The organism is Rhizobium sp. UFLA01-1127 (assembly GCF_059803845.1).
Genome location: NZ_JAUQTZ010000023.1, coordinates 1 through 57671, shown reverse-complemented (window position 1 = coordinate 57671; position 57671 = coordinate 1). Strand labels below are relative to the sequence as shown.

50 protein-coding genes (1 of these 50 running past the window's edge) are annotated in these 57671 nt (G+C 60.3%); 9 read left to right on the top strand and 41 right to left on the bottom strand.

The features are described 5' to 3' along the window. Window positions 1–595: the 5' portion of a sulfurtransferase/chromate resistance protein gene (locus Q4Q11_RS08340; protein WP_113213862.1), read on the bottom strand. Its footprint begins 218 nt before the window's first position; the window shows 595 of its 813 coding nt (coding positions 1–595); the start codon lies at window positions 593–595; the stop codon falls past the left edge of the window. Between the two features lie 377 nt (window positions 596–972). On the opposite strand from Q4Q11_RS08340, the gene Q4Q11_RS08335 reads away from it, so the two are divergent. Next, window positions 973–1995 carry an SAM-dependent methyltransferase gene (locus Q4Q11_RS08335; protein WP_498569179.1) on the top strand — a complete coding sequence of 341 codons (1023 nt, stop codon included), beginning with the start codon at window positions 973–975 and terminating at the stop codon, window positions 1993–1995. Window positions 1996–2083: 88 nt separating this feature from the next. On the opposite strand, the gene Q4Q11_RS08330 is transcribed toward Q4Q11_RS08335, so the two are convergent. Then, on the bottom strand, window positions 2084–4000 hold the full coding sequence (locus tag Q4Q11_RS08330) for a DEAD/DEAH box helicase (protein WP_498569183.1): 1917 nt from the start codon (window positions 3998–4000) through the stop codon (window positions 2084–2086). A 352-nt stretch (window positions 4001–4352) separates the two neighbouring features. Then, window positions 4353–6305, bottom strand: a complete 1953-nt coding sequence (locus Q4Q11_RS08325; RefSeq protein WP_498569178.1) for an acetoacetate--CoA ligase — start codon at window positions 6303–6305, stop codon at window positions 4353–4355. A 166-nt stretch (window positions 6306–6471) separates the two neighbouring features. Between Q4Q11_RS08325 and Q4Q11_RS08320 the strand changes: the two genes are divergently transcribed. Further along, the gene (locus Q4Q11_RS08320; RefSeq protein WP_498569177.1) at window positions 6472–8376 is read left to right on the top strand and encodes an AsmA family protein; all 1905 of its coding nucleotides are present in this window, start codon (window positions 6472–6474) and stop codon (window positions 8374–8376) included. A 107-nt stretch (window positions 8377–8483) separates the two neighbouring features. On the opposite strand, the gene Q4Q11_RS08315 is transcribed toward Q4Q11_RS08320, so the two are convergent. The 5 genes from Q4Q11_RS08315 to Q4Q11_RS08295 form a co-directional block, all read right to left on the bottom strand. Next, on the bottom strand, window positions 8484–9299 hold the full coding sequence (locus Q4Q11_RS08315; RefSeq protein WP_498569176.1) for an ABC transporter permease subunit: 816 nt from the start codon (window positions 9297–9299) through the stop codon (window positions 8484–8486). Between the two features lie 3 nt (window positions 9300–9302). After that, window positions 9303–10214 (bottom strand): ABC transporter permease subunit, encoded by a 912-nt coding sequence (locus tag Q4Q11_RS08310; RefSeq protein ID WP_113213867.1) that lies wholly within the window; start codon window positions 10212–10214, stop codon window positions 9303–9305. 2 nt (window positions 10215–10216) lie between these two features. Beyond that, on the bottom strand, window positions 10217–11359 hold the full coding sequence (locus Q4Q11_RS08305) for an ABC transporter ATP-binding protein (protein ID WP_498569175.1): 1143 nt from the start codon (window positions 11357–11359) through the stop codon (window positions 10217–10219). Window positions 11360–11587: 228 nt separating this feature from the next. Then, a complete protein-coding gene (locus Q4Q11_RS08300) occupies window positions 11588–12676 on the bottom strand; it encodes a polyamine ABC transporter substrate-binding protein (protein ID WP_498569182.1) in 1089 nt (362 codons plus the stop codon). Window positions 12677–12866: 190 nt separating this feature from the next. Beyond that, a complete protein-coding gene (locus Q4Q11_RS08295; RefSeq protein ID WP_498569174.1) occupies window positions 12867–13739 on the bottom strand; it encodes a LysR family transcriptional regulator in 873 nt (290 codons plus the stop codon). A gap of 89 nt (window positions 13740–13828) precedes the next feature. Between Q4Q11_RS08295 and Q4Q11_RS08290 the strand changes: the two genes are divergently transcribed. Next, window positions 13829–14086: a hypothetical protein gene (locus Q4Q11_RS08290; RefSeq protein ID WP_112512390.1), complete on the top strand. Its 258-nt coding sequence runs from the start codon at window positions 13829–13831 to the stop codon at window positions 14084–14086. On the opposite strand, the gene Q4Q11_RS08285 is transcribed toward Q4Q11_RS08290, so the two are convergent. The 4 genes from Q4Q11_RS08285 to Q4Q11_RS08270 all read right to left on the bottom strand — a co-directional run bounded on the left by Q4Q11_RS08285 (window position 14062) and on the right by Q4Q11_RS08270 (window position 18994). After that, window positions 14062–16599 carry a methyl-accepting chemotaxis protein gene (locus Q4Q11_RS08285; protein ID WP_112512391.1) on the bottom strand — a complete coding sequence of 846 codons (2538 nt, stop codon included), beginning with the start codon at window positions 16597–16599 and terminating at the stop codon, window positions 14062–14064. The two genes, Q4Q11_RS08290 and Q4Q11_RS08285, sit on opposite strands and share 25 nt — an antisense overlap. 320 nt (window positions 16600–16919) lie before the next feature. Next, complete coding sequence (locus Q4Q11_RS08280; protein WP_498569173.1) at window positions 16920–17063, bottom strand: hypothetical protein; 144 nt, start codon at window positions 17061–17063, stop codon at window positions 16920–16922. Window positions 17064–17229: 166 nt separating this feature from the next. Then, window positions 17230–17742: an ankyrin repeat domain-containing protein gene (locus Q4Q11_RS08275; protein ID WP_113213870.1), complete on the bottom strand. Its 513-nt coding sequence runs from the start codon at window positions 17740–17742 to the stop codon at window positions 17230–17232. 70 nt (window positions 17743–17812) lie between these two features. Next, window positions 17813–18994: a BaiN/RdsA family NAD(P)/FAD-dependent oxidoreductase gene (locus Q4Q11_RS08270; protein WP_498569172.1), complete on the bottom strand. Its 1182-nt coding sequence runs from the start codon at window positions 18992–18994 to the stop codon at window positions 17813–17815. Window positions 18995–19131: 137 nt separating this feature from the next. On the opposite strand from Q4Q11_RS08270, the gene Q4Q11_RS08265 reads away from it, so the two are divergent. The 5 genes from Q4Q11_RS08265 to edd all read left to right on the top strand — a co-directional run bounded on the left by Q4Q11_RS08265 (window position 19132) and on the right by edd (window position 26201). Beyond that, window positions 19132–20568 carry a glutamine synthetase family protein gene (locus Q4Q11_RS08265; RefSeq protein ID WP_498569171.1) on the top strand — a complete coding sequence of 479 codons (1437 nt, stop codon included), beginning with the start codon at window positions 19132–19134 and terminating at the stop codon, window positions 20566–20568. Window positions 20569–20579: 11 nt separating this feature from the next. Next, a complete protein-coding gene (locus Q4Q11_RS08260) occupies window positions 20580–21878 on the top strand; it encodes an NAD(P)/FAD-dependent oxidoreductase (protein ID WP_112512395.1) in 1299 nt (432 codons plus the stop codon). A gap of 132 nt (window positions 21879–22010) precedes the next feature. After that, window positions 22011–23486, top strand: coding sequence for a glucose-6-phosphate dehydrogenase (gene zwf / locus Q4Q11_RS08255; RefSeq protein WP_113213874.1), 1476 nt, complete (start codon window positions 22011–22013; stop codon window positions 23484–23486). 15 nt (window positions 23487–23501) lie between these two features. After that, complete coding sequence (gene pgl / locus Q4Q11_RS08250) at window positions 23502–24200, top strand: 6-phosphogluconolactonase (protein WP_112512397.1); 699 nt, start codon at window positions 23502–23504, stop codon at window positions 24198–24200. 177 nt (window positions 24201–24377) lie between these two features. Next, window positions 24378–26201, top strand: a complete 1824-nt coding sequence (gene edd / locus Q4Q11_RS08245; protein ID WP_112512398.1) for a phosphogluconate dehydratase — start codon at window positions 24378–24380, stop codon at window positions 26199–26201. Between the two features lie 134 nt (window positions 26202–26335). On the opposite strand, the gene Q4Q11_RS08240 is transcribed toward edd, so the two are convergent. From Q4Q11_RS08240 to Q4Q11_RS08215, 6 genes are all read right to left on the bottom strand, one after another. Continuing rightward, window positions 26336–26689 carry a hypothetical protein gene (locus tag Q4Q11_RS08240; protein ID WP_112512399.1) on the bottom strand — a complete coding sequence of 118 codons (354 nt, stop codon included), beginning with the start codon at window positions 26687–26689 and terminating at the stop codon, window positions 26336–26338. A gap of 192 nt (window positions 26690–26881) precedes the next feature. Continuing rightward, complete coding sequence (locus Q4Q11_RS08235) at window positions 26882–27970, bottom strand: sn-glycerol-3-phosphate ABC transporter ATP-binding protein UgpC (RefSeq protein ID WP_112512400.1); 1089 nt, start codon at window positions 27968–27970, stop codon at window positions 26882–26884. A gap of 22 nt (window positions 27971–27992) precedes the next feature. After that, window positions 27993–29645 (bottom strand): beta-galactosidase BglA, encoded by a 1653-nt coding sequence (gene bglA, locus Q4Q11_RS08230; RefSeq protein WP_498569170.1) that lies wholly within the window; start codon window positions 29643–29645, stop codon window positions 27993–27995. A 36-nt stretch (window positions 29646–29681) separates the two neighbouring features. Next, window positions 29682–30836, bottom strand: coding sequence for a carbohydrate ABC transporter permease (locus tag Q4Q11_RS08225; RefSeq protein WP_498569169.1), 1155 nt, complete (start codon window positions 30834–30836; stop codon window positions 29682–29684). A 1-nt stretch (window position 30837) separates the two neighbouring features. Then, window positions 30838–31854 carry a carbohydrate ABC transporter permease gene (locus Q4Q11_RS08220; protein ID WP_498569168.1) on the bottom strand — a complete coding sequence of 339 codons (1017 nt, stop codon included), beginning with the start codon at window positions 31852–31854 and terminating at the stop codon, window positions 30838–30840. 125 nt (window positions 31855–31979) lie between these two features. After that, window positions 31980–33341 (bottom strand): ABC transporter substrate-binding protein, encoded by a 1362-nt coding sequence (locus Q4Q11_RS08215; RefSeq protein ID WP_112512404.1) that lies wholly within the window; start codon window positions 33339–33341, stop codon window positions 31980–31982. A 310-nt stretch (window positions 33342–33651) separates the two neighbouring features. On the opposite strand from Q4Q11_RS08215, the gene Q4Q11_RS08210 reads away from it, so the two are divergent. Further along, window positions 33652–34683: a substrate-binding domain-containing protein gene (locus tag Q4Q11_RS08210; RefSeq protein ID WP_112512405.1), complete on the top strand. Its 1032-nt coding sequence runs from the start codon at window positions 33652–33654 to the stop codon at window positions 34681–34683. Window positions 34684–34793: 110 nt separating this feature from the next. Here the strand turns inward: Q4Q11_RS08210 and folD are convergent, their stop codons facing one another. The 23 genes from folD to Q4Q11_RS08095 all read right to left on the bottom strand — a co-directional run bounded on the left by folD (window position 34794) and on the right by Q4Q11_RS08095 (window position 57561). Further along, complete coding sequence (gene folD / locus Q4Q11_RS08205) at window positions 34794–35693, bottom strand: bifunctional methylenetetrahydrofolate dehydrogenase/methenyltetrahydrofolate cyclohydrolase FolD (protein WP_112506745.1); 900 nt, start codon at window positions 35691–35693, stop codon at window positions 34794–34796. Window positions 35694–35810: 117 nt separating this feature from the next. Continuing rightward, window positions 35811–37730: a GumC family protein gene (locus tag Q4Q11_RS08200; protein ID WP_498569167.1), complete on the bottom strand. Its 1920-nt coding sequence runs from the start codon at window positions 37728–37730 to the stop codon at window positions 35811–35813. Window positions 37731–37829: 99 nt separating this feature from the next. Then, entirely contained in the window at window positions 37830–38669 is an 840-nt protein-coding gene (locus Q4Q11_RS08195; protein WP_112506796.1) for a WecB/TagA/CpsF family glycosyltransferase, read from the bottom strand. Between the two features lie 201 nt (window positions 38670–38870). Next, window positions 38871–39398: a hypothetical protein gene (locus Q4Q11_RS08190; protein WP_112506741.1), complete on the bottom strand. Its 528-nt coding sequence runs from the start codon at window positions 39396–39398 to the stop codon at window positions 38871–38873. After that, entirely contained in the window at window positions 39395–39763 is a 369-nt protein-coding gene (locus tag Q4Q11_RS08185) for a hypothetical protein (RefSeq protein ID WP_112506739.1), read from the bottom strand. The genes Q4Q11_RS08190 and Q4Q11_RS08185 overlap by 4 nt, the downstream gene beginning before the upstream one ends. Before the next feature lie 14 nt (window positions 39764–39777). Then, window positions 39778–40374 (bottom strand): rod-binding protein, encoded by a 597-nt coding sequence (locus Q4Q11_RS08180; RefSeq protein WP_113222636.1) that lies wholly within the window; start codon window positions 40372–40374, stop codon window positions 39778–39780. 130 nt (window positions 40375–40504) lie between these two features. Then, the gene (locus Q4Q11_RS08175; protein ID WP_113222637.1) at window positions 40505–40924 is read right to left on the bottom strand and encodes a hypothetical protein; all 420 of its coding nucleotides are present in this window, start codon (window positions 40922–40924) and stop codon (window positions 40505–40507) included. A 71-nt stretch (window positions 40925–40995) separates the two neighbouring features. Beyond that, on the bottom strand, window positions 40996–41748 hold the full coding sequence (fliR, locus tag Q4Q11_RS08170; RefSeq protein WP_112506733.1) for a flagellar biosynthetic protein FliR: 753 nt from the start codon (window positions 41746–41748) through the stop codon (window positions 40996–40998). Beyond that, window positions 41745–43832, bottom strand: coding sequence for a flagellar biosynthesis protein FlhA (gene flhA / locus Q4Q11_RS08165; protein ID WP_112506731.1), 2088 nt, complete (start codon window positions 43830–43832; stop codon window positions 41745–41747). Before flhA ends, fliR begins: the two co-directional genes overlap by 4 nt. A 253-nt stretch (window positions 43833–44085) precedes the next feature. Continuing rightward, window positions 44086–44352 carry a flagellar biosynthesis protein FliQ gene (gene fliQ / locus Q4Q11_RS08160; protein WP_112506729.1) on the bottom strand — a complete coding sequence of 89 codons (267 nt, stop codon included), beginning with the start codon at window positions 44350–44352 and terminating at the stop codon, window positions 44086–44088. Window positions 44353–44381: 29 nt separating this feature from the next. Next, complete coding sequence (gene flgD / locus Q4Q11_RS08155; RefSeq protein WP_112506727.1) at window positions 44382–44891, bottom strand: flagellar hook assembly protein FlgD; 510 nt, start codon at window positions 44889–44891, stop codon at window positions 44382–44384. Continuing rightward, on the bottom strand, window positions 44879–45331 hold the full coding sequence (flbT, locus tag Q4Q11_RS08150) for a flagellar biosynthesis repressor FlbT (RefSeq protein ID WP_112506724.1): 453 nt from the start codon (window positions 45329–45331) through the stop codon (window positions 44879–44881). Before flbT ends, flgD begins: the two co-directional genes overlap by 13 nt. Further along, window positions 45328–45675, bottom strand: coding sequence for a flagellar biosynthesis regulator FlaF (gene flaF / locus Q4Q11_RS08145; RefSeq protein WP_112506721.1), 348 nt, complete (start codon window positions 45673–45675; stop codon window positions 45328–45330). The genes flbT and flaF overlap by 4 nt, the downstream gene beginning before the upstream one ends. A gap of 37 nt (window positions 45676–45712) precedes the next feature. Further along, complete coding sequence (locus Q4Q11_RS08140; protein ID WP_112506718.1) at window positions 45713–46777, bottom strand: flagellar hook-associated family protein; 1065 nt, start codon at window positions 46775–46777, stop codon at window positions 45713–45715. A 3-nt stretch (window positions 46778–46780) separates the two neighbouring features. Then, complete coding sequence (flgK, locus tag Q4Q11_RS08135; RefSeq protein ID WP_498569166.1) at window positions 46781–48274, bottom strand: flagellar hook-associated protein FlgK; 1494 nt, start codon at window positions 48272–48274, stop codon at window positions 46781–46783. 429 nt (window positions 48275–48703) lie between these two features. Then, a complete protein-coding gene (rem, locus tag Q4Q11_RS08130) occupies window positions 48704–49375 on the bottom strand; it encodes a transcriptional activator Rem (protein ID WP_095433960.1) in 672 nt (223 codons plus the stop codon). 278 nt (window positions 49376–49653) lie between these two features. Next, window positions 49654–50247 carry a lytic transglycosylase domain-containing protein gene (locus Q4Q11_RS08125; protein ID WP_498569181.1) on the bottom strand — a complete coding sequence of 198 codons (594 nt, stop codon included), beginning with the start codon at window positions 50245–50247 and terminating at the stop codon, window positions 49654–49656. Next, window positions 50189–51790 carry a flagellar hook-length control protein FliK gene (gene fliK / locus Q4Q11_RS08120; RefSeq protein WP_498569165.1) on the bottom strand — a complete coding sequence of 534 codons (1602 nt, stop codon included), beginning with the start codon at window positions 51788–51790 and terminating at the stop codon, window positions 50189–50191. The genes Q4Q11_RS08125 and fliK overlap by 59 nt, the downstream gene beginning before the upstream one ends. A gap of 1 nt (window position 51791) precedes the next feature. Further along, window positions 51792–53096: a chemotaxis protein MotC gene (motC, locus tag Q4Q11_RS08115; RefSeq protein WP_113213881.1), complete on the bottom strand. Its 1305-nt coding sequence runs from the start codon at window positions 53094–53096 to the stop codon at window positions 51792–51794. A gap of 3 nt (window positions 53097–53099) precedes the next feature. Beyond that, window positions 53100–54533: a MotB family protein gene (locus Q4Q11_RS08110; RefSeq protein WP_113213882.1), complete on the bottom strand. Its 1434-nt coding sequence runs from the start codon at window positions 54531–54533 to the stop codon at window positions 53100–53102. Further along, window positions 54530–55162 carry a hypothetical protein gene (locus tag Q4Q11_RS08105; protein WP_498569164.1) on the bottom strand — a complete coding sequence of 211 codons (633 nt, stop codon included), beginning with the start codon at window positions 55160–55162 and terminating at the stop codon, window positions 54530–54532. Before Q4Q11_RS08105 ends, Q4Q11_RS08110 begins: the two co-directional genes overlap by 4 nt. A gap of 246 nt (window positions 55163–55408) precedes the next feature. Then, on the bottom strand, window positions 55409–56383 hold the full coding sequence (locus tag Q4Q11_RS08100) for a flagellin N-terminal helical domain-containing protein (protein ID WP_113213997.1): 975 nt from the start codon (window positions 56381–56383) through the stop codon (window positions 55409–55411). Window positions 56384–56640: 257 nt separating this feature from the next. Next, window positions 56641–57561 (bottom strand): flagellin N-terminal helical domain-containing protein, encoded by a 921-nt coding sequence (locus Q4Q11_RS08095; protein ID WP_112506697.1) that lies wholly within the window; start codon window positions 57559–57561, stop codon window positions 56641–56643. Window positions 57562–57671 lie beyond the last annotated feature (110 nt).

The following is a 57671-nucleotide window of genomic DNA, read 5'->3' as shown; positions in this document are numbered from 1 at the left end:
GCAGAGGTTCGCTGCCGAGGCCGAATTCCTCGATCATGACATCGAAGGTGCACAGCTCGCCGCGATGGCTCCAGAAAACGTCCTCGATATCGAATGGTGTTGCCTTGAAGCGATCGGCAACAGCCGCAACTTCGGCTGCCGGAACGAACAGGAAGATTGCCGCGGGATCGATGAAGCGCCGGATCAGCCATGGGCAAGCGATGCGATCGATCTTTGGCCGAGCCCTTGTTACCCACAGGGTCCTCCCCTCGGCATCGCGGGGAGGTAGCTTCTCTTCGGCTACCAGCATGCCCTTCGCGGCTCGCCATGCTTCGAACCCGCCTTCAAGGACTTCTGCCTCCTTTCCGAAGACACGTAAATGGGCGGCAACTCCGTGGCCGAGTTTCTGCCCCTTCTGACAGAGGACGATAGCAGGCCCGGCCAGTTCATTTGCCCAATCGGTGACCGTTCGATAGTCGCGCCGGATCGAACCGGGAATAAGACGGGGATCGGCAGCGAAATCCTCGTCGTTGCGAACGTCGATGATCGTCGGCGAGTTCGGCGTACCAATGATACGATTAAGCTTGTCGGGTGTGATTTCCAGAAATGACGGCATAACGCGTCCTCCGTTGGCTCGGGTTCAAGGACGCGATTCTTCGGCCGTAGCCTCGTGGGGTGATCGCAACCCCATGAACAATCTTCTGCCTGACATGCTCCGAATGTCAAGCCGAATAACCGTTTGCTGCACCAGGCAGACATTTTCTCAACATCCGCAGCCCGCTCACAGATTGCTCGCGACGCCGCACTTGTTGCGAAATCCTGCGTCAAGCACGGGAGGCCGTGCTGACTTTGGCCGCGCCTCCGCCCAAGCATATCTGATGTATCTTTTCAGTATTAGCGATGACAAACTTAAACTCGGTCGCCTTTTGTGAGATAAGTCATCATTGCGACCGACTATTCCGGTCGGTCATTGGACATATAAAGGGGGATCCGATGTCATCGACGGCAGTAGAAGCAGGCGTGGGCGAAGTTTCGCCCAATCTAGTGGTCGATGCGATGTTTGCGTGCCGAAAGACGGCCGCCATCGTAGCCGCCATAGAACTCGATCTTTTCACCTTGATCGGTGACGGCAGCAACGCTGCATCCTTGGCAGCCGCAACAAATGCAGCCGAACGAGGCGTGCGCATCCTGTGCGACTATCTCGTTGTGAACGGCTTTCTCACGAAAACAGGCGATCGATACGCTCTGACCCCATCCAGCCGAGCCTTCCTCGACCGGCATTCGCCAGCCTATATGGGCGCAGCCATCGAATTCCTGGCCGCACCGGAAATCCTCAAGCAGATCCTGGATGATCCGACTTCCTATGTCCGCAACGGCGGATCCATTGGATTGGCAAACATGTCTCCGGACAATCCGGTGTGGGTGAAATTTGCTCGCGGCATGGGCTCGTTCACGGGCGGCAGCGCGATCAGCCTCGCCGCCGAAATGGCCAACTTGCCCATGCAGCCAAGGAAGATACTCGATATCGCCGCAGGGCATGGGCGTTTCGGGATCGAGATGGCGAAGGCTTTTCCTTCGGCCGAGATCGTCGCAGTCGATTGGGGTTCCGTTCTGGAATTGGCCAAACATAATGCGCGGCAATTTGGCGTCGCTGAACGCTACAAGATCATTCCCGGAAGCGCATTCGAAGTCGACTGGGGCGCGGACTATGATCTTATCCTGCTGCCGAATTTCCTGCATCACTTCGACCTGGAAACCTGCGCCGCATTGCTTAGGAAGAGCCGGGCAAGCCTGAGCACCGGCGGCAAGGTGGTTGCTGTGGACTTCGTGCCGAACGACGATCTCGTCTCGCCACCCTTCCCGGCCGCTTTCTCATGGGAGATGCTGGCCAGCACGCCAAGAGGCGAAGCCTACACGCAGAAAGATTTGGCCGAGATGGCCAGGCGTGCCGGTTTTCAGAATGTGAGGGTAAAGCCATTGCCACCATCGCCGTCGAGCTTGATCTTTTTCGAGTAGCGATGCCCGGAATACCGGTCTCCTCTTGCCGGGAGATGCGGAGATAGCGCCAAGGGGGCTGCCGCCCCCTCGAGCCCGGTGGCAGAAATCAATCCCCCTCAGTCCGCGCGGCCTTGCGCTTGGCTCTCGAATTCGGCTTGCCTGCTTGTGGGCCGTCGTTCTTGGCGAAGTTCGACTTGCCGGGCTTTTTAGCCCAGGGCTTCTTGTCGGATCGTTCGGAAACGCCGCCCTCGCCCGCATGCGCCCTCTCCGGCTTGCGGTCGGACTTCCATTTCGGCTTCGGGCCATCGTTCGAACGAGGTCCCTTGTCGGCGAAAGGCTTCTTCTTTGCGAAGCCACCTTCCCGCTTCGCCTGGAAATCCGGCATGCCGGCGAGCTGTTTGACGCGGATGCCACGCTCCAGCGTCTTGTCCGGGCCGATAGCCGAAAGGAAGCGTTCGGCACTATCGGGCGCAAGTTCTACGAAGGTTTCCTCGGGCTGCATCTTGATGGCACCGATGTCACGCTTGGTCAAATTGCCGTTGCGGCAGAGCATCGGGATCAGCCAGCGCGGCTCGGCATTCTGTTTGCGGCCGACGGAGAGCGATACCCAGACGCCGTCGGTGAAATCGTTTCGTCCTGCGGAAGAGCCCTCATCGCGAGGCGTGACCGGGAAATCGTCCCGACGCGGCTTCCTGCGCTCACCTTCGGCCGGCACGTCCTGCAGTTCCTCGGGCGCTGAATGGCCGGCGCGGTATTGCCGCAGGAATGCGGCGGCAACCTGCTCGGCGCCATGGCGCTGCAGCAGCTGCTGCACGATCGATTGTTCATCTTCGGCAAGTGCGGCAGTAAAGACCGGATCGGCAAGAAGACGCTCATCGTCGCGTTGGCTCACTTCCTCGGCCGACGGCGGCTTTGCCCAGGTGGCGCGGATGCGGGCGGCTTCCAGCAGGCGTTCGGTGCGACGACGGGCACTCAGCGGCACGATCATGGCGCTGACGCCCTTGTTGCCGGCGCGGCCGGTGCGGCCGCTGCGGTGCAGCAGCGTTTCCGGATTGGTCGGCAGATCAGCATGGATGACCAGCTCCAGCCCCGGCAGATCGATGCCGCGGGCGGCGACGTCGGTGGCGATGCAGACGCGGGCACGGCCGTCGCGCATGGCCTGCAGCGCGTGCGTGCGCTCGTTCTGGCTGAGCTCGCCTGAGAGCGCAACGACCGAAAAGCCGCGATTGTTGAACCGCGCTGTCAGGTGATTGACGGCAGCGCGCGTCGAGCAGAAGACGATGGCGTTGCGCGCCTCATAGTAGCGCAGCACGTTGATGATGGCGTTTTCCCTGTCGCTCGGTACCACGGACAGCGCGCGATAATCGATATCGACATGCTGCTTGGCTTCGGACGCGGTGGCAATGCGGACGGCATCGCGCTGATAGTTTTCGGCAAGCTTGGCGATCGAGCGCGGCACCGTCGCGGAAAACATCAGCGTGCGGCGCTCGGAGGGCGCAGCTTCCAGGATGAATTCCAGGTCCTCGCGGAAGCCGAGATCGAGCATCTCGTCAGCCTCGTCGAGTACGACGGCGCGCAGTTGCGATATGTCGAGCGAGTTGCGGCGGATGTGATCGCAGAGACGGCCGGGCGTGCCGACGACGATATGAGCGCCGCGCTCCAGTGTCCGCCGTTCCGTACGCATGTCCATACCGCCGACGCAGGAGGCGATCGTCGCGCCGGTCAGCCCGTAAAGCCACTCCAGCTCGCGCTGAACCTGCAGCGCCAGTTCGCGGGTCGGCGCGATCGCCAACGCCAGCGGCGCGCCGGCGGAGGCGAAACGCTCCGAGCCCTCGAGCAGGCCTGGCGCCAGCGCCAGACCGAAGGCAACCGTCTTGCCCGAGCCCGTCTGGGCGGAAACAAGCGCATCCTTGCCGGCGAGGTCCGGATCGAGCATGGCCTTCTGCACGGGCGTGAGCGTTTCGTAACCGCGCTTTGCCAAAGCCTGGGCAATCGCAGGAGCGATGCCTTCGAATTCAGTCATCATCTGTCTTTCGGAATTCTTCGCGCACCAAGCGGCGGCGATCATCGTGGCTCGCACGTCGCGAGCCTCTTCTTTACGTGAGCACATACTTGCTCGACGAGCCAATGTACAGAGCGGACGCGCCTCCGCACCGGCGAAATGAAAAAAAGGCAGCGAAGCGCTGCCTTTGAAGTTGATGCTGTCTAAAGCAAGCTCGAGTCGGTGAACTTCATGTCTCGGGAGCCAAGAGCAGCTCCAATCCGCTCCAGCTCATGCGAACGGCCTCAAGTTAGCCTTTACTTTTGACCAAGCTTTCTTAACGCGGGGTTACCAGATGAGGGTCATCGTTTGCCCCTCAATTTTAAGGTCCGCCTTAATTCTTCAGCTCTTCCAGCCCTGCAAAGAGATCCAGCGCTTCCGGATTGGCGAGCGCCTCCTTGTTCTTGACCGGGCGGCCGTGAACGACCTCCCGCACGGCAAGCTCGACGATCTTGCCGGATTTCGTGCGCGGAATATCGGCAATGGCGATGATTTTGGCCGGCACATGGCGCGGCGACGCGCCGGTGCGAATGCGGGTCTTCATCGCCTTGACCAGATCCTCCGTCAGAGAGACGCCGGCGGCGAGACGGACGAACAGCACCACGCGGACATCGTCATCCCAGTCCTGACCGATGCAGAGCGCTTCCAGAACTTCCGGGATCTGCTCGACCTGATTGTAGATCTCGGCCGTTCCGATGCGCACGCCCCCCGGGTTGAGCGTCGCATCCGAGCGGCCGTGAATGATGAGGCCGCCATGCTGCGTCCACTCGGCGAAATCGCCGTGGCACCAGATATTGTCGAAGCGCTCGAAATAGGCGGCACGATATTTGGCACGTTCCGGATCGTTCCAGAACATGACCGGCATCGAGGGAAAGGCCTTGGTGCAGACCAGCTCACCCTTTTCGCCGCGCACCGGCTTGCCTTCGTCGTTCCAGACATCGACGGCGAGACCGAGGCCTGGTCCCTGGATTTCGCCGCGCCAGACCGGCTGAAGGGGATTGCCGAGCACGAAGCAGGAAACGATATCCGTGCCGCCGGAAATGGAAGCGAGCTGAATGTCGTCCTTGATGCCCTCGTAAACGAAGGAGAAGCCCTCGGGCGACAGCGGCGAGCCGGTTGAGGTCATCAGCCGCAGGCTCGAAAGATCGTGTGTGGTCTTCGGCGTGAGGCCGCTCTTGTGGACGGCATCGATATATTTGGCCGACGTGCCGAACAGCGCGAATTTCTCTTCCTGGGCATAGTCGAACAGGATGTTGCCGTCGGGAGCGAAAGGCGATCCGTCGTAGAGGCAAAGCGTGGCGCCGGCGGCAAGGCCCGTCACCAGCCAGTTCCACATCATCCAGCCGCAGGTGGTAAAATAGAAGACCTTCTCGCCCGGCACGACGCCGCAATGCAGGCAATGTTCCTTGATGAGTTGCAGCAGCGCGCCGCCGGTGGAATGCACGATGCATTTCGGGACGCCGGTCGTGCCCGAAGAAAACAGGATGAACAACGGATGGGAGAAAGATACGGGTTCGAACTCGACCGTTTTTGCCTCGAAGGGCGCAACCAGATCATCGAGGGTCCGCGCACCAGGCGTCGCGGCGACGACCGCCTCGGCATCACCTGCATAGGGCACGATGACGGCAGGCGCCTTCAGGCGCTGCGCAACGGCGCTGATCTTGGCGCTGACGTCCTGCAATTTACCGCCATACCAATAGCCGCTGCAGGCGATGAAGAGCTTCGGCTCGATCTGGCCGAAACGGTCCATCACACCCTGCTCGCCGAAATCCGGAGAACAGGAAGACCAGATCGCGCCGATCGACGCTGCGGCAAGCATGCAGGCGATGGTTTCCGGCATGTTCGGCATCATTGCCGCCACGCGGTCCCCCTTGCCGATGCCCTCGGCACGATAGGCCTGCTGCAGGCGTGATACCATTGCCGCCAGCCGGTCCCAGGACCAGCGATCGCGCACCTTGTCCTCGCCCCAGAACACCAGCGCATCGCCTTCGCCGCTTCGCGACAACAGGTTTTCGGCGAAATTCAGCTTGGCATCGGGAAAGAAGCGGGCATCCAGCATGACGTCGCCATCGACGAGCGCCCGGTCCCCGCGTTCGCCCTTCAGGCCGCAGAAATCCCAGACGGCGGTCCAGAAGTTCTCCCGGTCGGCGATCGACCAGGCGTGGAGGCCGGCAAAGTCGGACAAAGACAGCCCGAAACGGCGGTTGCATTCCTGCATGAAAACAAACATCGGGCTCTGGCGGCGAAAATCTTCCGATGGCGTCCAGAGCGGCGGCTGGTCCTGCATATTTCTCTCCTCCGGTTTTCGCTCTATATAACAATGCTGCAGCGCATTATAAAGCCAGGGTGGTGCGGGTATTGCCGATGCATGATGTTTGCATCCGCCAAATATTTCCTATATCCGGCAAGCATAGACAGAGCATCCCTATCAGTTCGAGAGTCTCCACGGGATCATGAGAGCGTCGAGAAACAACAAGTGGCGGTTGACGATGCGATCGGCTTCGCGCTGGCTGCCAACCGTCGCTCGCACGACCGGCATCATTCTTCTCACGATACTTATCGTGTTCGCTGTCTTCAGAGCGACCGCGCCTTTCCTGATCTCAAGCGGGCTGGTGCGTTCCGGCATCGAGAGGGTGCTTTCGGAATGGACGGGATATCGCGCCCAGATCGAAGGCGATCCGACGCTGGATTTCTGGCCTTCGCCGCGTGTGACGCTCAATCAGGTCACTATCCGCGAGCCGACGAGGAACGGTAAGGTCCTCGGCCATGTCGACAGTCTTTCCGCGGACTTTTCACTGTGGTCGGCAATCCGCGGCCATGCGCATTTTCATGAATTCCATTTCCTGCGCCCGATCCTCTATATCCGCCGCGACGAAAACGGGCTGATCGACTGGACGAACGAGGGCCGCCTTTCCAAGGCGATCGAACAGGCCGAGGCTTCATCCGGCGGGGGGCTGGAGATGCGGAAGGATCAGGACGCCGCCATCGGCATGCTGACCATCGAAGACGGCAGCATCGAGATGACCGACGAGCGCAGCGGCAACGTCTACAAGCTGAACGCCGTCAACGCCGATATTTCGTGGCCGAGGCTCTCCCAGGCGATGACCGCGGTAATCCTCGCGCGTTTCAACAACCAGGACATCAAACTCAATTTCAACTCGACCCAGCCGCTGCTCTTCTTTGCCGGCAAGAATGTGGATACCAAAACCAGCTTCGTCTCTCCGCTGATCAGCTGGACCTATGCCGGCATTGCCAGCATATCGGATTTTTCGGCGCTTTCGGGCAATCTGGAACTCAGCGTGCCGAACGTGCCCTCCTTCCTCGCCTGGAGCGGACAACACCTGCCGGCCGCCGACGCTCTCAAGAATGTTTCGCTCAACGCCGATATTGCCGCGATCGACAACGGCCTGCGCTTCAACAATCTCAATTTCAAGGTCAATGATTCCGCAGCCTCCGGCATCATGGATCTGAACTATAGGTCGAGGGGCAAACCGAAGGTTTCCGGCACGCTCGCCTTCGACCAGATGAACCTCAATCCGTTCCTGGCGGCCTTCTCCATGCGCCTTGCGGCCGAAACAGCCATCGATGCCCTTCTGAACGGCAATCCGCTGCAGCGGCTCGACCTCGACATGCGCCTCTCGTCCAACAAGGCGTCACTCGGTCCCTTCCAGTTCGAAAATATCGGTGCAAGCCTGCTGGTGGCCGGCGGCAAGGCGAAGTTCGATATTGGCGACAGCGGCTTTGAGGGAGGTTCGCTGACCGCGCATCTGGAGGTCGCCCCGGGAGACTTCGACGGCGGCGGGAAACTGCAGATTTCGATCCGAAATGCCGATTTCGGCGGCCTCTTCACGCGGCTGAAACTCATAGGGCCGCTGCCGATGCCATCGTCGGGTTCCCTCGATCTCGCGCTCAGCACCTCCAAGCCGATCTGGGTCGCCACGCTCAGCGATGTTGCCGGCACGATGCACTTCACTTCGGCGGCTGGGTCGTTTCGGCAATTCGACATCTCCGCCTTCCGGACGCTTGCCACGGAGAAAGCCTTCTTCCGGATGAGCGATATTGCCAATTCATCTTTCGACTTCGACAGCATCAATGTCGATGCGAGTTTTGCGAAGGGGTCGGCCGAAGTAAAAAATGCCTCGGTCAGGGGACGTAACGAAACGGTCACGCTCAACGGCGTCGTTCCATTCCGTACCAATGGTCTTGCACTCTCGGGCGCGATCGAAGCGACATCGCCTTCCAATGCGGACGAATTGCCGATGCTGCCCTTCTTCATCGGTGGCACCTGGCCGAACCCGGTCGTCTCGCCGGTCGCCACGCTTCTGCAGAAGCCGGCGCAGCCGCCACAGCAGCAATAGAGTTCAGCCTTCCTATAGAAATTCCGCACTGCTCTGCCGCTTTGTTTGCTCGCAATTGCGGACGGAAAACGCCGCGCATTTTTCCTGGAATTTTTCGGGGTCGCGCCTCAGGCCATGGCGGCGGCCTGCTCGTCCCTCTGTCTCTGGACCTCGCGGCGCTTCGTCGCGATGGAAGCGCAGATGACGCCGACGGCGACGACGCCGATCAGGATCGTGCAGATGGCATTGATCTCCGGCGTCACGCCAAGCTTGACCTGACTGTAGATCAGCATCGGAAGCGTCTTGGCGCCGGCGCCGGATGCGAAGGTCGCGATCACCAGATCGTCGAGCGACAGCGTCACGGCCAGCACCCAGCCGGAGAAGACGGCCGGTGCGATGATCGGCAGCGTCACCTCGAAGAAGGTGCGCACCGGCGGCGCGCCGAGATCCATCGCGGCTTCCTCGATGGAACGATCAAAGGTCAACAGGCGCGATTGCACGACGACGGCGACGAAGCACATGGTCAGCGTCGTATGCGCCATGACGATCGTCCAAAAGCCGCGATCGACGCCTGACGTGACGAAGAGCAGCAGCAGCGACAAGCCGGTGATGACGTCGGGCATGACCAGCGGCGCATAGATCATGCCAGAGAACAGGATACGGCCACGGAAACGCGTGTAGCGCACCAAGGCGATTGCCGCAAACGTGCCGAGCACGGTGGCAATCGTTGCCGACAGGAGAGCGATGCGCACTGTCAGCCAGGCGGCATTCAGCATGGTGTCGTTGCTGAAGAGATGCACGTACCATTGCGACGAGAAGCCGCCCCAGACGGTGACCAGCCGGGAGCTGTTGAAAGAGTAGATGACCAGCAGCAGGATCGGCAGATAGAGGAAGGCCAGGCCGAGCGTGACTGAGACGATGTTGAAGCGGGACCAGCGGATCATTTGTTATCTCCCCTTCTCATCGGCCTTCGCCTGGAAATGCTGGAAGAAGACGATGGGCACCACCAGCACCAGCAGGAGGATGGTCGCCACCGCCGAGGCCAGCGGCCAGTCGGTGTTGCTGTAGAATTCCGTCCAGAGCACCTTGCCGATCATCAGGGTTTGCGAGCCGCCGAGCAGATCGGGAATGACGAACTCACCGACGGCCGGGATGAAGACCAGCATGCAGCCGGCGATGACGCCGGGAAGAGAAAGCGGAAAGGTGACGCGCCAGAAGGCGCCGATCGGCGTGCAGCCAAGATCCTGTGCCGCCTCGATCAGCGTGCCGTCCATCTTCTCCAGCGCGGAATAGAGCGGCAACACCATGAAAGGCAGGTAGGAATAAACCATGCCGATATAGACGGCGGTATTGGTGTTCAGGATGACGAGCGGCTCGTGGATGACGCCGAGCGCTATCAGGAGCTGGTTCAGCAGGCCCGTCGTGCTCAAGATCGACATCCAGGAATAGACGCGGATCAGGAAGCTCGTCCAGAACGGCAGGATGACCAGCATCAGCAAGGTCGGCCGGATCGTGCGCGGCGCCTGCGCCATGCCGTAGGCAATGGGATAGGCGATGATCAGGGTCAGCAGGGTCGAGATGCCGGCAATCTGAAGGCTCTGAAAGTAAGCGTTCAGATAAAGCGGATCGCCCGTCAGCCACACGTAATTATCGAACGACATGGTCTGCAGCTTGTCCCACCAGTCGCCAAAACTGTCCGTCCAGTTGAAGGATGGATCGTAGGGGGGAACGGACATCGCCTTCGTCGACAGCGAGATGCGGAAGACGATGAGGAAGGGCGCGAGAAAGAAGATCAGCAACCAGGCATACGGGACGATGATGACGAGGCGCTGATAGATTAGGGAACCGAGCGCTCTCATGGTCAATCCTTCAGCAAGACGCCGGCATTTTCGTCGAAGGAGACCCAGACGTTCTGGTCATAGGTGAAAGGCTCTTCCACCGCGCGCACGGCGTTCAGCGACGAGGCCTTGACCACCTGCCCGCTCTTCAGCTTGACGTGGAAAACCGTCATGTCGCCGAGATAGGCGATGTCCCATATCTCGCCTTCGGCGGCATTGAGGGATGGGTTGGCCGGCGGACGCGGCGCAACCCTAAGCTTTTCCGGGCGGATGGCGAGGCTGGCGCGACTTCCAACCGATGGCGCATCTCCGGCAGCCGTGCGCACGGTGAAACCCGAATCGACCGATAGCTCGACCATGCCAGATTGCGCCGACGTGACGTTACCGTCGAGGATGTTCACATCGCCGATGAAATCGGCAACGAAGCGGCAATTGGGCGCCTCGTAGATCTCGGCCGGCGTTGCCACCTGCACCACCTTGCCGTGGCTCATGACCGCGATACGGTCGGCCATGGTCATCGCCTCTTCCTGATCGTGGGTGACGACAACGAAGGTCAATCCCAGGCTCTGCTGCAGATCCATGAGTTCGAACTGCGTCTCTTCGCGCAGCTTCTTGTCGAGCGCGCCAAGAGGCTCGTCGAGCAGCAGCACCTTCGGGCGCTTGGCAAGCGAGCGCGCCAATGCCACGCGCTGGCGCTGACCGCCGGAGAGCTGGTTGGGCTTGCGCCTGGCAAACTGCTCCAGCTTGACGAGCCTCAGCATCTGCCCGACACGATCGGCAATCTCATCCTTCGGCATGCCGTCCTGGCGAAGGCCGAAGGCGATGTTCTTTTCCACCGTCATGTGCGGAAACAGCGCGTAGGACTGGAACATCATGTTGACGGGGCGGCGATAGGGCGGCGTCCCGGCAAGATTCTGGTCATCCAGTACGATCTCGCCCGTCGTCGGCTGCTCGAAGCCTGCGAGCATGCGCAGCAGCGTGGATTTGCCGCAGCCGGAGGCACCTAGAAGGGCGAAGAATTCACGGTTGTAGATGTTCAGGGAGAGGTCGTCGACGGCGGTAAAGTCACCGAATTTCTTCGTCACGTTCTTGAAGGAAATGTAGGGTTTGGCCGAAGGGTCGGTCCAGGGAGCAAAGGAACGCCGGATGTTACCGAGTGACTTCATTATCTATCCCCAAATGGATGCCCGGACGGGCTTTTCCGGAGCATTTCCGCGTTGTTCGAATCTCGGAAATGTCTGTCTTTTTGTTTCTTCCGCATTCCGATCGGAAAACCGCCGCGCACTTTTCCCCGAAATGCATTGCGCCGGCTCTTCCCCATCCTGGCGCAGCCGTGATTCCCACACGACCCTCTTAAAGAAAGGCCCGGACGTTGCCGTCCGGGCCGCTTCGATTTATTGGCCTGTCGTGACCTTTGTCCACAAGCGCGTCGCCACACGCTGCGTTTTCGGATCCCAAGGGGTCAGGGTGAACAGTTTCTCGCGCACCGCGTCGGTCGGGTAGACAGACGGGTCGTTCAGCACGTCCTTGCTTACGAACTGCTGCGACGCCTTGTTGCCATTGGCATAGGCGGTGAAGTTGCTCGCCTTGGCGACGACTTCCGGTTTCATGATATAGTTGAGGAAGATATGCGCCTCTTCGACATGCGGCGCATCGGCAGGGATCGCCATGACGTCGAACCACATCTGCGCGCCCTTGGTGGGGATCGAATAGCCGATGTTCACGCCGTTCTTGGCTTCGGCGGCACGGTTGCGAGCCTGCAGCACGTCACCGGAATAACCGAAGGCGATGCAGATATCGCCGTTCGCCAGCGCGTTGATATATTCCGAGGAGTGGAACTTGCGAACGAAAGGACGGATCGCGGTCAGGAGATCCTCGGCCTTCTTGAAGTCTTCCTGTTTGGTCGAGTTCGGGTCGAGACCCAGATAGCGCAGAGCGGCCGGAATGACGTCCGTCGGGGAGTCCAGCACATAGATGCCGCAATCCTTGAACTTGGCGGCCAGCGCGGGATCGAAGATCACGTTGATGTCGGGCGCGGCATCGGTGCCGAGGATCTGCTTCACCTTGTCGACATTATAGCCGACGCCGCTGGTGCCCCACATATAGTCGATGGCGTATTGATTGCCGGGATCGTAAGTGGCGATGCGCTGCTGCACCGTATCCCACATGTTGGAGATGTTCGGCAGCTTGGATTTGTCCAGTTTCTGGAAGACGCCAGCCTTGATCTGGCGTTGCAGGAAGTAGGCGGTCGGGACGACGACATCATAGCCGGTCTTGCCGGCCAGCAGCTTGGTTTCCAGCGTCTCGTTCTGGTCGAAGGTGTCGTAGACGACCTTGATGCCGGTTTCCTTGGTGAAATCCGACAGGACCGAATTATCGATATAATCCGACCAGTTATAGATATTGACGACCTTGTCTTCCGCCTGAGCGACCGTTGCCAGCGAAACGACCGCAAAAGCCGTTGCTGCAAGCCGTGCGAACATGGACTTCATAGTCTCTCCTGTTTGTTCAAGGGCATCCAGGCGATACCCAACCCTCTGTTTTTCCCGTTAGACTAGAAAGGAAATCGGAAGGCGACAAGGGGAAAAGCATGGCCCTGGCCTCTTTCACGGGTTTGTCGGAGACCGGCAGGGAAACGCAAAATGAGCGAAGACAGGCTACCGAGCCGCAAGCTCATGCATATGTCGGTCGCTTGCCCGCAAATAGCTCGGCATGGCTTTTCAGCAGCTTGGCCATACGGTCGACCACGGTCCGGATATCCCGGCGGTGGCGATCGGCATCGTTCATGACGATCCACTGCCGATGGCGCAGCGATGCGATCTCCTCGCCTACCCGCTCCAGCCGCGGCTCCTGATCGCCAACGAAGCAGGGTAGAACGGCAATACCCGATCCGGCCAGCACCAGATCGTGCAGCGAGCGCGGACGGCTGACCGTGAAGGCGATCTCTTCGCGCTTGTTCTGATGCGGCCATCGCAGATAGGCCGACACGGCCTCCTCCTCCGCCACGGCGATCCAGCGTTGCGGGCCGGCAAAGCCCATGTTGCGGGCCTGGTAGGCGGCATAGGCGACATCTCCGATCTTGATAGCGGCGAGATTGGTCTCTTCCGGTTCGAAGGCGCGGATGCCGACATCGCTTTCGCGATGGGCGAGGCTAGCGCGGCGTTCGCCGAGATGCAGATCGATGCGGAAGCCATCCCGCTGCGAGCAGATCGTCGGCATATTCTGGCTGAGCAGCCAGCCGACCCAGGTTCCGGCGGCGATGCGGACGATCGACGCGCCCTGCGCGTCGCGCTGCCAGCTATCGACCTTGCGGGCAGCGGCCTCCATCTCCAGCAGCTGATCGAACAAGGCCTGGCCGTCTCCCGTCAGCGCATAACCCGCCTGGCTGCGCTCGAAAAGCGGGCGGCCGATCTGCCCCTCCAGTTCCAGCATGCGCCGGCCGATCGTCGCCGGGCTCAGGCCGCTCGAAGCGACCGCGCCCGTCAAGCCGCCGCCACGGGCGACATCGAGAAAAAGCTGATAGGAATTCCAGGTCGTGTTTTTCATCGTTGAAAAATATAGGGCGAAAACGGCTGTTTATAAAGAAAATTCCGATGTGTAATTGAAGGGATGCCTCAAAAACATGGAGACATCTCATGCTGGAAAGCATCGCTTTGGCCAAGGCCATCGAACTACAGAACCGGGCGCGTGAACAACAGTGGCGCCGCAAGGAGGATCTGTTCTACCTCGTCCATGCGCGGGAACCCCTGCCCTTCTTCCTATGGCTCGGGCGGATATTTGCCTCAATGCGCGGCCTTAACAGGACAATAAAAAAGGCGGATCGGCCGGAGACCAGCCGATCCGCCTATGACAGCAGCGATTGCCGGGATCAGGCGGCCTGCTCGCGCATATAGCCTGCGCTGTGTCCGGCCTCGATCTTGAACTGCTGGATGAGATGCAACAGGGCGTCGGCTTCGCCGGAGAGTTCGCGGCTTGCTGCCGTGGTTTCCTCGACCATGCCGGCATTCTGCTGCGTCATCTGGTCCATGTGGTTGACCGAGGAATTGACCTCCTGCAAGGCGCCCGCCTGATCGTGGCTGGCACGGGCGATCATTTCCACATGCTGGCTAATGGTGACGATCTGGCTGCTGATCTGTGCGAGAACCGAACCGGCCTCCTGGACGAATTGCGAGCCGGAATTGACCTCCTGCGTCGACTTGTTGATCAAGCCCTTGATTTCCTTGGCCGCAGCGGCCGAGCGCTGTGCCAGTTCGCGAACCTCCATGGCGACGACGGCGAAGCCCTTGCCGGCATCGCCGGCGCGGGCAGCTTCGATGCCAGCGTTGAGCGCCAGGAGATTGGTCTGGAAAGCGATCTCGTCGATGACGCCGATAATCTGTTCGATCTTGCGGGACGCATCTTCGATGCGCGTCATCGCGTCGATGGCGTTGCCGACGACGACGGAGCTGTCATCGGCGCTGCGCTTGGCTTCGCGCACGATGGCGTCCGCATCCTTGGCGCGCTCGGCGGACGAACGGACCGTGACCGTGATCTCGTCGACAGCCGCGGCGGTCTGCTCGAGAGAGGCGGCCTGCTGCTCGGTGCGCTTTGACAGGTTCTCGGCGGAGGCGGCCATCTGAGCGCCGTTGCTTTGGATCATCTCCACATTGCTGCGGACCTGGCTCAACGTCTGCTGCAAGCGAGACAGCGAGCTGTTGAAGTCCTGCCGGAGCTGCTCGAGACGACCGATGAAAGGTGTGTCGATCGTTGCCGAGATATCGCCCTGGGCAAGGCGCTCGAGACCGGCGGCAAGCTCGCTGACGGCGTAGTCGATCTGGCGGTCCAGTTCGCGCTTTTCAGCGTCGTTGCGCTGGCGCTCATGCTCCGCGGCCGCGCGTTCCTCGTCGCTCTGCTCCTCGATGCGGATCTTCGAAATGGCGTTTTCCTTGAAGATGCCGAGGGCGCGCGCCATGTCGCCGATTTCGTCATGGCGCTGCTCGCCGGAGATCGAAGTCTCCAGCATGCCGTCGGCGATGCGGCGCATCGCGGCGGTGATCTGACCGATCGGGCGCTGCAGGGTCAGGACAAGCGCGATGCCGCCGGCAACCGAGAGGATGATGCCGAGAGCGGTTGCGAGGATGGATATGGAGTTTGCCTGGTTGCGCTCGGTGCCTGCGCTCTGCTTCTGGGTCTCGGCGAAAGCGGTGAGCTGGCCCCACACCTGATCGAGCTGCTGGCGGGCGCTGGCATATTCGCCGATCCGCTGGGTGATGGTATCGACCAGTTTGCCGCCGGCGGCGTCCATCGACTTGATCGCCGGACGAATGGCCGAGTCGATGTCGCTGGCGAAATCCATGCTCTTGGCGCTCTGGTTCAGCGTATCGATATCGCCGCCGAGCTTGGAGACTTCCTGGCGCAGGCGCACGAGGTTGTCCTTGTTCGTGTTGGCGTTGAAATCCGCCAGCACGAGCTGCAGCGAATAGATGGAATCCTGCAGGCGGCGCGTGTCCTGCAGAACCGAATTGGTCTGCGCGACGCGGGCATCGAGGGACACGAAGGTCGTGGTCGCCTGCCGCATCATCTGCGTTGCCGTCAGCTGCGTATAGGTCGAGGTCTGACGGAAACGCGAAAGCAGCCGGCCAATATTGGCAACGGTTTCGTCCGTCGGCGCATCGGCGCTTTCGGTGAAGGCGGCAAGATCCTTGATCGTGCCCGCCAGCGACTGGACGACGCTTTTCTGGTTCTGCGGCAATGCGAGGTCGATGGAGCGTTGCGCTTTGTTCAGATCCGGCAAACGATCCTTCAGAAGCTTGACCTTGTCGGCCGGCGTGGCTGCCTTGTTGAAATCTTCCGCGACGGAGGCCAGCATATCGCCGCCCTTCAGCAGCCGGTCGGCCGAGCGCAGGGTCGAGGTTGCGTCCGCCTGATCCTGGCGCATCCGGTCTTCAAGCTGCTGGCTGTTGAAGTTGACGTTGAAGCGGGCGCTGATCAAGGCGCGCTGCGCGTCGTCAATCGTCTTGCGCACGGAGAGCTCCTGCTCGTGCAGCGACCACAGCCTGCCGACGAGATTGGACATTTCAGCGGTCTTGGCAATCGCCTCGTTCAGATTGTCGCGGCCTTCCGCTTCCTGGCCAAGCTGCCCTAGCGTCGCGTTGAGCACGCCCTGCTGGGATTTGATGTCCGCATAGAGCTTGTCGCGTTGCTGCGTGTTGGTGATGCGCAGGAAGTCGTCCATCGAACCGTAGAGATTCTTGAAGCCGGTCAGCGATTGCAGCACGCTGTTGGATATCTCCATGCGCCCCTGCAGCAGGCCCGACGCATAAAGCCCCGTGAGGCCTACGGCAGAAATGCTGATAACGAACGGCAGAACGAATATCAGAACCTTCGTCTTGATCTTGAAACGCGACAATATCTTATCAATGAACATAGTGGCCCAGACCTCTCACACACCGCTCCCCCGTCGACGCCGCCTCGGCGCTGACCGGATGTATAACCATCGTTCTTGAAGTATCTGCAGGCAGGGATCCCGAGTGATGTCAGGAAGCAATCATTGCTTCAGCTCCAACTTGCAGTAGAGCACCCCAATAAATCGCCTGAGATTGTCGGTGCGATTAATTAATTTTCAGATAAGGGAGGGCGCGTAACCCGCAACATACAATCAAACGCTGAAAACGAACGGAAAATCGCTATCCGCACGGGCACAGGCCGTCACCCAGCGACGGCCAAGAACAATAAAGCGGCTCGATATCAGTAGCCGCGTACCGCCAGCAACGCAATGCAGGCAGCGGTCACACCGGTCGCCAGCATCAAAAGTCTCGCAACCATGAGCTTGGTATTGTCACGGGTTTGAGCGATTGCAATGGCACGAGCACGACGCTTTGTTCTGTTCATGAGTATATTCCCATTTTCGCACTGACACGATAACCGGCAAAAGGCCGCTCCCGCAACAGGCAACATACAAAACAAAAATGTAGGAAAAGAAAACGGCGAAACCAGAGGTTAGCCACGAGCTTTGCGGCTAACCGTAACAGGTTCGGGATTTGTGCGGCCAAGCGGGCTACTTCAACAATGCGGCGATTGCCGGATCTGTAGCCATTTCGGCGGCCGTCTTGCCGCTGGTCGACTTGATGGTCTTGTCGGCGCCATCCTTCAGCAAAGCCTTGACGACGGCCGGATCGCGCTGCTGGGTCGCCATATGCAGCGGCGTCCAGCCATCGAAATCGCCTCGTGCATTGATGTCCGCGCCTTTGGAAACCAGCAGATCAATCATGTCGGCAGGGCCGTAATAGGCGGCAGTATGCAGCGGATACCAGCCTTCCGTCGTCTTCAGGTTCACCTCGGCGCCGCAAGTCAGCATTTTCTTGACGAGATCGGCCTTCTTGTCACGTATCGCAATGGCGAAATTCGTGTCGCCTCCCCTATCCCTGCCGTTGGGATCCAGCTTCTTGCACTGCCCGGAGGCAGCGCCGACTCCCGATGCCGTGACGGCAAGCATGCCAAGCGACATTGCTGCGGCCGCCGCAATGCCTGAGAGAGCGGCGCGGCGGAGTATTTTGGCTCTGAACGTCATGATTGCCCCATGGAATATTTCGCGTCAGAGGCGTTCTTTGCCCGCTTCGCCGCCCATTGGCAAGGTCAATTCAGGCCGCCTCGCCTGCGACATGGCCGGACGCCCACGCCCATTGGAAATTATAGCCGCCGAGCCAGCCCGTCACATCGACGCACTCGCCGATGAAAAACAGGCCGGGAATGGTCTTTACCTGCATCGTCCGCGAATCGAGGCAGGCCGTATCGACGCCGCCAAGCGTCACTTCCGCCGTGCGATAGCCTTCGGAGCCCGATGGTTTGACACGCCACGACTGGATGGCTGACCCGAGTTGCTGCAGGCGCTTGTCGGATTGATCGGCCATGTTGCCGGTTATGCCTTCGCTCTCGACGATATGCTGTGCCAGGCGTTTCGGCAGGATTTCCGCAAGCGCCGTCTGCGCCGATTGCCGGCCGCTCGCCTGCTTGGCTTTCTTGAGAAGCGCAAGGATATCGATATCGGGCTCGATCGCGACGGTAATCTCCTCGCCCTCCCGCCAATAGGAGGAAATCTGCAGGATCGCGGGACCGCTGAGGCCGCGATGGGTAAAAAGCAGGGCTTCGCGGAAGGATGTCTTGCCGTGGCGGATCTCGGCAGGCGCGGCGATGCCGGACAGCGGCGCCAGGCGCTGAAGCAGTTGCGGATCGAGCGTCAGCGGCACGAGGCCGGGCCGGGTTTCGACCACAGGCAGGCCGAATTGCTCGGCAATGCGATAGGCAAAACCGGTCGCGCCCATCTTGGGGATCGATTTGCCGCCCGTGGCGACAACCAGCGAGGATGCTTCGAAAACGCCTTCGGATGTATGGATACGATAACCGCCGGCACTTTTCTCGATGCTGCCGATCTCCGTTCGCAATCGCAGTTCCGCGCCAGCCGCCTGCATCTCGTCGGTCAGCATGCGGATGATGTCCTTGGCGCTGTTGTCGCAGAAAAGCTGGCCGAGCGCCTTCTCATGCCAAGCGATGCCGTGGCGCTCGACCATGGCGATAAAATCCTGGGGCGTGAAACGAGCCAATGCCGATTTGGCGAAATGCGGATTGGCCGACAGGAAGTTCTTCGGGCCAGCATTGATGTTGGTGAAATTGCAGCGGCCGCCTCCGGAAATGCGGATCTTTTCGCCCGGCGCTGCGGCGTGATCGAGCACGACGACGGACCGCCCGCGCCGGCCGGCGCGAATGGCGCACATCATGCCTGCCGCACCCGCGCCGAGGACGATCACATCATATCTGCCAGCCACACTTCAGCCCTTTATTCTTCGCCGTACGCTCTCGTCATTTTTCCATCATACGGCGAAAGTCCGAGCGGTTTTCCCCCTCGCCAATTGGCAAACTGCAGTTATGATGCACTCACCGATTAACCCAAATACGGTGTTTTATGCCCGCTAGAAAGACCCCGCTGAAAGCTTCCATACCCGTCTCCAAAACCCCTACGGTACCTCCTGGTCTGAGATCGGCGCGCGGCGTGGCAAACTGGAAAGAAGCGGCCCAATGGCTGCGGGCGCGCGGGATCGAGGACATAGAATGCATCACGCCCGACCTTGCCGGCGTGCCACGCGGCAAGATGATGCCGACTTCGAAATTCACCTCCAACACCTCACTGGCGCTGCCGTCGGCGATCTATCGACACACGATCTCCGGCGAATATCCGGAGGAGACCGAAAGCTTCCGCTACGAGCCGCGCGACAGCGACCTGAAGCTTGTACCCGACCTGTCGACGCTTTCGGTCGTGCCCTGGGAGAGCGATCCGACCGCGCAGGTGATCTGCGATATCGTCAACTCCGAAGGCCAGGAAGTCTCCTACACGCCGCGTAATGTCCTGAAGCGGATCATGGGACTCTACCGCGAGCGCGGGTGGAAACCGGTGGTGGCACCGGAAATCGAATTCTACCTCGTCGCCAAGAACGACGATCCGGACTATCCGCTGCATCCGCCGAAAGGCCGCTCCGGCCGTTCCATCCTTGGCGGTCAGGGCTATTCGATCGCCGGCATCAACGAATTCGACGAACTGATCGACGACATCTATCATTTCTCCGAGAAGCAGGGTCTGGAGATCGACACGCTGATCCATGAGGAAGGGCCGGCGCAGTTGGAAATCAACTTGCGTCATGGCGATCCGATCGAACTTGCGGACCAAGTGTTCATGTTCAAGCGCACGATCCGCGAGGCGGCGCTGAAGCACGGCATTTATGCAACCTTCATGGCCAAACCGATGCAGAGCCAGCCGGGATCGGCCATGCATATCCATCAGTCGGTCGTGAACATCGAGACCGGCAGGAACGTCTTCACCAATCCGGACGGCAGCCCCTCGCCGGAATTCTTCCACTTCATCGGCGGCATGCAGCGCTATGTGCCGAATGCGCTTGCCATGCTCGCACCCTATGTGAATTCCTACCGCCGACTGGCGCCGAACATGTCCTGCCCGGTCAACAATGCCTGGGGCTACGACAACCGCACCACCGCCTTCCGCGTGCCGGTTTCCGATCCGCAGGCGCGGCGCGTCGAAAACCGGCTGCCGAGCTCCGACGCCAATCCCTATCTGGCGCTCGCCGCCTCGCTCGCCTCCGGCCTGCTCGGCATCATGAAGCAGGTGGAGCCGACGGCGCCGACCGAGGATTCCGCCAACGAAGGTTCCATCGACCTGCCGCGCGGGCTTCTCGAAGCCATTGCGCTCCTGGAAGGCGAGCCGGCTTTCGAAGAGGTCCTGGGCAAGGACTTCATCGACATCTATGTCGGTGTCAAACGCGGCGAATTCGAAACCTTCATGCAAGTGATCAGCCCGTGGGAGCGGGAATTCCTTCTGCTCAACGTGTGAAGGAAGCGCTCATGACGCTGCAGGAAACATGGCAAAGCCCGATTGCCCCCGGCCTTTCCTTCTACCAGGCGACCGTCGGCCCGCGCGCGACCTATCCGAAGCTCGATGGCTCGCGCCGGGCTGATGTCGCAATCGTCGGCGGCGGCTATACCGGCCTTCAGGCGGCCTATAATCTCGCCAAGGGTGGCGCCGAGGTCGTATTGATCGATGCCAACCGCTTCGGCGACGGCGCCTCCGGCCGCAATGGCGGACAGCTCGGCACCGGTCAGCGTTGGTGGCCGGAAGAGATGGAAGAGAAGATCGGCTACGAGCGGTCGAAGGCCCTGTTTGATCTGGCCGAAGACGCCAAGCGGCATCTCCTCGATTTCTCCGCCGAGCATGGCATCGACATCGATTTCCTGCCCGGTCAGATGAATGTCACGCACAAACACCGCTATAAGCGCGACTACATGGACAGTGTCGAGATCGCCGCGACCCGCTACGGCTATCCGCACATGAAATTCATGGACGAGACCGAAACCCGGGAGCGGCTGGGGTCGCAATTCTATCTCTACGGCGTGCGGGATATAGGCACGGGTCATATCCACCCGCTGAAACTGCTCATCGGCCTTGCCCGCGTTGCGGCAGAAGCCGGCGCTTCGCTCTTTGAAATGACCAAGGCGGAAGGCTTTCGCCAAACGGGCGGCAAGACGATCGTCGAAACGGATGGCGGCGAGATCACTGCCGACCGGGTGCTGATCGCCTGCAACGGCCATATCGGCAGCCTGGAGCCGGTGACGGCGAGCCATGTCATGCCGATTCGCTCCTTCATCGGCGCGACTGAACCGCTTGATCGGTTTCCGACCGTGCTGCCCGGCAATGAGGCGGTCGCCGATTCGCGCTTCGTCGTGCGTTACTTCCGCAAATCGAGGGATGGGCGGCTGCTGTTCGGCGGGCGCGAGGCTTATACGGCCGACAATCCGCGCGACATAACGCAGCATATCCGTCGGCAGATCACCGAAATCTATCCCGCTCTCAGCGATGTCAGGATCGACTATGCCTGGGGCGGCTCGGTCGGCATCACCATGCCGAGGCAGCCTTTCGTGCGCGAGGTCATGCCTGGCGTCACCTCCATCGGCGGCTATTCCGGACATGGGGTGATGCTGTCAAATTATTGCGGTAAACTCTATGCGAAAACGGTTCTCGGGAATGCGGACGAGCTTCATCTCTTCAAGGAGCTGAACATACCGCCCTTCCCCGGCGGTGCGCGCATGCGGGCGCCGCTGCTGTTCCTGGCGCTCTCGTGGTTTGCGCTACGCGACAGGTTTTAAAACCGTAAGAATGATTTCTTCCGCCGGCAATCCGCTCTAAAAAGCCGAGTCTGAATTTTGCGATGCACACTGGCCTTTTTAAATCGATTAGATTAAAAGGGGCCTCAACCAAGACCGATTGAGAGATAGCTCATGAGCAGCCAGATCATTCCCGTTGAACCATTTGATTATGTCGTTTTCGGCGGCAGCGGCGACCTTGCCGAGCGCAAGCTCCTGCCAGCTCTTTACCATCGTCAGGTCGAAGGCCAGTTTTCCGAGCCGACGCGCATCATCGGTGCTTCACGCAGCGCGCTTTCCAACGAAGAATACCGCAAGTTTGCCGACGCCGCCCTGAAGGAACACCTGAAGAAGGGCGAATATGACGACGCCGAGGTCAAGAAGTTCCTGGCTCGCCTGTTCTACGTGCCGGTCGATGCGCGCAGCGATGCCGGCTGGGATCAGCTCAAGAAGCTTCTGGACGAAGGCAAGGAACGCGTGCGCGCCTTCTATCTGGCCGTCGCTCCGGGGATCTTCGGCGATATCTCGCAGAAGATCCACGATCACAAGCTGATCACCAGGCAGACCCGCATCGTCGTCGAAAAGCCGATCGGCCGCGATCTGGCGTCCGCACTGCAGCTCAACGACACGATCGGCAAGGTCTTCAAGGAAGAGCAAATCTTCCGTATCGATCACTATCTCGGCAAGGAAACGGTGCAGAACCTGATGGCGCTGCGCTTTGCCAACGCTCTCTACGAACCGCTGTGGAACGCCAACCATATCGACCATGTGCAGATCACAGTGGCGGAATCGGTCGGTCTCGAAGGCCGCGCCGGCTACTACGACACGGCCGGTGCGCTCCGCGACATGGTGCAGAACCACATCCTGCAGCTCCTGTGCCTGACAGCGATGGAAATTCCCTCCTCCATGGATTCGGAAGCCGTTCGCGACGAGAAGCTCAAGGTTCTGCGCGCGCTGAAGCCGATCGACGCCTCCAATGTCGAGCAGGCGACGGTTCGCGGCCAGTATCGCGCCGGTGCTTCGGCAGGCGGCCCGGTCAAGGGCTATCTCGACGAGCTGGAAGGCGGCGTCTCCAACACCGAAACCTTCGTTGCCATTAAGGCCGAAATCGGCAACTGGCGCTGGGCCGGCGTTCCCTTCTACATCCGCACCGGCAAGCGCCTTGCCGGCCGCGTGTCGGAGATCGTCATCACCTTCAAGCACATTCCGCACACGATCTTCGATCAGGCCGCCGGCCGCATCGTCGCCAACCAGCTCATCATCCGCCTGCAGCCGGATGAAGGCGTCAAGCAGTCGCTGATGATCAAGGATCCGGGTCCGGGCGGCATGCGCCTGCGCAACGTCTCGCTCGACATGAGCTTCGCGGCTGCCTTTAACGTCCGCAATCCGGACGCCTATGAGCGCCTGCTGATGGACGTCATCCGCTCCAACCAGACGCTGTTCATGCGCCGCGACGAAGTGGAAGCCGCATGGGAATGGGTCGATCCGATCCTCAAGGGTTGGGAAGAGGCAGGACAGCAGGTGCAGGGCTATACGGCCGGCACCTGGGGTCCGAGCCAGGCTATTGCGCTCATCGAGCGTGACGGCCGCACCTGGCACGACGACATCTAAACCGGGACGACCACGATGACAGCGAACATGCATGCATTTGCCAATGGTGCCGAACTCGCCGGCAAGCTCGCAGACAAGGTGGCCGAGACCCTCTCGGCGGCCATCGCGACGCGCGGCTCCGCAAGCATCGCGGTCTCCGGCGGCTCGACGCCGAAGGCTTTCTTCCAGTCGCTGTCATCGCGCTCGATCGACTGGGACAAGGTAACGGTCACCCTCGTCGACGAACGGTTCGTGCCGGCGGATAATCCGCGCTCGAACCACCTGCTCGTTCAGGAAAACCTGCTGAAGGACAAGGCGGCGGCGGCTAGGTTCCTCCCGCTCTATCAAGCGGCGGCTTCCGTTGAGGAGGCTGCAGTTATTGCCACGGAAGAAACCAAGGCTGTCGGCCATCCCTTCGATGTCGCCATCCTCGGCATGGGCAATGACGGCCACACGGCTTCCTTCTTTCCGGGCGGCAGCAATCTCAAGGCTGCACTCGATCCGAACACCCCGCGCGGCATCATCACGATGGAAGCGGAAGGTGCCGGCGAGCCGCGGCTGACGTTCACTTTCTCCAGCCTTCAGGATGCCCGATTGCTGGTGCTCCATATCGAGGGAGAGGGAAAGAAGGATGTCCTCGCCAAGGCGGAAGCTGCAGGCGAGGAAACCGAGATGCCGATCCGCGCCATGCTGCGCCGGGCCGCTTCTCCGGTCGAGATTTATTGGGCTCCGTGACACGGCCGGCAGGCCTCGTCATCGAACCCTGAAGACACAGCAACATGTGCTGCGCCATGCGCCCGCAAGGGTGCGCCGGCAGAGCATTGACTTTTGGACCCCGCGCCGCGCCTTTTACAAGATAGATCGAAGTCGATCTTCCGGGCAACGCGCAGAACAGACGGAGGCAGATCGACCATGGCCGCTGACGCCCGCATTGCCAAGATTACCGCACGCATAGCCGAGCGCTCGAAGCCGACACGCGAAAGCTATCTGGATCGCCTGCGCAATGCCGCAACGAAGGGCGCGCAACGTTCCGTGCTCGGCTGTGCCAATCTTGCGCATGGCTTTGCCATCTGTTCCCCCTCCGAGAAGGACGCACTGGCGGGAGACCAGGTGCCCAATCTCGGCATCATCACCTCCTACAACGACATGCTCTCGGCGCATCAGCCCTTCGAGACCTATCCTGCCATCATCCGCCAGGCTGCGGCCGAAGCGGGCGGCATTGCGCAGGTTGCCGGCGGCGTGCCGGCCATGTGCGACGGTGTCACGCAGGGACAGCCGGGCATGGAGCTCTCGCTCTTCTCGCGCGACCTGATTGCGATGTCGGCAGCTGTCGGCCTGTCGCACAATATGTTCGATGCGGCCGTCTTCCTCGGCGTCTGCGACAAGATCGTCCCTGGCCTCGTCATCGCCGCCCTCTCCTTCGGCCATCTGCCTGCGGTCTTCATTCCCGCCGGGCCGATGACTTCGGGCCTGCCGAACGACGAGAAATCGCGCGTGCGTCAGCTCTATGCGGAAGGCAAGGTCGGCCGCGCGGAACTGCTCGAGGCAGAATCCAAATCCTATCACGGCCCCGGCACCTGCACCTTCTACGGCACGGCCAATTCGAACCAGATGCTGATGGAAATCATGGGTTTCCACATGCCGGGCGCCTCCTTCGTCAATCCCGGCACGCCGTTGCGCGAAGCCCTGACCCGCGAAGCGACCAAGCGTGCGCTTGCGATCACCGCCATGGGTAACGAATTCACGCCGGCTGGCGAGATGATCGACGAGCGCTCGATCGTCAACGGCGTCGTCGGCCTGCACGCGACCGGCGGTTCGACGAACCACACCATGCACCTCATCGCCATGGCGCGCGCCGCCGGCATTGTGCTCACCTGGCAGGATATTTCCGAGCTTTCCGATGTCATCCCCCTGCTTGCCCGCGTCTATCCGAACGGGCTTGCCGACGTGAATCATTTCCATGCCGCCGGCGGCATGGGCTTCCTCATCAAGGAACTTCTGAAGAAGGGTCTGCTGCACGATGACGTGCGCACCGTCTACGGCCAAGGTCTCGAGAGCTACTCCATCGACGTGAAACTAGGCGCCGACGGCAATGTCGTGCGCGAGCCCGCCCCGGACAAGAGCCACGACCCGAAAGTGCTGGCAAGCATCGAGACGCCCTTCCAGAGCAATGGCGGCCTGAAAATGCTGCGCGGCAATGTCGGCAAGGCCGTCATCAAGATTTCCGCCGTTAAGCCCGAGCGCCACATCGTCGAAGCGCCGGCCGTGATCTTCCACGATCAGCTGGAAATGCAGCAGGCCTTCAAGGACGGCAAGCTGAACCGCGATTTCGTCGCCGTCGTCCGCTTCCAGGGGCCGAAGGCCAACGGCATGCCGGAGCTGCACAAGCTGACGCCGGCGCTCGGCGTGCTGCAGGATCGCGGCTTCCGCGTGGCGCTCTTGACCGACGGCCGCATGTCGGGCGCATCGGGCAAGGTCCCGGCCGCCATCCATGTGACGCCGGAAGCCATCGACGGCGGTCCAATCGCTCGGATCAAAGAGGGTGACATCATCCGCATCGACGCAGTCGCCGGCACGCTGGAGGTGCTGGTCGATGCCGCTGACATGGCCGAGCGCGAGCCTGTTACAGCCGATCTCTCGGAAAACGAGTTCGGCATGGGCCGCGAGCTCTTCGCTCCGTTCCGCCACGCCGCAGGACCAGCGGATCAGGGCGCAAGCGTCCTGTTCCGCCACTGAGATTGTCGCCGGATTTCAGCAGAACGGCATCGCTGCCGCTGATCACGTCTCTTGAGGATGCGCTCGAAAAATGGCGGACGGAAATCTGAACCGTCCGCCGCGTGGATCGCTACGCCCGTTTGCGTGCCCGTCGATCAGGCGCGGATATCGAGCACGCGATTCTTATGGGCCGGATGCGTGCTGTAAACGAAGATCTTGTTCATTTCCTTCTCTGTGAGAAGGCGCAGGAAACGGACTTCCACCGTATTGTTGGAGAAGACCTTCATCAGTATGCAGCCGATCTTGGTAATGCGCGCGTCCGGGATATCGAGATAGAACTGCTTGGGCAGATTATACTGGGTGAGGATCGCGAGAACCGCGCTGCTCTGCGAGATGCGGATAATATCACAGCGGCGGGACGCAAGATTCATCACGCCCTTTTCGGTGTATTCAAGGCGTGCTGCGTTCATCGTGTCTTCCATGCGAAACCGCACTTCGCGGTCATACATGAAGGATTCTTCCTTATTGAGGAAATGCTGACCTGAATTAGCTCTGCCGAACGCGGCCATCCTAGTAAACCTCTGGAGGTTATATTATGAAGGCGAGACTATCAGCGGGTGTTTAACAGAAGGTTTGAATGCGCCACCCCAAGATGAATTTTGTTGTTCATTTTTACTCGGGCCAGCGCATCCAGTCAGCGGCTATTTGCGATAGGAATGGCCAGCGGCGTCGAAGAGATGCAGCTTCTGCCGGTCGGCAGCAAAGCGCATCTTCTGACCGCGATGAATGTCCGCAATGCCGGGGATCTTGACAATGATCGGTTCGCCATCGACCAGGCCTTCGAGATAGAGCTGCGTCACTTCGCCGAGCGCCTCGACGATCGAGACCTCGCCTTCAAAAAGATAGTCTTCGCCCGTCGCGATACGCAGATCTTCTGGGCGCACGCCGAAGCTCGCCGTCTTACCCTTCTCGGAAGCCTCCGTCGGCATGTCGAGCGTTACCGACTTGCCGCCGGTCAGCGTTACGGTCGTCGTCGCACCGGTCTCGGTGACCGTCGCCGGAATGATGTTCATGGCCGGCGAGCCAATGAATTTTGCGACGAAGAGATTGGCCGGGCGCTCGTAGAGTTCGAGGGGAGCGCCGACCTGCTCAACTCGGCCGGCCGACAGCACGACGATACGGTCGGCAAGCGTCATGGCTTCCACCTGGTCGTGGGTGACGTAGATCATCGTCGTCTCGGGCATGGAGTCGCTGAGTTTGGCGATCTCGATGCGGGTCGCGACGCGCAACGCGGCATCGAGGTTCGAGAGCGGCTCGTCGAACAGGAAGACCTTCGGGTTGCGGCAGATGGCGCGGCCGATGGCGACGCGCTGGCGCTGACCGCCCGAAAGCGCCTTCGGCAGGCGTTCCAGATATTGCGTGAGCTGGAGGCTCGCTGCCGCCGAACGCACGCGACGGTCGATCTCCTGCTTGCTTTCGCCTGCAATGCGCATACCGAAGGCCATATTGTCGTAAACGGTCATATGCGGATAGAGGGCATAGGACTGGAAGACCATGGCGATGCCGCGCCGCGACGGCGGCACCTCGTTCACCTTCTGACCGGCGATCATCATATCCCCGGCCGTGATGCTTTCCAGCCCGGCAATCATCCTGAGCAAGGTGGACTTGCCGCAGCCGGAGGGGCCGACGAAAACGATGAATTCGCCCTCGTTGATCTCCAGATCGATACCGTGCAGCACATGCACGCTGCCATAGGATTTCTTGATATCCTTCAGAACAAGTCCCGTCATTATGCTCCCTCCTCCCAAAGGCTCAGGCAAGACGCGCGAAATAAGCGCCCCAGGCCGGAATATCGATCTTGTTGCCGTAGTTGTTGCTGGTAAAGCCGTGTCCCGTCAATGCCTGCCAATTACCTTCAGGCAGGATTGCCATGACTTCGACGGGGCTCATGTTGAAGGCGCACAGAATGATTTCGCCGGCATAAATGCGGGTATAGATCAGCACGTCGCCCTGCGGTTCCGAAAAGGCGATCTCGCCCTTGGCGAAGGTAGGATGCTGCTTGCGGAAGGCGAGGAAGCGGCGGTATTGCTCGAGCACCGAATTTTCATCGCCCTGCTGCACGCTGACGGCACGCAGGATGTGTTCGACCGGCACCGGCAGCCAAGGCTTCACGGTCGAAAAGCCACCCTGCGCCACCTGGCTGTCCCAGACCATGGGCGTGCGGCAGCCGTCGCGGCCCTTGAACTCCGGCCAGAACTGGATGCCGTAAGGATCCTGCAAATCCTGATAGGCAAGATCGGCTTCCGTCAGTGCCAGCTCCTCACCCTGATAGAGGCAGACGGAACCGCGCAGCGTCAGCAGCAGCGCCGCATAGAGCTTGGCGAAGGCATCGCGGTCGGCAACCAGATTGCCCCAGCGGCTGACATGGCGCACGACGTCATGGTTGGAGAAGGCCCAGCAAGCCCAGCCTTCCGGAGCTGCCGCATCGAAGTCATTCATGACCTCCTCGACGCGATCCGGCGAAAGAGCATCCGGTGACAGGAATTCGAAGGCGTAGCACATGTGCATCTTGTCGCCGCCGGAGGTATATTCGCCGACGATTTCGAGACCGCGCTGGCTGTCGCCGACTTCGCCGACGGCGGCAATGGCCGGATATTCCTCCAGAACGGCACGGAAGCGCTTCAGGAACTCCAGGTTTTCCGGCCGGTTCTTGTCGTAGAGATGCTCCTGAAAGTTATAGGGATTGACGGCCGGTGCTGTGGACGCGTTGCGACGCGAAGGTTCCAGCGCCGGGTTGTCGCGCAATTCCTTATCGTGGAAATAGAAATTGATGGTATCGAGACGGAAGCCGTCGACGCCACGGTCGAGCCAGAAGCGCACGACGTCGAGCAGGCGGTCCTGCACCTCCGGATTGTGCAGGTTCATATCCGGCTGCGAGGTCAGGAAGTTGTGCAGGTAATATTGCATGCGGGTCGGATCCCAGGCCCAAGCCGAGCCGCCGAAGATCGACAGCCAGTTGTTGGGCGGCGTGCCGTCCGGCTTGGCATCGGCCCAAACATACCAATCGGCCTTGGGGTTACCCTTGCTCGAACGGCTTTCGACGAACCAGGGATGGCGGTCAGAACTGTGCGACAGCACGAGATCGATCATCACCTTGATGCCGAGGCGGTGGGCTTCCATCACCATCGCGTCGAAATCGGCCATTGAACCGAAGATCGGATCGACATCCTCGTAGTTGGAGACGTCGTAGCCGAAATCGCGCATCGGCGAGGTGAAGAAGGGCGAAATCCAGATGGCATCGACGCCGAGCGCTGCCACATGCGGCAGGCGGACGGCGATGCCCTTGAGGTCGCCAATGCCGTCACCGTTGGAGTCCTGGTAGGAGCGCGGATAGATCTGATAGATCACGGCGCCGCGCCACCAGTCCTTGTCAACTTCCTTAGCCGATTGAGGGGCAATGCTCATGCTGATTGGGTCCTGTAGTAAGTGCGCGTTTTTGAATCAGCCCCCCTTCACCGACCCGGCGAGCAGACCGCGCACGAGATAGCGCTGCAGACCGAAGAAGACGAGGAGCGGAATAATAATTGTGACGAAAGCCGATGCCGTCAGGATTTCCCAGTTGCCGCCGCGCGAGCCGAGCAGCGCGTTGAGGGCCGCCGTGAGCACGAGGTGATCCTTGTCCGTGCCGAGGAAGACCATGGCGATCAGAAGGTCGTTCCACACCCAGAGGAACTGGAAGATCGCAAAGGAGGCCAATGCCGGGAATGACAGCGGCAGGATGATCCTGACGAAGATATCGAAATCGCTGGCGCCATCGACGCGGGCGGATTCGATGATTTCCTTGGGCAGGCCGGAAATGTAGTTGCGCAGCAGGTAGATGGCGAGCGGCAGGCCGAAGGCCGTATGCGCCATCCAGATGCCCGGATAGGTCTTCGACGGCACGCCGAAGATCTGGCCGATCTCGTTATAGATGCGCAGGAGGGGAATCAGCGACATCTGCAGCGGCACGACGATCAGGCCGACCACCAGCGCGATCAGGATCGCGCGGCCGGGAAACTCCATCCAGGCAAGCGCATAGGCCGCAAAGGCGGCGATCAGGATCGGAATGACGGTCGCCGGGATCGTCACCGTCAGCGAATTGATGAAGGACTGGCCTATACCTTCGCCGCCGAGAACCGTGCGGTAGTTGTCGAATGTAAATTGCGGCGGCGTGGCGACGGTGAGGTAAACGCGCTTGGCGCGCGCGTCCGCTCCGAACGGACCGCTCTTCTGATAGCGGTAGCTGCCATCGGCGTTGATCGTCAGCGTCTCGCCGTTCTCCAGCGCTGCCGGCGCGCCGGCCTTGTAGGCGGCCGGCTCCTGCACACGCAGGCCAAAGGACTGAATCTTTCCGCCGCCTTCAACGTTGAGCGTGCCCGATATCACGAAATTTGCGCCCTCTGGCTTGGCCTTGTCCGGCCCGTCGAGACGGGCGGCCGTCGTACGCGAGGAGCCGGCAAATGCCGTCCACCAGCCGGAAGCGACGATCTGATCCCTTTCGCGCAGCGCGGTCACGAAAATGCCGAGCGTCGGCAGCAGCCAGAGGAAGACGATGAGCAGCACCGCGGCATGAACGAAGATGCGGGCGGGACCGATGCGACCGAGATTTCCCATCATGTCAGCGCCCCTTCATTTCAGCGTTTGCACGGCGGATGTTCCAGATCATGATCGGCGTGACCGCAATCATGATGACGAGCGCGATGACGGCGCTTCGGCCGCTGTCGCCGCCGCCGCGGAACATCCAGTTGAACATCAGGTTGGCGAGCACCATCGTATTCCACTGGCCATTGGTCATGGTCAGCACGATGTCGAAAACCTTGAGGACGAGGATGGTGATGGTCGTCCAGACCGTGGCGATCGTGCCCCAGACCTGCGGCACCATGATCTTCCAGAAGATCTGCCAGCCATTGGCGCCGTCGATAACGGCAGCTTCGATGGTTTCCTCCGGAATCCCGCGCAGCGCGGCAGAAAGGATGACCATGGCGAAGCCGGTCTGAATCCAGATGAGCATGACCATCAGGAAGAAGTTGTTCCAGAAGGGAATGGTGATCCAGACCTCCGGCGTGCCGCCGAAAAGCTGAACGACGGCGTTGAGCAGACCGATCTGCACGTCGGTGCCGCCGCGATATTCGTAGATGAACTTCCAGATGACGGAGGCGCCGACGAAGGAGATCGCCATCGGCATGAAGATGACAGCCTTGGCGATGTTGCCCCACCAGATGCGGTCGGTCATGACGGCGATGACGAGGCCGAAGAAGGTGCAGGCAGCCGGCACGACGGCAAGCCAGAGAATGTTGTTGAAGATCGACTGGCGGAATTCGGTGTCGTTGAGCGCCCAGACATAGTTGGCGCCGCCGACGAACTTGTTACCGTCGGGTCCATAGAAGGACAGGATGAACGTCGCCACCACCGGATAGACGAGATAGAGGACGAGCAGGAACAGCGCCGGCCCGAGGAACAGCCAGGGCCGGATGAGACCGCGACGGCGAAGGTTGACGGCGGCCCGATGGACGTCGTCGCCCTCCCGCGCCGGGAAAATCAAGTCCAAAAGCTTGTTTGAAAACCAGAAATAAGCGGCGCAAATGGCAACGCCGAATATCATGGCGCCAATCGCCGATACGATCTGCGAAAACATCCATTCCCTCCCCGAATTTGCCTGCTGGAAGCCACCCGTTCGGCATCGGCCGCGCAGGAAAGCGGGCCGTCATATGCTGAATGGCGCCGCCGGCGATTTGCCGGCGGCGATGGGACTATGATGTCTTACTTGATGGCGTCCCAGGACTTCTGGATGCTGTCGGCAACATCCTGTGCGGACTTGCCGCCGACAAAATCCACCATGCCGGTCCAGAACGAGCCTGCACCGATCTTGCCCGGCATCAGGTCTGAACCGTCGAAGCGGAACGTGGTGGCGGTGGTCAGGATCTCACCTTCCTTGCGCAGCGTATCGTTGGCGTAGGCGGCGGTGTTGACGGCCTTGTAAGGCGTCAGGAAGCCCGATTGCGCCATCCAGACTTCCTGGGCGATCGGCGTCTGCAGGAACTGGATGAAGGCACGGGCAGCCTTGGAGTCCTTGGTGATGGCAGCAAGCGTACCGGCACCTTCCACCGGCTTGCCGAGTTCAGGATGCGAGGCGAAAGGCGGGAAGTAGAAGAAGTCCGCATCCTGGCCGAGCTTGGTGCCTTCCGGGAAGAAGGACGGAATGAAGGATGCCTGCTTGTGCATGTAGCACTTCGGCGGAACCGTGAAGAGGCCCTTTGGACTGTCGCGGAAGTCGGTCGAGGCAACCGCTGCGACGCCGCCGGCGACATATTTCGGATTCTTCGCAAACTTGCCGAATTCCTCGATCGCCGCGACGACCTTCGGATCATTGAACTTCAGCGAGTTGTCGACCCAATGATCGTAATCCTGCGGCGTATTCAGGCGCAGCATCAGGTCTTCGACCCAGTCGGTTGCCGGCCAGCCGGTCGCGCCGCCAGAACCCAAACCGATGCACCAGGGCGTGCCACCATCCTTGACGATCTGGTCCGAAAGCTTGACCAGATCTTCCATCGTTGTGGGAACCTTGTAGCCGGCTTCTTCGAAATTCTCGGGCACGTACCAGACCAGCGACTTCAGGTCGGCCTTGTATGGGAAGGCATAGAAGGCATCCTTGCCGTCCTTGCCCTTGTAGGTGCCGTAGCCGATCCAGCTTTCGCCGGCGCCGTAGTTCGTCTTGACCCAGCCGGCAAGATCATCGCCGAGCGGCGTCAGATAGCCCTTGCTGGCGAGGTTGGCGAGCAAGCCCGGCTGCGGAAGGATTGCGACATTCGGCGGCGAACCGGCCTGCGTGTCGATGACGATCTGCTGCTCGTAGTTTTCCGAGGACGAATATTTGGCGTTCACCCCGGTCGCTTCGGTGAAATAGTTCAGGACGCTGGTGAAGAGCGCCTCGTCCTCGCCGCGCCACGGACCGAAGATGGTCAGCGTCTCGCCCTTCAGGTCGGCATGCGCGGCCTTGAAGTCGTCGTAGCTCTTCCAGTTGAATTTGGAGTCCTGACCAGGCTGGAACTTCAGATCGGCCGCCATCGCCGTGCCGGCCACCAAAGCGGCGGCGGCAACGGTCATCAAGAACATCTTTTTCATGCGTTGTCCTCCCAAATAACGAAAGCCATGAGCCCAACACCATCCCGTGCTGTACGCTCCATTCCTCAAAGCGCTTTGGCTACTCCTGTCATCCATTGAGAGCGGGATAAAGTCAAGCGCTTTTCAGATTTCCGCCAATATTCACAGCATTTCTCGCACTGCAGCATAGAATGCGGCCGAATACCTTGCTAATTATCTTGTCACTCGCATGTCTCCTGCTACATAATTGAAAGCGCTTTGGAAGTCTGGAGGCTTTTCGGGAGGTTGCCTCGGCATCTTGGCGGCATGCAGTTGGAGGAGCTGGAACACCGTGAACCTGAAACAGCTATCGCAAATGCTGGGGCTGTCGCAGACGACAGTCAGCCGGGCATTGAACGGATATCCCGAGGTCAATCACGAGACCCGCGAGCGCGTTCTCAAAGCGGTTCGGGAAACCGGCTATCGGCCCAACAAGGCGGCCCAAAGGCTTGCGACCGGCAAGGCCGGTTCGATCGGGCTTGTCATGCCGACTTCGCCCGGCAACTCTTCGGACGTGCATTTCAGCGAATTCCTGACGGGGCTCGGAGAGGAGGCCCTGCGACATGACTTCCATTTCGTTCTGACGCCCGCCGACCCGAACGACGAAGTCGGCGCGTTGCGGCGGCTGGCCGCCAGCGGCAATGTCGATGCCCTCTTCGTCAACTATATGCGCGGGCACGATCCACGGCTCGACATGCTGAAAACGCTCTCCATGCCGTTCCTCGTGCATGGACGCTCGATCGGCTCCGAGCCCGACTACCCTTTCCTCGACATCGATAACGAAGCCGCCTTCTACGATGCCACGAAACTGCTGCTGCAGCTGGGGCATCGGCGCTTCGCTCTCCTGAACGGCCCGATCTATCTCGATTTCGCCATCCGCCGAAAGAAGGGCGTGGATGCGGCCCTTGCCGAGCGTGGCCTGGCGCTCGACGAAGCGTGCGTCAGCCATACGGCGATGACGGACGAACAAGGCCTGTTCACCATGGAACGCATCCTGCAAATGGAGAGGGAGAGGCGCCCAACCGCAGTGCTATGCTCCAGTACCGTGCTGGCGCTCGGCGCCGTTCGTGCCATCAACCAGGCAAAGCTGAGGCTTGGCGAGGACATCTCGATGATCGCCCATGACGACGTGCTGACCTTGCTCAAGCCGGAAAACTTCACCGTGCCGCTGACGACCACCCGCTCGTCGCTGCGGGCGGCGGGCGTGCGCATCGCCGAACGGCTGATCGGCGAAATCAAGCATACCGATACGTTCCCCGCGCAGGAATTGTGGAAAGCGGAGCTGATCGTCCGCGCCTCGACCGGCGTTGCGCCGGCCGATTGATCGCGATTTAAAGCATGTCGCGCAAAAGTGCGCAGCGGTTTTGCGATGACGACATGCGCAAAATCAGAGACCTAAAGCGCGGGAGCGAATCTTGGAGATCGCGACGCGTTTCAGAACTTCGGCGGCTTTCTGCCTGCGGCCCGATGAGCGGCGATGACGGTATTGGCCATCAGCATCGCGATCGTCATCGGCCCGACGCCGCCAGGAACCGGCGTGATCGCCGCGGCGACCTCGGATGCTTGCGCGTAGGCGACATCGCCCACCAGCCGGCTCTTGCCCTCGCCGCGTTCCGGCGCATCGATGCGGTTGATGCCGACATCGATGACTGTCGCGCCCGGCTTCACCCAATCGCCCTTGACCATCTCCGGACGGCCGACGGCCGCCACCAGGATATCGGCGCCTCTTGCGACGGAGGCGAGATCCTTCGTCCGCGAATGCGCCGTCGTGACCGTCGCGTTGGCGGAAAGCAGCAATTGCGCCATCGGTTTGCCGAACAGGTTGGAGCGGCCGATGACGACGGCATTCAGACCCGACAGGTCCTCGCCATGGATAGAGCGCACCAAAAGCATGGCGCCGGCCGGCGTGCAGGAAATCAGCCCGGTTTCGAGATCGCCGGTCGCCAGCTTGCCGGCATTGACCACATGCAGGCCGTCGACATCCTTCTCCGGCCGGATCGACTGGATGATCGCATCGGAATCAAGATGCTTCGGCAGCGGTAGCTGCACCAGGATGCCGTGGACGGACGGATCCTCATTCAGCGAGGCGACGAGCCCGGCCAGTTCTTCCTGAGTGGTTTCCGCCGGCAGCGTGTGCTGGATGGAGTTGAAGCCGCATTCCTTGGCCATGCGGCCCTTGGCGCCGACATAGGTGTGGCTGGCCGGATCGTCGCCGACGATGACGACCGCAAGCCCGGTCTTCACACCGGCCTCTTTCTCAAGTCCCGCTGCCGCAGCCTTCACCGCCTCGATCACCGAAGCTGCCGCTTGTTTCCCGTCGATCACTGTCGTCACGCTCGTCTCCCGATCATGAATTCGCTGGCAATCTACAGGCCATCCGCCTGACGGAATTGCCTGCAAACGCCCTATGGTGTCTGAAAGGGGTAATTGCAAGGGAAAACGATGGGACGATCAGCCCCGATCCTGATGCCGGCGTGCGGCATAGGTTTCGACCTTGGCACGCAGGGATGCAAGTTCCTGCCGGATACGGCCCCACTCATCCGCAACACCGGGCTGACCTGCCGCATCGTAGACAAGAGCCACCGATGGTTCAGGCGCGATCGCCGGCAATGACGAAAACTCCAGGTCATCCTCGTGAGATAAAGTGCGGGCTGCCGGCATAATGCTTCCGTCGGCTGCCTGCTCTTCCACCAGCGCGGCACCAGCCAGCACTTTGCGCAGGAATACGGCGCAAAGTGCCAAACCAAGGCCTGTGAGGAAGCCGACGGCCTGATTGCTCACGAGCTGATCGTCCAGCGGTGCGGCGGCCGCGACAGCCTGGGACAAGACCGTCAGCGGCGGCCTGACTTCGGAAATCGTCATGCCAGCATTCTGCTGATCGACCTCATAGCGGCTCTGTGCTGTCGTAACGGCATCCTGCAGCTGCGCGAGGCGACCGAGGTCGATATCGCTCCCCGTCTGACTGGCGGCCGTCATTTGCGCCGAGAGCGCCGCCTGCTTTTCCAGAGCCGCTTTCACGTCCGCCTCGCTGCTGACGGCGAGCCGCTGCAGCTGGCTGCGCATATTGGCCGCGAGATCATCGACCGTTGCCTGCTGTGCCAGCAGGCGGGGATGGCGCGGGCCGAGCTGTACCGAAAGCTGGGTCAGTTGGGACTTGGCGGCATTGTAGCGGCTGCGCAAATCGTCGAGCCCTGGAGATGAAAGATCGCCCGACAATGCGCCGGTCAACACCGATGCCGGCGTCGCCGATTTGACGGCTGCGAGACGCGCCTTGGCGGTGCGCACCGCCAGATCGGCTGCCTTTATCTGCATATCCAGCTGCTGACGCTGCCGCCGCATTGTCTCGGCCGCAGCAATTTTGTCTTCGCCATAGCGCGCCTTGAATTCGGCAAGGGCGGCAGAGGCGCGATCGAATTCCTTGCGGCTGCGATCAACCGCCGTTTCGACCCCAAGCGACGTGCCGGCTGCATTTGCAACAGCCGGATCGTAGAGGGTGGCAATAACAAGCCGATTGGCAATGTCGGCCGATCTGGCGGGATCGCCAGACGTAACGATCAGGCGAAGCAGGCCAGTCAGACCATCGATATCGACAGCAATGTCTTTGCGCAGCGCGGCCTGGGCACGCGACGGCGCGTCGGACGCGTTGCCGCTGCCGGAAAGCAGCTCGACGGCAACGCCGAGAGCACCCGTCCGACTGCCGGTAAATTCCGGATCGCGATCAAGCTTCATTCTGGCGACGATGTCGGACAATACGGACGGAGCGACGATACGCTTCGCCGCAACGTCCAACAGGGCCTGACGCCCGCGGCCATTACCTTCCGCATGGATCACTGCTTGCGAGACGTAGCGCGGCGGCGGCGCAAGCAAGATGGGAATGACCGCTCCCATCAGCGCGGTCGCGGCAACGAAGCAGAGCGCACGGAGGCTGAAGGACCAGCGGCCGGCCCGAAATGTGTGTTCAGCGGCAACAGGAGCGGGGACGGCCTGCGGCGGAAGCTCGGGCATGCCTTCAAGCAGATCGGGCACGAATTCCAGCAAAGCGGACGCGGGCTCCGATGCCCGCTCCGGTAACGGGCGGCGCTCCGCATGGTAGGCAGGAGAGATATTTTCAGCCTGTGCGGCCGCCGGTCCGCTCTCCAGCGATCTTCTACGGCCGGACACCGGATAGGGATCGCCATCCAACCGTCTGCGCAGGATGGCGCGCAGTTCCGGATCACGCGGATCGTCGAAGTTGGCGGCGCGTAGGCCGACCGCCCTACCCAAACCATCATCTTCATCGTAGGGGGAGATATGCCGAACGGATTGCCGTGAAACCTTTTGGGTTTCCTCATCGTCGGGATAAAATCCGGTCCTGGCTTTGCTTTCAAACATGGCGGGCTATCTCGCGCACATGGTCTAAGACCAATGCAAATGGTTAACCCACTCTAAACTTTCTTGCCAAAGAAAGAGTTAACGCCAAGCTCGCAAACACTAACTTGCCAATTTGTCCGGCGGTGCAATGCGCCGCTGCGGCACCGGATGGGGCTCTGCGCGAAGAACACGCTCCTTGCGGCCAAACTGATGCCTGACAACCTGATAGAAGAACAGCGGTATGCCCAGCATGTAACGCCGCCAGAGCCTGCCCGGCTCCAGTACGAGACGGAACAGCCACTCGCTGCGCATCGCGCGCACAAGCCCTGGCGCCCGCGGCACCGTCTCGGAAATGAAATCGAACAGGGCGCCGACGGTCAGAACAAGGCGTGCGTGCTGCGGACCAACATGTTCGGCGACCCATTTTTCCTGCAGCGGCGTGCCCATGCCGACGATCAGCACATCGATCTTCTGGCGGCTGATTTCCGCCGTCACGGCATTGCTTCTCGCCGGATCGAAGAAGCCATCGGAAACGACGAAAAACTGGTGCCACGGAGCGTGCTGGCGAAATTTCTCCGCTGCCTTTTCGACGACGGAGCGCTTGCCGCCCAACAGGCCGATCCGTTTCGGCCGCTCCATGAACGTCAACAGCGCAGGCACGAAATCGGTGCCGTTCAGATTGGCGGGGAAAGGTTCGCCGTGAGCGACGCGCGAGGCAATGTCGAGGCCAACGCCATCGGGAAGCACCAGATTGCGCGCGAGAACGTTACGGTAGGCGTCATCCCCCAGCATGACAAGCATGTTATGGGCGTTGACGAAGGAAATCGACGTCTGTCCGACCGGAAGGGAGGCGAGTTCGTTAACGAAAGTCAGCGCGTCATTCCAGTCGAGATCGCATACCGGCAGATCGAAGATCATGCGGCGTGACGCAACCACGGCAAAATCGGCAACCTGGTTCAATCCAACGACCTCCTGCCCGGCATTGCTGACACGCTTGACGCCGCCATCTCGAGGTATCTATAGCGGGATAAATCCAACTTTCCGTTAGGAAGGAAGGTTGGATTTGCCGGAAACTGTCAGGGATTTGTTAAGCATGCCAAAGGAGCGTAAGGCATTGCTTATATTTGTGCACGGATCGGTATCCCTGCAGCCGGTGCGATACTATTCGACCGGCACCTTGGCCTTTGCCCCATCCTGCACGATCTTCACCGGCTTGACCGTTCTCTTGCCGATGCTCTCCCCGCCATGGGTCTCTTCCTTGGAGAGATAGTCGAGCTGCTCGATCAGCACGTCGGCGACATAGTCGCCACCAAGCCGCTCGTTCATCCGCTTCTTCAGATCGCTGCGAAAGGCCGCGATGTCGAAGTTCTGGGCATGGGATATATCGATCGCCTTGTTGCCGACCAGCAGCGAAAAGAGTTCGTCGGTGGTCAGCTCCGACAGAGGTATTTGAAGCGCATTTGCCTTGCCCTTCTCCATCATGAAGGAGATGCGCGTCAGGAAATAGCCGGTCACCTGGCCGTTGGCGATGACGGGAACGTTGATCGATTCGCCCTTGACCAGTTCCTGCTGCGCCTTCTTGGCATCGTCAGGACTGATCGCGGGCGCCGTCGCCACCTGCACCGAAAAATAGACCGAGGCCAAAGTTACGGCGCAGACCCACAGGCCGGTAAGAGCGAGCTTGATCATCCGGCCTCACGGACCCGGAATTGCTCTTGCGAATAGGTGCCGTCCGTATCGGCATTCTGCACGGCATTCTTCAGAATTTCGGCGACGGCGCGCACGGCTTCCAGATGGGCCTCGACGCGGCGCGCGTTCAGAACCAGTTTCTTCTTCAGATCATGCAGCTGCACGACATGGTGGGCGGCGAGATCGGCAGGATCGGTATCGCGAAACAGCATCGACAGCTCGTAGAGGCAGCGGCTCTTATGCGCGTTCGATACCTTGAGATCGAATTCGGGATCGCTGCCGATCCGATTGTTTTCGTTGTCGATAATCATCTCCAGGCGGCCAAGGACAGACTTGATCCGATAGTCCTGCGACATCATTTCCATGTTTGCTACCTCGCTCATGCTTTCTGGGACGTCAGTGAATTCTGTTTGGTGATGCCGGTGTTGCCGTCGTTATCGGCATCACTGGCGGCCAGCGTCTTGCGCTGAAAATCGGTAATCGCGCTGAGCGCCATCTTCTTGTCGTTCTCATCGGTCGCAGAGTTGATGGCGCCGGAATTGCGCATCTTATCGACCTGCTCCCGATACATCTTTTCGGCGATGCCAACGCCGCCGCTCTTGGAGATCGCGTCGCCCAGCTGCTCCGCCATCATGCCCTTCCAGATCTCGCCGGCTGAGCCCTTGCCGTAGAGCGTTTCGCTGCTCGGCAACATGTTCTTCACGAAGTTCTGCAGCACCATGGACTCGAACTTGCGATAGGCTTGCGGGACCTTGGTTCCCGCCGCATGCGCATTGGCGTTGGCGAGACCGGCCTGGGTTGAGGCATTGTTGAGCGCGTCCACCGTCGCACCGAAACCGTTGCCGTTTTCGGCGAGGCTGGTGGCGGCAAAAGCGGCCCTGTTGGCGGCAAGCTTGGCCTGCGCGGCTTGGACTTCGGCGGGATTGGCCGCCTTGACGACATCGAGAACCAAATCACTCGGAGGCGAAATAGCCACGTCACGTCTCCTTCTGCTTATTCATGCCGCAGAGACGCGCGGCGCGGCGCTTATCTCAGGCATGTCGAATCGAACGGTCAGGGCAGATCGGCAACCTGACGATGCGAATCTTGCCCCATGATCGCGACGATTATGGTTTTTGAACCTTGCTGGAGGCTGGCGTTGCGCCGGCGAAGCGCTGATCGATAATGTCGTAGACCGCATTGTCGTCGGCCTCCCGCATTTCGAGTTCGCGGGCATCCTTCATGTGCTCTTCCAGCCGGTCGGCCTTCGTACGCTCCTGCTGGACCTTCATCTGAATAAGGGTCTGGATGCTTTCGAGCTGCTGATCCTTGATCGTCAGACGGCCGTAGCGGTCGGCATAGTGGATCGAGAACGCCATATGCACGGGGTCGGTCGAGCCGATGGCATCCATGACCCGCTCCATCGCTTCGGTCACTTCCGAGCGCTGCCGGGTCGTGTCGGCAAGTTCGTTTTCCGCGATCCGCTCCAGATGGCGCTGCACCGCGACCAGTCGCTTCAGCTTTTCAGAACGGCTTTTTTCCGCCATCGCCACCTCTCGCCGGCTGCCTTGCTCTGGCCGCGCTTACATCGAACCTCACCTTCCTCACTATTCGCAGGCTAATGCCCGTTGAAAACGGTAAGGAATGCATTGGAAAACTGACTGACCAGCGCCGCAATGCTGAGATAGAGCATGAACAGCCCCCCCATCAGCAGATATGGCGTGGAAATGAAATAGATCGGGATCTGCGGCGCCAGCTTGTTGATGAAGCCGATCGAAATCTGGAACATCAGACCATAGAGCACGAAGGGGCTTGCCAGGCGCAGCATGATGAAAAAGGTCGTCGCCAGCGTGTCCGTGATAGAAATCAGCGCCGAGCGCGGTTCGATATGCCCGCCGAACGGAATGAGCGAGTAGGAATCGACCAGCGCCTGCAGAACATAATGGTGAAAATCCAGGATGAAGAGAATCATCAGCCCACAAAAGCTGATGAGGCTGGTCAGCGACGTTTCGTTCGATTCTTCGATGAGATCGGCGCCGCCCGGCGCATTGAAGCCGATCATCATCGATATGACCGTGCCGGTGAACTGCAGGCCCAGCGTATAGATCCGGGCCATCATGCCGTACATCAGCCCGATGACGGTCTCGGTGAAGATGAGCCCGATGTAGCTTGCATCGCCCTTCGACACCTGCGGATAAATCGTGTTCCAGAGCAGCGGCAGAATTGCCATCGTCAGGGCCGCCGAAAGCAGCAGCCTGATCTGCGGGGGAATACGGCCGGAGGAAAATCCCGGGAGGACCATCATGCAGCCACCGATGCGGCAGAAGGCGACGAACAGCGCCAGAATGGTCCCCTGGGGGTCTGATATCATGAAATCGAACCTAGAATCTTGATCTCGATCCCCTTGGCCAATTCCACATGCGACAGGACCGGAAGGGTCGCGAACAGGCGTTCGATGATCATGCGCACATAGGAGCGCGTTTCAGGCGAGGTGACAAGAACGAAGGGCATGCCACGATCCATATATTCACGGATAACTTTGCCCGCCTGCTCGCTGAACTCCTCCAGGCTGCGCGGATCGATGTCGAATTCGACGATTTCGCCCTTCTGGTCGCGCTTCAGCGCCTGATGGAAGATCAGGTCCCATTTGCTGCCGAGGCGAAGGACGCGCAGCACGCCGTTATCGGCCAGATCGCCGCAGAGCTGCTGCGCCATGCGCACGCGCACATGCTCGACGATCTGCTCGGTCTTGCGCACATGCGGCGCGAGTTCTGCAACCGCTTCGAGGATGAGATGCAGGTTGCGGATAGAGACGCGCTCGGCAAGCAGCAGCTTCAGCACCGCCTGCAGGCCGGAATAGGACATGTGCGACGAGCAGATTTCGTCGGCGAGCTTCTTGTATTCCGGATCGAGACGCTCGATCAGGATCTTCACGTCCTTGTAGGACAGCAGCGCCGGCAGATTGTTGCGGATGACTTCGCTCATGTGCGTGAGCACCACCGACACGTTGTCGATCGGCTGGAAGCCCTCGCGCTTCAAATCCTCGGTGAAGGCTTCGAGCACGGAAACGGCCGGCATGCCGAAAGCGGGTTCGCGGATCTCGTCGCCCGGCACGGTCGGTCTGCGGCCCGAGCCGGTGACGACAAGCACTTCGCCGACACGCAGCATGTTGGAGGCGATCGTCGTGCCATGGATGCGGATCTGATACGACTTGTCGGCAATGGCCATGTCATCGATCACCTTGATCTCCGGCACGACGAAGCCGTATTGCGTCGCAAACTTCTTGCGCATCTTGCCGACACGGAACGCCAGTTCCTGATGCGCGCCAAGCAGGCGGGTGGAGACGATCTTGCCGAGCGCCAGCTCGATCTCGGCGGTCCTCAGAACCGACTTGACCGAATCCTTTTCCATTTCCTTCGACTGCATCACCTTCTGCTCTTCGGCATCGCGACGAAGCTTGTTTTCTGCTTCGATCTGACGCGGAATGAACCAGGCGCCGGCGGCCATCAGGCTGCCAAGGACGAGGAAGGGAAAGAAAGGCATGCCGGGCATGATGGCCAGGATGCCCATGAGGACTGCCGAGACGGCGAGCGCCCGCGGATAGCCGCTCAGCTGATTGACGACCGCCTGATCGGTGGAACCGGACGTGCCGCCGCGCGAAACGAGGAGACCGGCAGCGAGGGAGACGATGAGCGCCGGCATCTGCGAAACCAGACCGTCGCCGACGGAGAGCTTCACGAAAACGTCGGCGGCCTGGCCGATCTGCATGCCGTGGCGGAAATAGCCGATGATGATGCCGCCGAAAACGTTGATGCAGGTGATCAGAAGGCCGGCGACCGCGTCGCCGCGCACGAACTTCGAAGCACCGTCCATGGCACCGAAGAAGGAGCTTTCTTCTTCCAGCTCGCGCCGGCGGCGCTGCGCTTCCTTCTCGTCTATGAGGCCGGCGGAAAGGTCGGCGTCGATCGCCATCTGCTTGCCGGGAATGGCATCCAGGGTGAAGCGGGCGCCGACTTCGGCGATACGCGTCGCACCCTTGGTAATGACGATGAAATTGATGGTGATGAGGATCAGGAAGACGATCAGACCGATGACGAAATCGCCGGACATGACGAGGCTGGAAAAGCCGGCGATGACGCCGCCGGCCGCATCATGCCCCTCATAGCCATGCGAAAGGATGACGCGGGTCGTGGCGATGTTCAGCGCCAGGCGCGTCATGGTGGCAATCAGCAGGATCGTCGGGAAGGACGAGAATTCCAGCGGCTTCTTGATCCAGAGCGCCACCATGAGGATCAGCACCGAGAAGGCAATCGAGAAGGCGAGGCCAAGGTCGATCAGAAACGGCGGGATCGGCAGGAACAGCACGCACAGGATGACCATGATGCCGAGCGCGAACCCGATATCACGTACGCTGGGATTGGCTTTGGGAAGTGCTATTGCGGGTGGTTGTGCCATCGACCGGTTCCGTCTCTTCATGAGAGGAGGCAAACGGCTGACCCGCCTGCCCTAGAGAGCATTTCCGCCTTTCTTCGAATCGCGAAAACGCTCTATCTTCTTGTTCCCTACGCATTCCGGACGGAAAACCGCTACGCACTTTTCCTGGAAATGCTCTGGTGGAACCGATCTTTAAAAGTCGAAGCTTGCGCGAGCATGGCTTATGGCCATCGACGCGCCTGATCCGAAGGCCGAAACGGCCACCGGATCTATCTCAGAAGCCCGATTGAATGCGGGAGAAGACGAGATTGGTGAAGATCGAAATCTGCGCGCCGACGAACGGGGCGGAAATGCCGATGGTGACCATGACGGCCACGATCTTCGGCACGAAGGTCAATGTCGCCTCCTGCACCTGGGTCAGCGCCTGGATCAAGGCAATCACCAGGCCGACGACCATGGCGGCAAGAACCGCCGGACCGGAAGCCACCAGCACCGTCCAGATCGCCGCCTGGAAGATATCCAATGCATCGGCTTCATTCATGGCATCTTCACTCCCGGTTCAGCGGCTCCTCATGAGCTGCCGGTCGAACCCGTGCTCGACGAATCAGACGAACTGCTGGCGCTAGTATCGCTCGACGCAGGCGGCGTATCAATGGTCGTGCCCGCCGGGGCGATCGTTACGCCGGCCTGGATGAGAATCTTGTCGCCGGCATCCGTCTGGGCGATGATACCGTCCGTATAGACGGTTACTTCCTTGATCGTGCCCGTGGTCTTGCCGTCGGCACTCATGATCTGCTTGCCGATATAGTCGGACGCCTGCGAAATCCACTGGTTCTGCAAGACCGATTCCAGATGCGAGTTCGTCTGGATCTGCTGCTCGACCTGCGAGAAGCTCGCAAGCTGCGAGATCTGCTGGCTGGCATCCATCGGAGAGGTCGGATCCTGGTTCTGCATCTGTGCGATGAGGAGCTGCAGGAAGTCGTTGTAGTTCAGGGTGGCGCTTTTCGACGCAGCTGCGGCGGTCTGCGCCGAACTGTTCGAGGTGCTGGTGGTGGTGTCGACGGCGCCTACCGCTGCCATGGAGCGATCTCCCGGCGGATATGCTCGATCGTGGCCGCCGGCATTTCCTGGTTGTTCAGGATGTTGTCCTCGACCGGATAGAGGCTGCGGATCGCCTTCAGCGCGTCGAAAGCGCGACCGGTGGCGACGAGGCCGTCGATGCGCTTCAGCTCGGCCAGCACTTCCTCATTGTGGAAGCACGAGAGGAGCATGACGATCGACTTGCGGAACATTGCCGTCGACTGTTCCTTGCCTTCCGGATTGATGAGGATCATCTGCGCGATGAAATAGAGCTGGCGCAGCGGCGTCTTGGCATCTTCCGGCTGAAGTACATGGTTCTCAAGCAGGAACGTCACATCATTCAGGAATTCCAGGGCGACCTTGCGATCCACGCGCAGGACGGCCCCGTTGATAAAGATCTTTTCCCCGGCTTTGAGCGATATGCGAAGCGTACTTTTCATTTAAGTCCATCCCTGATGATGGTGGTGACATCGATGATGCCTTGATAGTTTACCGACTGGCGCCGCTGGATCCGATCGCATTCCTTCAAAATCCAGATGCCGATCGAAATTAGGTTGGCGCGTAGTTCCACGTTGAGCTGGTTCTCCGGACTTTTCAGGTCCTCGACGAAGCTGATCCATACGCGCCGCGTATAGTACAATGCCTCGATCGCTTCGCGGCCGTATTTCCCCGCATCACGGGCCGCAGAGAGAAGAGCTATCGACCGGTCCAGAACTTGCCGTTCTCGTTCCTTGGCGTCGGCCACGGCATCCTGCATGACTTCCGCATATGAGAACTGATACATTCATGCATCCTTCCTGGTCATTCCTTCCCTTTGATCATCAAAGGTAATTTACAAGACTTAGCTGCTGGATCTTGGAGACGATGGTGTAGGCGGTCTCAAGCTGGGTCTGGAGGCTGTTGACCTTGGTCGAAGCCTCGTAGGGGTCCACCCCGGTCAAGCTGCCGATACTGGTATTCAGAATGGTCTTCTGCGCGTTCAGCGTCGTATTCGCATCCGTGAGACGCGATTGCGAAAGGCCTAGCTGGCTCGCCTGATTGTTCAGCCCGTCGATTGCCTGGCGCGAGTAGCTGATGGCCTGATCGGTAACCCCGTTCAGCGCATCCTGGCTCAGGCCTGGCGACATGCTCGTCAACGCATTGACGACCGTACTTGCGAGAGCCATGTAGCGCATGCCGGAAGAGTTGGAATTCGTCGAGGTTTCGATGACTTCAGAATTGCTGATCCGACTCGTCATGTTCTGATCCGAAGCACTCGACCAGCTTGCCCAATTGCTGTCGGTGGTGAACTTCGGCTCGACGTTGGTGGTGATGAAACTCTTGATCTGCGCCGCCGTCAACTGGCCTACCGCCGCGGATGGTGGGCTTGCAGCGGGGTAAAGCCCACTGGCGTAGGTGCTCAAATCCGCTTGGATTTGAGTATTCACCGCAGCCGAATTATCGGTCATCGGCTGCACATCGGTATTGGTGCCGGCGAAGAGATATTCGCCGTTGACCATGGTGTTGCCCGACGCGATGACGTTCGACAGCGACGATGTCGCTATCTGCTGAGTCAAGGCTATGCTGTTGCTATCGGTATTGCCGCGCAGCGCCACCAGCTGGTCCATCAGCTTCTGTGCCTGCGAGCCCATATCGGTCAGCGCCGTCTGCGACGACGTCATTCGCTGGTTTGCGATGGAATTGCTGCTGAGAATGGAATCGATGCGCGACACGTCCCTCGTCAGATTGACGTTGAGAGAGGTGCTCGTGCCCAGAGCGACGCCGATATCGGCATAGACACCTGTGGTCGCCTCTGTCGAAGCGCTCGTCATCTCGTTCCGCGCCTGACGGATCGTCTGACGCATGGCGTTCTGAATGGCTGTGCTCGAAATGAAAGAAAGTTTCATGGCTTAGCTCGTGAGATCCAGTACAGATTGAAGCATCTCGTTAACTGTGTTCAATATCTTCGTTCCAGCCTTGTAAGACTGCTCGATATTCATCATCAGCGTCAGCTCTTCGTCGAGATTGACGCCGGTCGCGTTCGAATAGGCGCTGGAGGAGCGGGAAAGAGCCGCGGACGTGTTTTCCCCGGCTGTCGTTGCCGTACTGCGCTGTCCTTCGAGCCAGCCGATGGAACTCGATGCGTAATCCATGAGGCTGGCCCTGGTGTCCGAGCCGGCATTTGGATCGAAATCCATCTTCGTGTTCATGGCCGTAATATAGGCGTCAAGCTGCGTGGAATAGCCGCTGTCGCCGCTGGTATTCTTCGTGTAACCGGTTACGCCGGTCGTACTATCGTCGTTAATACCACCATCACGCAGCAGTGTCGGGTCACCACCTTGGGACGTGATTAATTTCGAATTAACGGTTATCGAACCAGCCAGGCCCGTGACCGCGGTAGCACCCGTCGGAACACTGCCGCCGCTCCACGTAAACAGGCCGGGCAAAGTGGGCTGTGTCGGATCACTATTCGTTTCCGCGAAGACCGTGACCAGTCCTCGAGCCATCTCGTCGAGCTGCGCCTGGTAGGTCGGCGCAATATCGTCACGAACCTGCAGAGCCGCCTGAAGGGTGCCCTGTGCCGTCGTGTTCGCACCCTGGCCCTGGGTCAGCGCGACGCCATCGATGTAAACGCTGTTGCCTTTCTTCAGGCTCGCCGTATAGGTGTTCGTCGGCTGAAACGTCACCGCGCGCGGAATTGTTTCGAACAGGGTCGTGCCGTTCGTCGTGTAGAGCGCCATGTCGTTGTTGCCGCGCGTTACCGTCGTCACGCCGACAATCTTCGAGATCTGGGTCAGGATCGAATCGCGCTGATCCAGAGCATCGGAAAGAGCGCTCGACGTCGGGCCGGCCGTCGTCGTCGCCGACTTCACCGCATCGTTTGCCGTCTGGAACTGTTTCAGCAGGCTGTTCAGCGTATCGACGTCGGAGCTGATCTGCTTATCCGCATCGGTTCGCGCGCTCTGCACCGCCGTCGTGGCATCGTTGAGCGAGGTGGCCAGGCTTTGTGCGGCGTTGACGGCGGCTTGAGCTGCCGTCGCGCTGGACGGCGAGCCGGAATAGGTCTGCATCGCCGTCTGGAATGCCGAAAGATAGGTCGCCGGCGCAATCTCATTGTCGTTGCCGCCAAGCGTCGCCGACTGGAGCTTGCCATAGGCGCTCAGAAGCAACTGCTGCGCCGCATCCGCCGACGACGAGTTGAGATAGGCCTTCTGCAGCGACGGTTCGCTGCTGCGGGAGATCTGCACCACCTGGGCGCCGGCCATGTCGGTGGTCAGCATCGCCTGCCGACGCGAATAATTCGTGTTGTTGGCGTTGGAGATATTGTTCGACACGACACTGCTCTGCGTGCCGGTATTGTTGAATATCGCCTGCGCGTTGTTGAGAGCTGTTGTGAGTGTCATGACCGACTCGATACCCTGTTCGTTTTAGCGCCGCAGAACGGCCGATGGTGCGCCGGAAGTGGCGGAGCAGCCTGTCAGAACGAGACCGGCGAAGCTGCCCATCGCCCGTGCGTCCCCTTCTGCAAATGCAGTCTTCATGCTGCCGAAATTCCTCATCTGGAATCCTCGTGATCCTTCATACGACTGAGAGTAGGTGGCGGGCCTTGCGTGAAGCTGTCTGAGAGGACGAAAAACGGATCATCGGAAAAAGCTTTCTGCAAGCGCTATATTGCGGTTCGATCGCCGTTCGCTGCGAGCTGCTACTGTAAGCTACGACGCACCTTTGGAAGCGATGCCGCTCTGCCATGCCTGAAAAGCGATAGGCCCGGGAACCATCTGGTTCCCGGGCCTATTCGTAAGTTTGCTATCCGCGATGCCTGACCGGAAATCTCAGCTCCAGTCGATGCAGTAACCGAGGAAACGCTTGGAATCGACCGGATCGAAACCGAGCTTCTTGCGCAGTTTCTTGCGCAGCTTGGAAATATGGCTTTCGACCACGTTTTCTTCGACCTCTTCGTCGAAGATGCCGTAGATGGCGTTGAAGATCTGCGTCTTCGTCACCCGGCGACCGCGATTGGCAATCAGATATTCGAGGATACGGCGCTCGCGGCGCGGCAAGGCAAAAACGGAACCGTTGATTTCCGGATCGCGGCCGTCTGCAAAGACGCGGATCGGCCCGATATCGGTATAGTTGCTGATTGCCTTCAGCCGACGGCGGATCGCCGCTGCCCTAGCCAGGATTTCGCGAGGATGCACCGGCTTGCGCACAACGTCGTCGACGCCGCAATCGAAAAGTGCAAGCGTGGCTTCCAGCGAGGGCTGGTCGCTGACCGCGATGACGGGTGCCGTCGTCCGGTCGCGAATCGCCCTGGGAAGTTCGTGTACCTGCTGGCCCTGTCCGATCAGAAAGGCCTCGACCGCAGCAATATCGCCCTCTGCCGCCGTGGTAACCCATTCGCCGAATTCGCGTGGATCGAATCCCGTCGATGGGATGCCCTCGCGTCCAAACAGTGATGTATATCCGTCCTTAACAAGCTCTCGCTCATCAACCACTACGATCATTCGTCCGCCTCCGAATCAGTGTGGTGTTTCGATGGACTATGGGTACGAATCGGGCGAATCACGAACAACTGTCGGAAATGAGTGGCGGAAATTAATAATTGATTAACCATAAGGGTGCGATTTGCACTATATCTAGTAGGTCACATTCATTTCACACCGATAAAAAATCTGTTAATAAGCATATTCTTAACATCGCGTTTCGGGCAAATCGACGGCAGTCAATCGCCTGAATTTGGTTAGCATCGGCTAACCACAGACCGTGTGCAATCTACGGGTGTCTAGTTCCGGCAGAAAGTCGCCGCGTTGGGAGTCCATTTTCCATAGCCGGTGGCGACCAGGTTGGCGATCACGCGGCAGACATAGACCTTTTGGGCGGGGTCGTTGTTTGGTCCTGCATGGTATCTAGCTACCGCCATCGTCCAAGTCTCGTGCCTGTCATGCAGGTTGCGAAGAAACCTGGCGGCATATTCGACGTTGCTGTGAGGATCGAACATGGCGGCGACGGACGTGAAGTTTTCGCCATGGAAATACTGGTTGATCTGCATGCAGCCGACGTCGATCAGCTTTGCGCCATTCTGCCGGGCCGCTGCAAATACCTGCAGGGCGGCATTTTCCGACGACGGAAAGATCGGCCTGCCCTCGACATTGAGGGCGTAGGGATAGAGCGATCCCTTGCGGCCCGTTTCAGTCAGGCCGACCGAATAGAGGATACCTTCCGGTATTCCGTACTTCGCGGCGGCAGACTGGATCTCGCGCTCGCAAAGGCCCGCAGCACCGTTATCGGGCGGTGCCGGATTTCCCGAGGCATGGGCCTCAGAGGTAAACCGCCCCAGAGCGAGAACGCTGAACGCCACCAGCAGCGCCGTCTTCAATACCGCGCTCACCCGAACTGCGATTGCCATTGTTTCCACCCGCCTGCTGTCCCGAATAGTTCTGGCCTCTGGGACGTGCGTCCCCCCCTTGTCCCTGGTTCAACAAGGATTGCTGCTGGTTCGATCCGGACTGACGGCCGCCATCCGATTGCTGATCCGCATTGGATGACAGGCTGACAGTGATGTTGTCCACCTGGTAGCCTTGCGCGCGCAGGGCCTCGACCATATGGCTCTGATCGGCATGGAGCTGCCTGTAGGCCTCGCTCGTCTGGACCTTCAGGTCGACGCTGAGCTGGTCTCCGGAAAGCCGCATGGTGGCCGTGACGTCACCGAGATTGCCGGGGCGCAGCTGGATCTTGAGCGTATTGACGACCTTGCCCGTGCTCGTCAGGTTCGCGGCATTGGCGAGCGCCGAGCCCGGCTGCATCGCGGCGGACCATTCGCGGTCTCCTGCCAGCGTTCCGGCAACGAGCGCCGAGTTGGAATTGGCGGCGAGCCCCAGATAACGGCGGGAATCAAGCACCGTGACAGGTACCGCATCGCCGCCCGCCGAAGGCCCGGCCTTGATCTCCGTCGCGTCATCTCCGCTCTTGCTGATCGAAAGATCGAGCGCGCCGCCACGACCGTCTGCCCGCGTCAGACGGAAAGATTGCGCTGTGTCCGATCCGTTGCCGCTGTTCGGCAGCGTCACGCTCGCGTCAGACGTATTGCCTGCGACCGCCGCTTGGCCGAGCGACATTGCCTGAACCTTTGTATCGTCAGCGGTCTTGACGGTCTGCACCGGGCTTCCCTGCGCGGCAACGACGGGCTGTACGACGTTCAGCAGCGACAGCGCATCCGAAATCGCCCCGGCCTGATCGTTTTTCGTCTGCGTGGACTTACCATTATCGGCTGATTGCGCATTTTTACCGCCCTTCACGACGGTGGCCTTGTCATCGCCTTTCACCGGCGTTGCCTGGCCGCCGGCATTCGCGACGTTGGCCAGTTGCTGCGCGATTTCGGCAAGCTGATCGAGAGCGCTCGGCTGTGCTGCCGCTTTGCCGGGGTCGCCAGCCGACATGGCTGGATCGGTGGTGGCCGCCGGATCGCCTTGCGCGGGAACCGCGTCATCTCCACCGGAGGCCGATGCAGCTTTCTGCAGGTCCATCAGTGAATTCGAAAGCACCGCAGCGCCGGCGCCCTCTGAAGCTTTCGCACCTTTGGTCAGGCCGGCAATGTTGGTCAGGCTGGCTCCGGATGCATCGATGATTCCGACTCCGGTGTTGATGCCGTCAGCCATGGCGAGAGCCATCGCCGCGGGATTGCCCGCTGCTGCCTTCGCAGCCGCCGGGTCTCCGTTCGCATTGCCATCTGCCGTCGCGCCCGCGGGGACCGTCGGGTCTTTGACGGAATTCATGCCGGAAGACTTGCTCCCGTTGCCAAGCGAGCTGGTCAGCGCATCGATAAAGCCCTTGCCGTCGTCCTGCTTGGTGGAGCGAGCGCCTTTGGCAACAGCAAGAATATCCGCCCCGGTTGAGGCGCTGGACACACCGATGTCGTTCATATCAATGACTTTCCTGCTTCAACAGGCCGTCGATGGCATCCAGCTTCGAGCGGCTCGTCGTGACGAATGCGTTGAACGAAGGATCGGCCTCCTGCCGCCCTCCCTCCGGGGCGGGAGCCGCGCTTGCCGAGGCTCCCTGCTCAACACCCGCCGTGCCGGGAGACTGTCCTCCCGCTCGATTCGTCACAGCAGCATCGTGTTCAGTATTCTGTTGGTTTGGCAGATTAGGAACATTGGCTTGCCCGAGGCTTGCAGGCTCGGGTGCGCGCAGTATCTCGTGCGCTACGACCTTTGCCGCATCGCGCAGCGCGCGATCCCGTGCGTTCAGCTCGCCCGCCGGCATCTGATCGAGATCGTTGATCGCCGATTTCAGCTCCGGCGTGGATATGCCGGCGACGCCGCCGTAGAAGTTCGCCAGGGCACCGAAAGCGTCGCCGCCGTCATTTGTAATTGCCTGGGCGCGGCTGGCCGCCAGCGCGGCAAGATCCGCCTTGCCCGCAATCGCGGCGCGTCGCGCCATGCGCAGATAGATCTCGCGCTGCCTGGGCGGATCCATGAAGGAAAGGATGTCGACGATGTCCTGCTGCTTGATGTCGGAATCATGGTCCACGACGAGCTGCACGAAGAGATCGGCAAACTGGCTGGCATAGGGCGAGTGCAGGAAACGCCTCGTGTAACGCCGCGCATAGTCGAGCCCCGCCGGAACCATGCCTGCGTCGGCACATAAGGCGAGCGAGCGGCGCAGCGCCGACTCCTCGACGATCGTGCCGGGAGCCATCAATCGCGCCCAGTCATAGAGCTGCAGCGCCGCCTTGGGATTCTTGCCGGACATGACGTTACCGGCAACCAGCGAGAGGTAGGAGCCGATCGGCTTGCCACGATATTCCCTGGCGATGTCGGCAAGCGTGTTGACGACGAGCAGCCCCTTGCCGTTCAGATATTTCCTTAAGACGTCGGCAACGCGATTGTCGAAATTGCCGTTGACGTCGCGCGACATCAGATATTCGAGCGTTTGGGGATTGCCGCCGCTCATGGCATAGATCAGGGCCGCATCCACATTGCGGCCGTCCTCGAACACGGATTTGTCCGCAGTGCGCAGGCGTTCATCGATGGTGGCGAGCAGGAAGCGCTGCATCTCCCCGGCAGAGCTGTCACCTGCCACCACGGAATCCTGGACGAATTCGAGAGATCGCAGCATCTTGTAGAGCGGCAGGCTATCCTGCCCCTCGGCACTTGCGACCCCCGGCACCAACATGCCGAGGGTGAGAGTGAGCACAAGGCGATGACGATGCTGTTTGCGCCCCATGAACTATCCCTGCCTGCCTTGGCTGGACTTTGCCTTGCCCGAAGCGGGCTTGGCGGGAGGCTGGCTATCCGTAGCCGCGGGTTCGGTCGCCGCCTGGGCAGAGGGGTTCGCGATCAGAATCTCGATGCGGCGATTGGCATCGTTGAAGGGATCGCTGGGCAGCTTCAGCCGCCGATCGGCGAAGCCGGAGACCTGCGCGATCCGCTTCTCATCCAGCCCACCACTCGTCAGCATGTAATAGGCGCTCTGGGCGCGATCGAGCGACAGGCGCCAATTGTCGTTGCGACCGCCGACCATATAGGGACGCCCGTCCGTATGGCCACGGATCAGGATCGATCCCTTCCGGTCGGCGAGCAGCTTTCCGATCTTCTCCATAGCCAGCACCATTTCGCGACGCGGCACCGCCGAACCGATGTTGAACATCGGATCATTGCTCTGATCCGAGATCGTCACCAGCACGCCGCCTTCGGCCGCGGTGACCTGCAGCCCCTCGGCCAGCTGGCCGGCGACGCCCTTGATCTCCGCCTGGATCCGCTGCTGCAGGTCCTTGGCTTCCTGCTGCTGGGCCTTGGTCGGGGTGGCATCCTTGCTCTGCGGCAGGGCTGCATTGTCCTCGGGCAAGGAAGTGTCGCTTTGGGCCGAGGCTTTGGCGAGCTGCTGCTGTGCCTGCGTCTGCTTTCCTTGCTGCTTGCCTGCCGCCTGCTGGTCGCTCACCGTCGGCTGCTGTTCGGGCGTTTGCGGCTGATCGGCAGGCTGGCCCGTATCCGCCGCGGTTGCCTTAGACAAGGCGATGACTTCGCCCTTCGGCGATTGATCCGACTTGGCGGACTGTTCCTCGTTCGCCTTCTTCGATGCGCTGGAAACCTGAACCTGCTTCGTCCAGAAATCCGGATCGAAGGGATCGCGATAGGCCTGTCCACCGTCCGCACCGGTCGCCGGACCAGACTGCGCGGCGCCGCCCTCGCCCTTGGCGCTGACATTTGCCTGCTGACCGACTTCCTGTGCGATTTCCGCCAGAACCGAATAGGGATTCTCGAAGAAATCCGCTTCGGAGTAATTCGTCTGGTCGCCCGACGTCGACGTCAGATCCTCGCCGGTCTTGGCGGATTTGCCGTCGTTCGGCTTGTCTTGCGGCTTATCGGATTTCTGCTGGTTCTTTTCGCCCTGAGCCTGATCGACAGGCTTCTTGAGGCCCTTCTCGGTCGGCTTCTCGTCGGCGAGCTTGATGGGATTGAAATAGGAGGCGACCGAAGCCTTCGTTTCCTCGTTGGCGGCATTTACCAGCCACATGACGAGAAAGAAGGCCATCATGGCGGTCATGAAGTCGGCATAGGCGATCTTCCACGCGCCGCCATGGCCGCCTTCGTGATCGCCGCCGCCATGACGCTTGACGATGATGATCTCGTGCTTGCCGTGATTTTGATCGCCGTCGCTCATTTCAAAATCTCTTTCAGACTAGCGGCCCAGGCCGACATCCGGGTCACGAGAACGCTCTCGCCAATCGTGGCGGTGAGATCGATGTCCTGCGCCTCGACATGGCGCAGCGAGGCACCGTCGTCTCCAAGACGCTTGAGAAGAATTTCGAAGAGATGACGCGGACCGCTGACCGAGATCGGCCCGGCACCGCCGTCGAGAATCGCAGCCCTGACCAGATCGGCGAGATCGGCAACGGCCTTGGCCGTCAGCGTCTCCGTCATGATCGGCGCAAGAACGGCAGCCGTTTCGGAGCTGATCGCCTGCCCAAGCGTCGTGGCGATACGCGTCATATCAGCCGCAATCTTCTCCGCCGCCTGCTCCTCGTAGCTTGTCCGCAACGCATCCATTTCGGCACGAAACGATTCGGCCATGGCTTCGAGCTCGGCCTGATGTTTCTGCGACAATTCCAGCGTTGCTGCCTCGTGCCCTTCCGCGTAGGCGGCCCGGCGCTCGGCCTCGACATCGACCGGCGGTTCCACCGGGCTTTCGATGAATTCCGCCTGTTCCGCAAAAGCCATGTCCGCGGCATGGGGCGGCGGAACCGGCTCGGCGCTGAAATCCTTGAGATATCGGGATAGTGCCGGGCTCACGCGCTCATCCCCCTGCTCGCATCGCGAAGACGCTGCAAGCCGATGCCAACAAGGAGCCGATCCATTCCCATTCTCAAAACGTCGATCATCACGCTTCCGGTTTCCCGTCCTCTGGCTGCGCGCCAGGAAATGACCGAGTCATCGGCACTTTGCGCAACCAAGCCACTGCGAGCGACCCTAGGCAGTCAAACTTGTGCGAGGATGAATGCGATGCGGCATTGCCGATCCGGCAACGCCGCCGAAAGATCACTTCGATTGCAGGATAATCAATATCTTGCTCGCCATGCTGTTGGCGATCGACAACGACTGAACACCCATCTGCTGGGCCGTCTGCAGAGAACTCTGCCGCACGGCCGCCTCTTCCATATTCGTATCGACGAGATCGCCGACGCTGCTCTTGATAGTGTCGGTGAGCTTGGAAACGTAATCCGACTGGTCGTTGATATTGGATTTCATCAGCCCCAGCGTCGAATCCGCCGACGTCGCGGACTTCAGGAGCGAATTCGTGACGTTGATCATATCGGTCAGTTGGGCATCCGTCGTGCTGCTGGAGATCGCGATCTCCGCTCCGCCCGACGGTGCCGAGCCGCCGTCGGCAGTGAGGAGGTAATAGTTGCGGGCGGTGCCGCTGCCCGAAGTATCGAATGTGCTGGCATCGACGTTCATCGTCAGCAAGCCCCGTTGGGAGTTGACGGTATCGATCATCAGGGTCTTGGAGCTGTCGTAGCCGATGGTCGTAAGGCTAACCTGTCCGCCCGCGCCGCGCGTGAAATTGCTGATCACGGATTGCTGCGTATTGGGCTGCTCGGCGGTGTTGTAGAGCCAGTTTTCGCCGGAAAAGGACGCGGACTGGGTAACGGATTGAAGCTGGTTCTTGAGCTGCTGGATATCGGCGTTGACGGCGTTCTTGTCCGTGCCCGGCTCTTTTGCCGAAACCAGCTTGGACTGGATCTGGGTCAACAGGCTTACGACGGAATCCATGGCGGTGGATGCGGTATCGACCTTCGAAGAGCCTAGACCGAGCGCATCCGAGATCGTGGAAAGGCTGCTCTGGTCCGAGCGCATCGTGGTCGCCATCGACCAATAGGTGGGATCGTCGCTCGCTGTCTTGATGCGGTAACCGGACGAGACCTGCTGCTGCACGACACCGAGATCTTTGTTGATTCCGCGCAACACGGTCAGCGCCGCCGACGCGGCAGGATTCGTCGTCACATTGCTCATCAGAAAATCCGTAATTCCATTGGGATTGGCAAACCGGGCCGATCCGGCAGCAACGATTGGCCTCATGCCCGCCAGCGGGAAATATTCCAGCGCGGCCCGTCGCTAAAACAAAGCCCGGCTATCGTTCTGAAAAAGATCGAAGGCCGGACCCTGCGCAAAGATTGCAAATCAATTGGTGGCAACGTTAACAAAAGCTTATGCACGGCGACAAGAGAGAAATGCCGGCGCGCCATCTCGACGCAAGCTCCAGTCAAGGCTCACTTGAAGAGGGCCAGAACATTCTGCGCGCTGTTGTTGGCAATCTGCAGCGACTGGATCGCCAGCTGCTGCTGCGTCTGCAGAGCCGACAGCCTGCTCGATTCCTCTTCCATATTGGCATCGACGAGCTTGCCGACGCCCGAATCGATCGTATCGCGCAGGGTGGAGACGAAGCTGGTCTGCAGATCGATGCGGGTCGAAAGCGAGCCAAGCTGCGAGGCCGTGCTGTTCATGGCATTGAGGGCGCCCTGAACGAGGTTCATCGCGTTGCCGATATCGCCGCTCGTCATATTGGTGATATCGAGGCTGAACACAGAATAGGATTTGCCGCTGATATTCTGCGTGGAGCCCAGAATACCGGAGCTCGTATCGATCGAGCCGCTGCCGTTCGCACCGAACAGGACGTTGCCCTGCGACCCGGTATCGAAGCTGTAGCTGGTGCTGTTGACGGCAACCGTGCCGTTATTGTTGCGGACGAAGGAGGAAACGACGGAGGCCGAAGCGCCGTTGGCCGCAAACATCCAGTTCTGCCCGGAGAAGGATGCGGATTGGGCGATGCTTTCCAACTGCTGCTGGAGCTGCGTGATTTCTTCCTGAACGTCCGCCTTGGAGACGCTGTTTTCGGTTGCGGCAACAAGCTTGTTCTTGATCTGCTGCACGACGCCGATGGCGTTGTCCATCGCCGTATAGGCCGTATCGACCTTTGCGGCACCAAGGCCCAATGCGTCCGAAACCGCGGAAAGCGCGCTGTTGTCGGAGCGCATGGTGGTCGCAATCGACCAATAGGCGGCATTGTCGGACGCCTTGGCGACCCGGTAGCCTGAGGAAACGCGGCTTTGCGTATCCTGCAGATTGGTGTTGATCGTGCGCAGAGTCTGAAGTGCGGACATCGCCGCGTCGTTGGTGAGGATGCTGGTCATCGGGAGGTGCCCCTTGTGGCTGAATTTGGAAGGGACATTCCGGTCTGCGGCCGGGAACGGCAATCAGCCTCATGCTTGTTAACCGCCCCTTAGGAGAGGTTAACCAACCG

Coding starts and splice junctions, on each gene's coding strand:
- Q4Q11_RS08310 (WP_113213867.1), bottom strand. CDS start 10,214: ATGAGAGCGCTCGGTTCCCTAATCTATCAGCGCCTCGTCATCATCGTC.
- Q4Q11_RS08305 (WP_498569175.1), bottom strand. CDS start 11,359: ATGAAGTCACTCGGTAACATCCGGCGTTCCTTTGCTCCCTGGACCGAC.
- Q4Q11_RS08190 (WP_112506741.1), bottom strand. CDS start 39,398: ATGATCAAGCTCGCTCTTACCGGCCTGTGGGTCTGCGCCGTAACTTTG.
- Q4Q11_RS08095 (WP_112506697.1), bottom strand. CDS start 57,561: ATGACCAGCATCCTCACCAACGACGCGGCGATGTCCGCACTTCAGACT.
- bglA (WP_498569170.1), bottom strand. CDS start 29,645: ATGAGCATTGCCCCTCAATCGGCTAAGGAAGTTGACAAGGACTGGTGG.
- Q4Q11_RS08265 (WP_498569171.1), top strand. CDS start 19,132: ATGCCCGCTAGAAAGACCCCGCTGAAAGCTTCCATACCCGTCTCCAAA.
- Q4Q11_RS08300 (WP_498569182.1), bottom strand. CDS start 12,676: ATGTTCGCACGGCTTGCAGCAACGGCTTTTGCGGTCGTTTCGCTGGCA.
- Q4Q11_RS08140 (WP_112506718.1), bottom strand. CDS start 46,777: ATGAAACTTTCTTTCATTTCGAGCACAGCCATTCAGAACGCCATGCGT.
- Q4Q11_RS08110 (WP_113213882.1), bottom strand. CDS start 54,533: ATGAGCGACGGCGATCAAAATCACGGCAAGCACGAGATCATCATCGTC.
- Q4Q11_RS08295 (WP_498569174.1), bottom strand. CDS start 13,739: ATGAAAAACACGACCTGGAATTCCTATCAGCTTTTTCTCGATGTCGCC.
- flhA (WP_112506731.1), bottom strand. CDS start 43,832: ATGGCACAACCACCCGCAATAGCACTTCCCAAAGCCAATCCCAGCGTA.
- Q4Q11_RS08225 (WP_498569169.1), bottom strand. CDS start 30,836: ATGATGGGAAATCTCGGTCGCATCGGTCCCGCCCGCATCTTCGTTCAT.
- Q4Q11_RS08290 (WP_112512390.1), top strand. CDS start 13,829: ATGCTGGAAAGCATCGCTTTGGCCAAGGCCATCGAACTACAGAACCGG.
- Q4Q11_RS08260 (WP_112512395.1), top strand. CDS start 20,580: ATGACGCTGCAGGAAACATGGCAAAGCCCGATTGCCCCCGGCCTTTCC.
- pgl (WP_112512397.1), top strand. CDS start 23,502: ATGACAGCGAACATGCATGCATTTGCCAATGGTGCCGAACTCGCCGGC.
- Q4Q11_RS08325 (WP_498569178.1), bottom strand. CDS start 6,305: ATGCAGGACCAGCCGCCGCTCTGGACGCCATCGGAAGATTTTCGCCGC.
- Q4Q11_RS08330 (WP_498569183.1), bottom strand. CDS start 4,000: ATGACTGAATTCGAAGGCATCGCTCCTGCGATTGCCCAGGCTTTGGCA.
- Q4Q11_RS08335 (WP_498569179.1), top strand. CDS start 973: ATGTCATCGACGGCAGTAGAAGCAGGCGTGGGCGAAGTTTCGCCCAAT.
- Q4Q11_RS08240 (WP_112512399.1), bottom strand. CDS start 26,689: ATGTATGACCGCGAAGTGCGGTTTCGCATGGAAGACACGATGAACGCA.
- Q4Q11_RS08220 (WP_498569168.1), bottom strand. CDS start 31,854: ATGTTTTCGCAGATCGTATCGGCGATTGGCGCCATGATATTCGGCGTT.
- zwf (WP_113213874.1), top strand. CDS start 22,011: ATGAGCAGCCAGATCATTCCCGTTGAACCATTTGATTATGTCGTTTTC.
- rem (WP_095433960.1), bottom strand. CDS start 49,375: ATGATCGTAGTGGTTGATGAGCGAGAGCTTGTTAAGGACGGATATACA.
- Q4Q11_RS08285 (WP_112512391.1), bottom strand. CDS start 16,599: ATGTTCATTGATAAGATATTGTCGCGTTTCAAGATCAAGACGAAGGTT.
- Q4Q11_RS08275 (WP_113213870.1), bottom strand. CDS start 17,742: ATGACGTTCAGAGCCAAAATACTCCGCCGCGCCGCTCTCTCAGGCATT.
- Q4Q11_RS08100 (WP_113213997.1), bottom strand. CDS start 56,383: ATGAGCAATGTGACGACGAATCCTGCCGCGTCGGCGGCGCTGACCGTG.
- flbT (WP_112506724.1), bottom strand. CDS start 45,331: ATGAAAAGTACGCTTCGCATATCGCTCAAAGCCGGGGAAAAGATCTTT.
- Q4Q11_RS08200 (WP_498569167.1), bottom strand. CDS start 37,730: ATGTTTGAAAGCAAAGCCAGGACCGGATTTTATCCCGACGATGAGGAA.
- fliK (WP_498569165.1), bottom strand. CDS start 51,790: ATGAACGACATCGGTGTGTCCAGCGCCTCAACCGGGGCGGATATTCTT.
- flgD (WP_112506727.1), bottom strand. CDS start 44,891: ATGGCAGCGGTAGGCGCCGTCGACACCACCACCAGCACCTCGAACAGT.
- Q4Q11_RS08175 (WP_113222637.1), bottom strand. CDS start 40,924: ATGGCGGAAAAAAGCCGTTCTGAAAAGCTGAAGCGACTGGTCGCGGTG.
- Q4Q11_RS08315 (WP_498569176.1), bottom strand. CDS start 9,299: ATGATCCGCTGGTCCCGCTTCAACATCGTCTCAGTCACGCTCGGCCTG.
- flgK (WP_498569166.1), bottom strand. CDS start 48,274: ATGACACTCACAACAGCTCTCAACAACGCGCAGGCGATATTCAACAAT.
- Q4Q11_RS08215 (WP_112512404.1), bottom strand. CDS start 33,341: ATGAAAAAGATGTTCTTGATGACCGTTGCCGCCGCCGCTTTGGTGGCC.
- motC (WP_113213881.1), bottom strand. CDS start 53,096: ATGGGGCGCAAACAGCATCGTCATCGCCTTGTGCTCACTCTCACCCTC.
- Q4Q11_RS08280 (WP_498569173.1), bottom strand. CDS start 17,063: ATGAACAGAACAAAGCGTCGTGCTCGTGCCATTGCAATCGCTCAAACC.
- Q4Q11_RS08185 (WP_112506739.1), bottom strand. CDS start 39,763: ATGGAAATGATGTCGCAGGACTATCGGATCAAGTCTGTCCTTGGCCGC.
- fliR (WP_112506733.1), bottom strand. CDS start 41,748: ATGATATCAGACCCCCAGGGGACCATTCTGGCGCTGTTCGTCGCCTTC.
- Q4Q11_RS08235 (WP_112512400.1), bottom strand. CDS start 27,970: ATGACGGGACTTGTTCTGAAGGATATCAAGAAATCCTATGGCAGCGTG.
- flaF (WP_112506721.1), bottom strand. CDS start 45,675: ATGTATCAGTTCTCATATGCGGAAGTCATGCAGGATGCCGTGGCCGAC.
- fliQ (WP_112506729.1), bottom strand. CDS start 44,352: ATGAATGAAGCCGATGCATTGGATATCTTCCAGGCGGCGATCTGGACG.
- edd (WP_112512398.1), top strand. CDS start 24,378: ATGGCCGCTGACGCCCGCATTGCCAAGATTACCGCACGCATAGCCGAG.
- Q4Q11_RS08320 (WP_498569177.1), top strand. CDS start 6,472: ATGAGAGCGTCGAGAAACAACAAGTGGCGGTTGACGATGCGATCGGCT.